At 64.4% G+C, this 56,798-nt stretch carries 48 protein-coding genes and 1 pseudogene (1 of these 49 running past the window's edge); 22 read left to right on the forward strand and 27 right to left on the reverse strand.

The window, feature by feature from the left end; all coding sequences use genetic code 11:
* Together HGR_RS14085 and mltA are read right to left on the reverse strand one after the other, a co-directional pair.
* A partial coding sequence (locus HGR_RS14085; protein WP_006298976.1) for an indolepyruvate ferredoxin oxidoreductase family protein occupies positions 1-1,875 on the reverse strand: 1,875 nt, incomplete at its 3' end.
* Positions 1,876-2,033: 158 nt separating this feature from the next.
* A complete protein-coding gene (mltA, locus tag HGR_RS14090) occupies positions 2,034-3,218 on the reverse strand; it encodes a murein transglycosylase A (protein WP_006298977.1) in 1,185 nt (394 codons plus the stop codon).
* Between the two features lie 79 nt (positions 3,219-3,297).
* On the opposite strand from mltA, the gene HGR_RS17590 reads away from it, so the two are divergent.
* On the forward strand, positions 3,298-3,453 hold the full coding sequence (locus HGR_RS17590; protein WP_006298978.1) for a hypothetical protein: 156 nt from the start codon (positions 3,298-3,300) through the stop codon (positions 3,451-3,453).
* Between the two features lie 49 nt (positions 3,454-3,502).
* On the opposite strand, the gene HGR_RS14095 is transcribed toward HGR_RS17590, so the two are convergent.
* A complete protein-coding gene (locus HGR_RS14095; protein ID WP_006298979.1) occupies positions 3,503-8,029 on the reverse strand; it encodes a YhdP family protein in 4,527 nt (1,508 codons plus the stop codon).
* A gap of 27 nt (positions 8,030-8,056) precedes the next feature.
* Here HGR_RS14095 and glnE point away from each other — a divergent pair, with 27 nt between their 5' ends.
* Positions 8,057-10,954 (forward strand): bifunctional [glutamate--ammonia ligase]-adenylyl-L-tyrosine phosphorylase/[glutamate--ammonia-ligase] adenylyltransferase, encoded by a 2,898-nt coding sequence (gene glnE / locus HGR_RS14100; RefSeq protein WP_006298981.1) that lies wholly within the window; start codon positions 8,057-8,059, stop codon positions 10,952-10,954.
* A gap of 70 nt (positions 10,955-11,024) precedes the next feature.
* On the opposite strand, the gene rfaE2 is transcribed toward glnE, so the two are convergent.
* The gene (gene rfaE2, locus HGR_RS14105; RefSeq protein ID WP_006298982.1) at positions 11,025-11,528 is read right to left on the reverse strand and encodes a D-glycero-beta-D-manno-heptose 1-phosphate adenylyltransferase; all 504 of its coding nucleotides are present in this window, start codon (positions 11,526-11,528) and stop codon (positions 11,025-11,027) included.
* A gap of 226 nt (positions 11,529-11,754) precedes the next feature.
* On the opposite strand from rfaE2, the gene HGR_RS14110 reads away from it, so the two are divergent.
* Entirely contained in the window at positions 11,755-12,981 is a 1,227-nt protein-coding gene (locus HGR_RS14110) for an HD-GYP domain-containing protein (RefSeq protein WP_039853718.1), read from the forward strand.
* Between the two features lie 104 nt (positions 12,982-13,085).
* Here HGR_RS14110 and HGR_RS14115 read toward each other — a convergent pair whose 3' ends face one another.
* Positions 13,086-13,700: a glutathione S-transferase C-terminal domain-containing protein gene (locus tag HGR_RS14115; RefSeq protein WP_006298988.1), complete on the reverse strand. Its 615-nt coding sequence runs from the start codon at positions 13,698-13,700 to the stop codon at positions 13,086-13,088.
* A gap of 135 nt (positions 13,701-13,835) precedes the next feature.
* Here HGR_RS14115 and purB point away from each other — a divergent pair, with 135 nt between their 5' ends.
* Both purB and HGR_RS14125 read left to right on the forward strand, forming a co-directional pair.
* On the forward strand, positions 13,836-15,215 hold the full coding sequence (purB, locus tag HGR_RS14120) for an adenylosuccinate lyase (RefSeq protein ID WP_006298990.1): 1,380 nt from the start codon (positions 13,836-13,838) through the stop codon (positions 15,213-15,215).
* A gap of 138 nt (positions 15,216-15,353) precedes the next feature.
* The gene (locus HGR_RS14125) at positions 15,354-15,914 is read left to right on the forward strand and encodes a YaeQ family protein (RefSeq protein WP_006298991.1); all 561 of its coding nucleotides are present in this window, start codon (positions 15,354-15,356) and stop codon (positions 15,912-15,914) included.
* A gap of 50 nt (positions 15,915-15,964) precedes the next feature.
* On the opposite strand, the gene HGR_RS14130 is transcribed toward HGR_RS14125, so the two are convergent.
* Complete coding sequence (locus HGR_RS14130; protein ID WP_006298992.1) at positions 15,965-16,420, reverse strand: DUF3717 domain-containing protein; 456 nt, start codon at positions 16,418-16,420, stop codon at positions 15,965-15,967.
* 385 nt (positions 16,421-16,805) lie between these two features.
* Between HGR_RS14130 and HGR_RS14135 the strand changes: the two genes are divergently transcribed.
* Both HGR_RS14135 and HGR_RS14140 read left to right on the forward strand, forming a co-directional pair.
* Positions 16,806-17,561 carry a TerC family protein gene (locus HGR_RS14135; protein WP_006298993.1) on the forward strand — a complete coding sequence of 252 codons (756 nt, stop codon included), beginning with the start codon at positions 16,806-16,808 and terminating at the stop codon, positions 17,559-17,561.
* Between the two features lie 78 nt (positions 17,562-17,639).
* Complete coding sequence (locus HGR_RS14140; protein ID WP_006298994.1) at positions 17,640-18,098, forward strand: hypothetical protein; 459 nt, start codon at positions 17,640-17,642, stop codon at positions 18,096-18,098.
* 77 nt (positions 18,099-18,175) lie between these two features.
* On the opposite strand, the gene HGR_RS14145 is transcribed toward HGR_RS14140, so the two are convergent.
* The gene (locus HGR_RS14145) at positions 18,176-19,753 is read right to left on the reverse strand and encodes a M48 family metalloprotease (RefSeq protein WP_039853719.1); all 1,578 of its coding nucleotides are present in this window, start codon (positions 19,751-19,753) and stop codon (positions 18,176-18,178) included.
* A gap of 48 nt (positions 19,754-19,801) precedes the next feature.
* Here HGR_RS14145 and moaC point away from each other — a divergent pair, with 48 nt between their 5' ends.
* Positions 19,802-20,284: a cyclic pyranopterin monophosphate synthase MoaC gene (moaC, locus tag HGR_RS14150; RefSeq protein WP_006298996.1), complete on the forward strand. Its 483-nt coding sequence runs from the start codon at positions 19,802-19,804 to the stop codon at positions 20,282-20,284.
* 74 nt (positions 20,285-20,358) lie between these two features.
* Here moaC and HGR_RS14155 read toward each other — a convergent pair whose 3' ends face one another.
* The 6 genes from HGR_RS14155 to sucC form a co-directional block, all read right to left on the reverse strand.
* Positions 20,359-20,838, reverse strand: a complete 480-nt coding sequence (locus HGR_RS14155) for a pilin (protein ID WP_006298997.1) — start codon at positions 20,836-20,838, stop codon at positions 20,359-20,361.
* Positions 20,839-21,086: 248 nt separating this feature from the next.
* Positions 21,087-21,932 carry a 3',5'-cyclic-nucleotide phosphodiesterase gene (locus HGR_RS14160; protein WP_006298998.1) on the reverse strand — a complete coding sequence of 282 codons (846 nt, stop codon included), beginning with the start codon at positions 21,930-21,932 and terminating at the stop codon, positions 21,087-21,089.
* 199 nt (positions 21,933-22,131) lie between these two features.
* Positions 22,132-22,911: a Stp1/IreP family PP2C-type Ser/Thr phosphatase gene (locus tag HGR_RS14165; protein ID WP_006298999.1), complete on the reverse strand. Its 780-nt coding sequence runs from the start codon at positions 22,909-22,911 to the stop codon at positions 22,132-22,134.
* Positions 22,912-23,149: 238 nt separating this feature from the next.
* A complete protein-coding gene (locus tag HGR_RS14170; protein WP_006299000.1) occupies positions 23,150-23,830 on the reverse strand; it encodes a TerC family protein in 681 nt (226 codons plus the stop codon).
* Positions 23,831-23,964: 134 nt separating this feature from the next.
* Positions 23,965-24,858 (reverse strand): succinate--CoA ligase subunit alpha, encoded by an 894-nt coding sequence (gene sucD / locus HGR_RS14175; RefSeq protein WP_006299001.1) that lies wholly within the window; start codon positions 24,856-24,858, stop codon positions 23,965-23,967.
* Positions 24,859-24,886: 28 nt separating this feature from the next.
* Positions 24,887-26,047: an ADP-forming succinate--CoA ligase subunit beta gene (gene sucC / locus HGR_RS14180; RefSeq protein ID WP_006299002.1), complete on the reverse strand. Its 1,161-nt coding sequence runs from the start codon at positions 26,045-26,047 to the stop codon at positions 24,887-24,889.
* Between the two features lie 230 nt (positions 26,048-26,277).
* Here sucC and argC point away from each other — a divergent pair, with 230 nt between their 5' ends.
* A complete protein-coding gene (gene argC, locus HGR_RS14185) occupies positions 26,278-27,219 on the forward strand; it encodes an N-acetyl-gamma-glutamyl-phosphate reductase (RefSeq protein WP_006299003.1) in 942 nt (313 codons plus the stop codon).
* Here the strand turns inward: argC and recX are convergent.
* Together recX and recA are read right to left on the reverse strand one after the other, a co-directional pair.
* A complete protein-coding gene (gene recX / locus HGR_RS14190) occupies positions 27,208-27,762 on the reverse strand; it encodes a recombination regulator RecX (protein WP_006299004.1) in 555 nt (184 codons plus the stop codon). The genes argC and recX overlap by 12 nt on opposite strands.
* Before the next feature lie 10 nt (positions 27,763-27,772).
* The gene (gene recA / locus HGR_RS14195) at positions 27,773-28,843 is read right to left on the reverse strand and encodes a recombinase RecA (protein WP_006299005.1); all 1,071 of its coding nucleotides are present in this window, start codon (positions 28,841-28,843) and stop codon (positions 27,773-27,775) included.
* A 130-nt stretch (positions 28,844-28,973) separates the two neighbouring features.
* Between recA and HGR_RS14200 the strand changes: the two genes are divergently transcribed.
* The 3 genes from HGR_RS14200 (at position 28,974) to HGR_RS14210 (ending at position 31,885) form a co-directional block, all read left to right on the forward strand.
* On the forward strand, positions 28,974-29,471 hold the full coding sequence (locus HGR_RS14200; RefSeq protein ID WP_050797477.1) for a MarR family winged helix-turn-helix transcriptional regulator: 498 nt from the start codon (positions 28,974-28,976) through the stop codon (positions 29,469-29,471).
* A 142-nt stretch (positions 29,472-29,613) separates the two neighbouring features.
* Positions 29,614-30,333, forward strand: coding sequence for a response regulator transcription factor (locus HGR_RS14205; RefSeq protein ID WP_006299007.1), 720 nt, complete (start codon positions 29,614-29,616; stop codon positions 30,331-30,333).
* A 31-nt stretch (positions 30,334-30,364) separates the two neighbouring features.
* Positions 30,365-31,885: a sensor histidine kinase gene (locus tag HGR_RS14210; RefSeq protein ID WP_006299008.1), complete on the forward strand. Its 1,521-nt coding sequence runs from the start codon at positions 30,365-30,367 to the stop codon at positions 31,883-31,885.
* 23 nt (positions 31,886-31,908) lie between these two features.
* On the opposite strand, the gene HGR_RS14215 is transcribed toward HGR_RS14210, so the two are convergent.
* The 3 genes and pseudogenes from HGR_RS14215 to HGR_RS14225 form a co-directional block, all read right to left on the reverse strand.
* Positions 31,909-32,637: a hypothetical protein gene (locus HGR_RS14215; RefSeq protein ID WP_006299009.1), complete on the reverse strand. Its 729-nt coding sequence runs from the start codon at positions 32,635-32,637 to the stop codon at positions 31,909-31,911.
* Between the two features lie 51 nt (positions 32,638-32,688).
* The gene (locus tag HGR_RS14220; RefSeq protein ID WP_006299010.1) at positions 32,689-33,453 is read right to left on the reverse strand and encodes a biotin--[acetyl-CoA-carboxylase] ligase; all 765 of its coding nucleotides are present in this window, start codon (positions 33,451-33,453) and stop codon (positions 32,689-32,691) included.
* 50 nt (positions 33,454-33,503) lie between these two features.
* Positions 33,504-33,980 (reverse strand): annotated as a pseudogene (locus tag HGR_RS14225) (SET domain-containing protein); the annotation flags it as partial.
* Between the two features lie 101 nt (positions 33,981-34,081).
* On the opposite strand from HGR_RS14225, the gene HGR_RS14230 reads away from it, so the two are divergent.
* Positions 34,082-36,988: a DNA topoisomerase III gene (locus HGR_RS14230; RefSeq protein WP_006299012.1), complete on the forward strand. Its 2,907-nt coding sequence runs from the start codon at positions 34,082-34,084 to the stop codon at positions 36,986-36,988.
* 18 nt (positions 36,989-37,006) lie between these two features.
* Here HGR_RS14230 and HGR_RS14235 read toward each other — a convergent pair whose 3' ends face one another.
* Genes HGR_RS14235 through tkt form a run of 3 tightly spaced genes read right to left on the reverse strand, consistent with a single transcriptional unit; the run spans position 37,007 to position 40,606 of the window.
* Complete coding sequence (locus HGR_RS14235) at positions 37,007-37,525, reverse strand: lytic transglycosylase domain-containing protein (protein WP_006299013.1); 519 nt, start codon at positions 37,523-37,525, stop codon at positions 37,007-37,009.
* Between the two features lie 13 nt (positions 37,526-37,538).
* Positions 37,539-38,540, reverse strand: a complete 1,002-nt coding sequence (gene gap / locus HGR_RS14240; protein WP_006299014.1) for a type I glyceraldehyde-3-phosphate dehydrogenase — start codon at positions 38,538-38,540, stop codon at positions 37,539-37,541.
* A 35-nt stretch (positions 38,541-38,575) separates the two neighbouring features.
* Positions 38,576-40,606 carry a transketolase gene (gene tkt, locus HGR_RS14245; RefSeq protein WP_006299015.1) on the reverse strand — a complete coding sequence of 677 codons (2,031 nt, stop codon included), beginning with the start codon at positions 40,604-40,606 and terminating at the stop codon, positions 38,576-38,578.
* A 133-nt stretch (positions 40,607-40,739) separates the two neighbouring features.
* Between tkt and HGR_RS14250 the strand changes: the two genes are divergently transcribed.
* The 7 genes from HGR_RS14250 to HGR_RS18010 all read left to right on the forward strand — a co-directional run bounded on the left by HGR_RS14250 (position 40,740) and on the right by HGR_RS18010 (position 47,160).
* Complete coding sequence (locus HGR_RS14250) at positions 40,740-41,543, forward strand: nucleotidyltransferase family protein (protein ID WP_006299016.1); 804 nt, start codon at positions 40,740-40,742, stop codon at positions 41,541-41,543.
* Positions 41,540-42,976, forward strand: coding sequence for an aminopeptidase P N-terminal domain-containing protein (locus HGR_RS14255; protein ID WP_006299017.1), 1,437 nt, complete (start codon positions 41,540-41,542; stop codon positions 42,974-42,976). The genes HGR_RS14250 and HGR_RS14255 overlap by 4 nt, the downstream gene beginning before the upstream one ends.
* Positions 42,977-43,146: 170 nt before the next feature.
* On the forward strand, positions 43,147-43,389 hold the full coding sequence (locus HGR_RS14260; RefSeq protein ID WP_006299018.1) for a DUF2061 domain-containing protein: 243 nt from the start codon (positions 43,147-43,149) through the stop codon (positions 43,387-43,389).
* A gap of 231 nt (positions 43,390-43,620) precedes the next feature.
* The gene (locus HGR_RS14265; RefSeq protein ID WP_006299019.1) at positions 43,621-45,927 is read left to right on the forward strand and encodes an NADP-dependent malic enzyme; all 2,307 of its coding nucleotides are present in this window, start codon (positions 43,621-43,623) and stop codon (positions 45,925-45,927) included.
* 190 nt (positions 45,928-46,117) lie between these two features.
* Complete coding sequence (locus tag HGR_RS17100; protein ID WP_081463554.1) at positions 46,118-46,525, forward strand: ribonuclease domain-containing protein; 408 nt, start codon at positions 46,118-46,120, stop codon at positions 46,523-46,525.
* Between the two features lie 30 nt (positions 46,526-46,555).
* Entirely contained in the window at positions 46,556-46,957 is a 402-nt protein-coding gene (locus HGR_RS14275) for a barstar family protein (RefSeq protein ID WP_039853722.1), read from the forward strand.
* Positions 46,958-47,031: 74 nt separating this feature from the next.
* On the forward strand, positions 47,032-47,160 hold the full coding sequence (locus tag HGR_RS18010) for a hypothetical protein (RefSeq protein WP_006299022.1): 129 nt from the start codon (positions 47,032-47,034) through the stop codon (positions 47,158-47,160).
* On the opposite strand, the gene rsmA is transcribed toward HGR_RS18010, so the two are convergent.
* From rsmA to HGR_RS14290, 3 genes are read right to left on the reverse strand one after another with little or no spacing between them, the layout of a single operon-like run.
* Positions 47,139-47,903 carry a 16S rRNA (adenine(1518)-N(6)/adenine(1519)-N(6))-dimethyltransferase RsmA gene (gene rsmA, locus HGR_RS14280; RefSeq protein ID WP_006299023.1) on the reverse strand — a complete coding sequence of 255 codons (765 nt, stop codon included), beginning with the start codon at positions 47,901-47,903 and terminating at the stop codon, positions 47,139-47,141. The two genes, HGR_RS18010 and rsmA, sit on opposite strands and share 22 nt — an antisense overlap.
* A 40-nt stretch (positions 47,904-47,943) precedes the next feature.
* Positions 47,944-49,287 carry a peptidylprolyl isomerase gene (locus tag HGR_RS14285; RefSeq protein WP_006299024.1) on the reverse strand — a complete coding sequence of 448 codons (1,344 nt, stop codon included), beginning with the start codon at positions 49,285-49,287 and terminating at the stop codon, positions 47,944-47,946.
* Positions 49,288-49,297: 10 nt separating this feature from the next.
* The gene (locus tag HGR_RS14290) at positions 49,298-51,688 is read right to left on the reverse strand and encodes an LPS-assembly protein LptD (RefSeq protein ID WP_006299025.1); all 2,391 of its coding nucleotides are present in this window, start codon (positions 51,686-51,688) and stop codon (positions 49,298-49,300) included.
* A gap of 143 nt (positions 51,689-51,831) precedes the next feature.
* On the opposite strand from HGR_RS14290, the gene HGR_RS14295 reads away from it, so the two are divergent.
* Together HGR_RS14295 and HGR_RS14300 are read left to right on the forward strand one after the other, a co-directional pair.
* Positions 51,832-52,956 (forward strand): aminoglycoside phosphotransferase family protein, encoded by a 1,125-nt coding sequence (locus tag HGR_RS14295; RefSeq protein WP_039853724.1) that lies wholly within the window; start codon positions 51,832-51,834, stop codon positions 52,954-52,956.
* 46 nt (positions 52,957-53,002) lie between these two features.
* Positions 53,003-53,749, forward strand: a complete 747-nt coding sequence (locus HGR_RS14300) for a 16S rRNA (uracil(1498)-N(3))-methyltransferase (RefSeq protein WP_006299027.1) — start codon at positions 53,003-53,005, stop codon at positions 53,747-53,749.
* Here the strand turns inward: HGR_RS14300 and HGR_RS14305 are convergent.
* From HGR_RS14305 to maiA, 3 genes are all read right to left on the reverse strand, one after another.
* Positions 53,742-54,596, reverse strand: a complete 855-nt coding sequence (locus HGR_RS14305) for an alpha/beta hydrolase (protein WP_039853725.1) — start codon at positions 54,594-54,596, stop codon at positions 53,742-53,744. The genes HGR_RS14300 and HGR_RS14305 overlap by 8 nt on opposite strands.
* Positions 54,593-56,110, reverse strand: coding sequence for a M20 family metallopeptidase (locus HGR_RS14310; RefSeq protein WP_006299029.1), 1,518 nt, complete (start codon positions 56,108-56,110; stop codon positions 54,593-54,595). Before HGR_RS14310 ends, HGR_RS14305 begins: the two co-directional genes overlap by 4 nt.
* A gap of 114 nt (positions 56,111-56,224) precedes the next feature.
* Positions 56,225-56,798, reverse strand: partial view of a maleylacetoacetate isomerase gene (gene maiA / locus HGR_RS14315; protein WP_006299030.1) — the 3' portion only. The gene runs 68 nt beyond the window's last position; only the last 574 of its 642 coding nucleotides appear in the window; its start codon lies off the right edge, out of view; the stop codon is at positions 56,225-56,227.

Here is a 56,798-nt window from a genome sequence, read left to right on the forward strand (position 1 = left end):
CAAAACCGCCACGCCTTGCGCGAGCGCAGCGCCCCGGTACTTCTCGGGCTGATCACTGACGATGACAAGCCGCGCCACGCCTTCGGACAGCAGGCTGTTCATGATCTGCAGCACGCTGTGTCCCTCGGGCCGTTCGCCGATCTGCTGCCCGCCCGTCATTGCCACCGCGTCGTTGTAGAGGATCTTGTAGGTGATGTTCACGCCCGCGGCGATGGCCTGGCGAATCGCAAGGATGCCGCTGTGGAAGTAGGTGCCATCGCCCAGGTTGGCGAAGACATGCGGCTCGGTCGTGAACGGCTGCTGACCGACCCAGGGCACGCCCTCGCCGCCCATCTGCGTGAAGCCCAGCGTGGAACGGTCCATCCACAGTGCCATGTAGTGGCAGCCGATGCCCGCCATCGCGCGCGACCCCTCGGGCACCCGGGTGCTGGTGTTGTGCGGGCAGCCGGCGCAGAACCAGGGCTGGCGCTCGGCGGCTTTTGAACCGCTCGTGCGCAGGTCCAACGCGTGCATCGCGCGCTCCTTGGCGTCGAGCACGGCCAGGTGCGCGTCCATGCGCGCCGCGGTGTCGCTGCCCTCGCGCGCGAGGCCAAGTTTCTTGAGGCGGCGGGCGATGGCGCGCGCGATCAGGGCTGGCGACAGGTCTGCGTTGGCGCGGAGCAGGGTATGCGACGTGGGGTTGGGCAGGGACCATTCCCCACCAAAATGGCCTCCCGCCGCATCGTCGCCTTCGTCGAACTTACCCAGCACATTGGGCCGCACGTCGGAGCGCCAGTTGTACAGCTCTTCCTTGAGCTGGTACTCGATGACCTGACGCTTTTCCTCGACCACCAGGATTTCTCGCAGGCCCTGGGCGAATTCGCGCGTGAGCTGCGCCTCCAGCGGCCAGACCACGCCCACCTTGTGCAGGCGGATGCCAAGACGCCGGCAGGTCGACTCGTCCAACCCCAGGTCCAGCAGGGCCTGGCGGGTGTCGTTGTAGGCCTTGCCGCTGGCGATGAGCCCGAACACATCGGCCGGCCCTTCGATCACGTTGCGGTTGAGGCGGTTGGCGCGCACATACGCCAGGGCCGCGTACCACTTGCAATCGTAGAGCCGTGCCTCCTGGTCCAGCGGCGCGTCGGGCCAGCGGATGTGCACGCCGCCCGGCGGCATCTGGAAGTCCTCGGGGATGAGGATGCGCACGCGCCCGGGGTCGATCTGCACCGTGGCACTGGACTCGACGATCTCCTGGATGGTCTTCATGCCCGACCAGACGCCCGCGTAGCGGCTCAGCGCCCAGGCGTGGATGCCCAGGTCCAGGATCTCCTGCACATTGGCCGGGAAGAACACGGGCAGGCCGCAGGCCTTGAAGAGGTGGTCGCTCTGGTGCGCCGCCGTGCTGCTCTTGGCCACGTGGTCGTCACCCGCCACCGCGATCACGCCGCCCCAGGGCGTGGTGCCCGCCAAATTGGCGTGCTTGAAGACATCGGCACAGCGGTCCGCGCCTGGGCCCTTGCCATACCAAAGACCGAACACGCCGTCGAAACGGTGGCTGCCCGGCGGAGCGAAGCCCAGCTGCTGCGTGCCCCAGACGGCCGTGGCGGCCAGCTCTTCGTTGACGCCGGGCTGGAAAACGATGTGCTGCGCTTGCAGGTGCGGCTTGGCCTTCCACAACGCCTGGTCGTAAGTGCCCAGCGGGGAGCCGCGGTAGCCGCTGATGAAGCCTGCGGTGTTGCGCCCCGCCGCCGCATCGCGCTGGCGCTGCAGCATGGGCAGGCGCACGAGGGCTTGAACGCCGCTCATGAAGGCCTGTCCCGATGCGAGGGCGTATTTGTCGTCGAGGGTGACGGTGTCGAGCGCGCGGCGCACGTGCGCGGGCAGTGGAGCGTTCATGACGCGGGTTCTCCGGTAGGGTGTGCGCGCCTTGGGGTGGCCAAGGTGCGGCAGACATGAACCGCCTTGTGGGCGGGCCGGAAACCACTATGTCTGAAGGCTGAGGCTTCATGCAGCCGGGTTTTCCCCGCCACACGCGCCCATTCAGAACCCTGCGTTCATCGGGGCCACAGCACCCACAGCCGCAACGGCTGCTTGATCCGCCCGGCCACGGCCGAAGCCTCGGGACCGGTGCCGACGAAGTAGTCGGCACGCACCGCGCCGGTGATGGCGCTGCCCGTGTCCTGCGCCAGCACCAGGCGCTGCAGGGGCAGGTAGCCGCTGCTGGCCAGCCAGACCGGCGCGCCGTAGGGGATGCTTTGCGGGTCCACCGCGATGGAACGCCCCGCCGTCAGCGGCACGCCCTGCGCACCCTTGGGGCCGACGAAGGTGTCGGCCTCGGTCAGCAGCTGCTCCTGGAAGAAGACCACGCGCGGGTTGACCCAGAGCATCTCTTGCACGCGCGCGGGGTTGGCCGCCACCCATTGGCGGATGCCCGCCCAGGACGCGTCCCTCACTTCGCCTTTTTGCAGCAGCCAGCTGCCCACGCTGCGGTAGGGCTGGTCGTTGGTGGCCGCGTAGGCGACACGGACCATGCGCTCGCGACCGTCGGCTTCCGTGATGCGCAGGCGACCCGAACCCTGGATCTGCAGGTTGAGCACGGACACCGGGTCTTCGAGCCACGCGATCTCACGCCCGCGCAGGGCCGCTTGTGGCTCGGGCAGGGTATCGATCTCCTCGCGGCTGTACCAGGGCTTGCGCGAGCCCAGCGGCGCGGGCGGCCCGGGCACGCGGTAGAGCGGGTTCTTGAACCGGGCATCGGGCAGGCGCCGCGCGTCCGCCACGGGCTCGTAGTAGCCGGTGAGCATGCCCTGCGATTCGCCGTCGAGGTTTTCGATGCGGTAGGGCTGCAGACGTGCCAGCATCCAGGCACGGCGCTCCTCGTCGCTGGCAGGGGCCAGGCGTTTGACGTCCGCGCAGACGGCCGCCAGCGTGCCGGGGCGTTCACAGCTGCGCAGCCAGGAAGACCAGGCCTCGCCCAGGGGGTCAGCGCCAAAACCCGGCAGCTCCGCCCAGTCCACCGGAATCCAACGGCTGCGCGGCTGCTGCAACATGCGGCCATTGGTCGGGTACTCGAGGGCTGGCGCACCCGTTTCCGTGCCCGGCTGGCCCGGGCCTTCGGCAGCGCGGGTGGCGTCGGGGCGGGACGCATCCTGCACCGGCGGCGGCGCGTGATAGACCGACAGGTCACCGCACGCGGCCAGCGCCATCACCAACATCGGCACCAGCGCCCATCGGGTCATTCCGGTGATGCACAACGGCGTTCCTACAATGCGTGGGCCGCCTTTTTCTTGTTTTTTAGTCCTGGTCGGGAATCGTTTCATGTGGTTGATTTTGCTTGAAGCCCTGGGCGCCTTGTTGATCCTGCTGTTCATCATCTGGTGGACGATGTTCTCGGGCCGCAAGCGCGGTGAACTGGACGGGAGCACCCAAGAAGTGGACGAGTCCGACGCAGCGCGCCAACGACCACGGGACTGAGCGGGTCCCTGGGCCATGGCCCAGGAGGACCGACCTGAGGGGGTGTTTCTCAGGGCGTGTCTGAGGTGGACGGATTCAGCTCTTCCTCGCTGGCGTTGTCTTGGGGGGCATCTTTGGATGGAATGGTCGTCCCGTCCTGCTTTTGCCGGTCCACCTTCTCCACCTGCGGCTCGACCCAGTTCCCGGTGACGTGGTACTCCTGGGTGGCCGCCGCGATGGCTGGCCGACGCAATATGGCTTGCGCGAGGAAGGTGGTCAGGCCCACGGCAGGGTTGATCCACGCCGCGATCAGCGACGCCGTGCCCGCGTTGATTTCAGGCACGATCACCACCCGCAGGTCTTGCGTCTCCTGCCGCAGGTCGGCCTGCCCACTCATCAGCACCGCGGCGACCACGCCCTTCATTTGCAGGTTGTTCGTTCGCGCGATGCCTTGGCGCAAGCGCACATTGCCGCGCACGAAGTCGAAGGAGAAGCCATCAGAGAAGAAATCGCGGAAGTCGAGCATCAGGCGGCGCGGCAGGGATTGCAGGCTGAGCACCCCCAGCAACCGCGCAGCGCCAGGTTCGACCTTGAGGAACTGGCCCCGCTCGATGCTGATCTTGAGGGAACCGTCGAGCGCGGCGAGGGACGGCGCCCACGGCACGCCGTCCCATGCGAGCTGGCCCTGCATGCGACCCGCCCCCCCCTCGATCAACCCCGGTTTGCCCAGGCGCGCGAGCAAACCCCCGCCGTCCTTGATGGCCAGCTGGAAGTCCACGGTGCTGCGCCGGGGCGCAGGCGACGTTGAACCCGGCGCCGAAGCCACGGCAGGCGCAGTGAGCGCGGCGGGCCATTGCCCTTGCGCCGTGAACTCACCTTCCGGCAGTGCGAGGCGCAGTCGGCGCAGTTGCCAGACCCAGGACGGCCCTGCTTGGGCGGCGACGTTCAACGCGGCCGGCGCGGGCACATGGCCCGCCTCCACCTCCAACTGGCCCAAGGACTGATTGCCCAGGCGCAGTTGCTCGATCACGACGTCCAGCGCCGGCAAGTCCAAGGCGTCGAGCGTGGGAATGTCGCGGTTGTCCTCGGTGGCACGACCCGAGTCCACGGCCTTGGGCGGATCCGCCTCGGCCGACTTCGTCTTCAACAGCAGACGCGTCAAGCGCGCATGCAGGAATCCCGCTGGGGGGGCCGGGGCCCCTCCTTGGGCCACGCCCAAGGGCATGCGGTAGCTCAGCTCACCGCTCGCTTCTTGAGACGCCAACTGCGCGCGCCAGGTCCCCCCGTCACGGGTGACATCGACTTCCAAGTCGTTCAGGCTTTGCCCACTCATCTGCACGCGGTCGCCGAGCACCCGCCATTGCGTGGGCAGATAGTCAAGCCAGCCCGGGTCCGCGGCGGTGGGCGCGGGCGCTGAGCTGGCGGCGCGGGGCGCCTGGGCCAGGCCCGCGCGCGCGTCCACGCCTTGACGGGCGGCGTCCAGCCAAGCATTCACGTCCAGCGTGCCCAGACGCAGCACGGCGCGCACACCGGCATCGGGCAGCACCCACGCGTCTCGCGAGGGCTGCAGCGATTCCGGCCCCCCTAGATCCATGCGCAGCAAGCCCCGCAGCACGCGAGGCCGCTCCTGATCCGCGACGTTCACGCGTTCGTAGCGCAGCTGCAGCAGGCGGCCCACCTCCAGGCTGAGCCGGTCATGCCAGCCGCGCTGACCCGCGCTGGCGGTCACCAGACTGGCCTCCTCCTGGTCACGCGGCGAACGCCGCTCCAGTTGCAGCCGCACGGGCAGGGCCTGATCGGCCGATTTGCGCAAGGGAGCGGGCAGACTCAGGGCCAGGCCTCGCAGATCGCTGCGAAAGAAAAATTCTGGGGCGCCCTCGTTCAAGCCGAATTCGGCTTCGTAACGCGCGCCCCCCTCCATCTGCCGCGCCAAGGCGGCCAGCTTGCGCAAGGCCTCGCTGCCGCTGTCGTCCTGTCCGGCCTGGCGCAAGCCTTGGGCGGTGAATTGGCCCTGAACCCGCAAGCGCGGGCGCTGCGTTGACGAGGGTGGCATGGGCGTCGGCAACAGGGCCGACTTGAAGGTGGATTGCAGGGTCACGGCGCCCGGAACGGGGATGGTCCCGCCCTCGGCCTGGACATCGCCCCCCAACCATCGGGCTTGCACCGCGCTCAACGCGAAGCCTTGCTCGCTGAAGTGCACGAGCCCGCGCGCCTGACTCAGCGCGGGCCACCCTGGCCCGGGCCGCAACGTGTTCCCTGTCAAGAGCACTTGTCCCTGGACGGTGCTGGCTTGGGGGGCAGCCAGTGGCAAGTCCAGCCGCAGGCGGACGGCGGCCTCACCCGTCGCGCGCGCGTGGCCCAATGCGCTGTGGCGCAGCACCTCCAAGGGCGAGGCCACCACCATGCGCTGCAGCATTTCGTCCAGCGAACCGGTGAAGTTCAGGTCGGTTTGCACGTGCATGTTCGACCCCAGTTGCGGGATCTGGACTTGGCTTTGCGCGAGCTGCACACGGGGGGCGCCCGCGACGGCGGCGCTGAAGTTGCGCAATTGCAGACCGTCGCGCTCCATCAGGAACTCGCCCTGCATATCCTGCAAGGCCGGCCAAGGCAGCTCGCCCTGGTTCTGCAAGGACGGCGGCAGGTAGACAAAGGTCGTGTCTTGAACCTGGGCTGTGACGCGGAACTCCCCCGCGCCCTGACGGAAAGGGAACTGATCCAGATCACCGATCAGCCGCACGCGCACCTGGCTGGCCCGGCCGCGGGGCAAGGCCTCGCGCAGGTAATTGCGGGCCTGCTCGGAGAGGGATAAGGGCAGGTAACGGTGCACTTTCGCCAGATCCAAGCGGCTGAAGCTGCCCTGCAGATCCAGATGGCCCAGGTGGCCTTGTCCTGTTGGGGAAGTCGAGCTGCCCTGGAGCGTGGACCGCGGCGCCTTCCATTCAGCCTGGAAATCGCCCTGGAGATCGGCGTTGGCGATCCTGGCGTTGTTGATCTGCAAGCTGTCGAGTTGACCCGCCTTCAGGCGCCAGCGCAGATCAGCGCTGAGCGGATCGAGCGCCAGACGCGCGGGCTCGAACATCCCGGGCAAGGCCAGAAAGCCTTGGCGCAACTGGACCTTGGCGCTGCCACCATCCTGATTCATCTCGAAATCGAAGGTGAGCCCGGCCACGCCAGGCGGGGCCTCGACCGCCCCATCCAGGCCGGCCTGTCCCGCGACCTCCAGCCCCGACACGCGACCCTCGACCTCGTAGCGTTCGGGCATGCTGCCGGAGGGACCCTGCCAGTTCGCCTGCAAACGTTCGACGCGACCTCTGGGCACGTAGCGCGACAAGTTCTGCTGCGCTTGGGCGGTCAGCGGCAGGTGACGGGCCAGACCGGCCAGCACTCCCAGGTCAATGTCCTGCAAGCGCACGGCCGCCAGAGTCTGGCCAGGACGGTACTCGGCCAGGCTGACGCGAGCGTCACCGCTGGACCAGACCAGTCCGTCGCGGGTGTCAAAACGCAAGCCCTCGGTGGACACCTCGTAGCTGCCGTCCTGCAAGGACCCGCCCATACGGGTGCCCCAGCGGGCGCCAAAGCGTCCGGCCAGACGATTCACGTCCAGCGCGGGCAGATCGGGGCCGAGCTTGAGCAGCACCCCCCCCAGCGCCACGTCCGCCGTCACGGAGCTGATGTGCCCTTCCTCGACGTCCACCCAGGCGCGCAGCGCGGTGCTGCCGCCTTCCAAGTGGACCTGGGTCAGTGCGGTGGGCCAGGCGATGCGTTGCTTGAGAGCGTCCAGATCGACGCGCTCCAGTTCGGCGTACAGCTCGCCATCCCACAGCTGCCACTCACTCGGGCGGGCGAAGAACAGGGGCTCGCGCAACTGTCCGCGCAGGCTGACACGGCCACCCAGTTCGTCCGGGGCCTGGACATCCAGCCGCCATTCGTGCGTGCGCGCGCCATTGCGCAAGCGAAACTCCAGCCCCTGCAAGGCCACGGGGGGGACGGGGCGCGTCTCATCGATCCAACGCACGCTTCCGCCGGTGATGCGCCATTCGGTCTGCGACAGCACCCAGTCCGCCAGGCGGCCATCGCCCCCGGACTGCTGAGGGACCTCGATGCCAGCGATGTAGATGCGCCCATCGGCGGCGCGGCGCACCGTCAGGTCAGGCTGATCGATCACCAGCTGGTCGAACCCCAAGCGCAGCAGGGCATGCAAGGACAGCTGAACGTGCACGCGCGGCAAGCGCAGCACGGGTGCAGCGCTGACGTCGCCGCGGTCACCGCCGTCGGCGGTGGCGCCGGGCACGGGCGTTTCCGCCCCCTCGTACAGCATCACGTCCCGCAACTCGAAGGAGGGCAACAGCCGACCGTCGGTTTCGGCGCGGATGGACCCGATGCGCAAAGGCCGTCCGAGCATCTGGGTGGCCTGCAATTCCAGCATCGGACGCAGGCTGTCGATTCGGGGCACAATGAAGAAATTCAGCCCCGCCCAGACGGCGCAACCGAGCAGAACGAGCAGCAAGACCAGCCACCACACCACGCGCGTCAGCCAGACCCATGCCTGGAGCGAGAGAGTAGAGCGCAAATTCAGGCGATGCGGCAGGGCATTCATTGTGCAGATGGAAACTTCCCGAGAATTATGACCCGCAACGTGGCCACGCCTTGCCAACCGGCCGATGCATGTGGCGTTTCAACGAGCGATGAAACGAACGTCACAGCGGACCATTCCCGTTATGTCCAGCGGGTGCGCCGCCGCTACGCGGACCTGCTGAATCTGCTCCCCCCTCTGGCGGCCACGCCGGGCGAGCGCGTCAGCGCCCCGGATTTCCAGGCGTTGAAGCAAACCTACGAACGCCTGCGCGAACCCGCGCGTGGCGGTCACGACACCGGTGCCGCGCTGCGCATCCTGCGGCAGCTCGTGCTGGAGCGCATGGCCGTGTTGGATGTGGAGCACCAGGCACCCCTGCAGACGATCTGCCAGGGCATGACGACGCTGGCCGAATTCGCGCTCGAGACCGCCTGCGCCGAAGCCCTGACCACGCTGGACGCCACCCACGGCCCGGCCTGCAAGGCCGATGGGGCGCGCTGCAAGTTCTGGGTGCTGGGCATGGGCAAGCTGGGCGCCCGCGAGCTGAATGTCTCCAGCGACATCGATCTGATCTACGTTTACGAGGAAGACGGAGAAACGGCGGGGGACGCGCAGGGTCGGCACCGGATTTCCAACCACGAGTATTTCGCCAAGGCCGTGCGCGCGATGGGCGGCCTGCTGGCCGACGTGACGGAACATGGATTCGTCTTCCGCGTCGACCTGGCGCTGCGGCCGAACGGAAACTCTGGCCCCACCGCCTGTTCGCTGGATGCGCTGGAGGCCTATTTCCACGCCCAGGGCCGCGAATGGGAGCGGCTGGCCTGGCTCAAGAGCCGCGTGGTCGCGCCGCGCGCGCGCATCGAGGACAGCTCGGGCAAACGGGATGACTCCGTCATGGCGCTGCGCGCCCTGGTGACGCCCTTCGTGTTCCGGCGCTACCTGGACTACAACGTGTTCGAGGCCTTGCGCGTGCTGCACCGGCAGATCCGCGAACACGCCAACAAGCGCAGCGCGGGCCGTCCCGAGCGCAGCAACGACGTCAAGCTCTCGCGCGGCGGCATCCGCGAAATCGAATTCATCGTGCAACTGCTGCAAGTGGTGCGCGGGGGCCAGTTTCCCGAGCTGCGCACCCGGCCCACGCTGACCGCCCTGCAGCGCCTGGCGGCGGCCGGCTTGATGCCGGCGGCGACAGCCGCCGCCCTGGCCGAGGCGTATGTCTTCCTGCGCAAGGTGGAACACCGCATCCAGTACTTGGACGACCAGCAAACCCACGTGCTGCCCACCCAGGACGCGGACCTGCGCTGGATGGCGCGCAGCCTGGGTTACCTCGGCAGCCGCGGCTGCGGCTCCGACATCTGCGACTTCCTGACCCAGCTAGACGCGCACCGCGAAGTGGTGGCCCAGGAGTTCGACACCTTGCTGGGCAACAGCCCTCCCGGCCCCGACAAGGACTGCCGACGCTGCAGCCGGCCAGCCGACGCGGCACTCAGCTTCGAGACCCTGCGCGCGCATCTGCCCATCGACCTGCACGAGCGCTACGACCTCTGGCACGCGCAGCCCCGGGTGCAGGCCTTGAGCGAGACCGCTCAGGGGCGCCTGTTGCGCTTGTTGGAACGTAGCGCGCGCATGCTCAAGCTGGCGCCCCAGGCTGCCGAGGGCGCGATCCGGCCCGAACCCGCCGCCACGTTGGCCTTCACCCGGCTGCTGGATTGGCTGGAGCCTCTGCTGCGCCGGGAAAGCTACCTGGCGCTGTTGCTGGAACGCCCCGCCGTGCACGAACGGCTGCTGCGCCTGCTCGGCGCGGCGCGCTGGCCGGCGCGTTACCTCCTCTTGCATCCCGGCGTGATCGACGAACTCGCGGGTCGGGAACTGCTGACCGCGCGTTTCGACCCCATCGCCTTCGAGAACGAGCTGGAAACCCGACGCAAGGCGCTGCGCGACACCGGTGATGGCGATGAAGAAGCCCTCCTGAACCTGTTGCGGCGCGCCCACCACGCCGAGGTATTCCGCACCCTGGCGCGGGACGTGGAAAAGCACCTCAGCGTGGAGGAAGTGGCCGACGACCTGAGCGCCCTGGCCGACGCCGTGCTGCGCGTCAGCACCCGCTGGTGCTGGGACGCCTTGCGCAAGAAGCACCGCACCGAGCCTGGCGACGGCCCCCAAATCGGGGTCATCGGCTATGGCAAGCTGGGTGGCAAGGAATTGGGGTATGGCAGCGATCTGGACATCGTGTTCGTCTACGAAGATGCCCATGACGACGCGCCCGAGGTCTACGCCCTGCTGGTGCGCAAACTCGTCAACTGGCTGACCGTGAAGACGGGCGAGGGTGATCTGTACGAAATCGACACGGCCCTGCGGCCCAACGGTAACTCGGGGCTGTTGATCACCAGCTTCGACGCCTACGCCAACTACCAGCAACAGCGCGGCAGCAACACGGCCTGGACCTGGGAACACCAGGCCATGACCCGCGCCCGCTTCGTGCTGGGTGACGATGCCTTGCGTCAGCGCTTCGACGCGGTAAGGGACGCGGTGATCTGTGCACCCCGCGACCCCCAGGCCTTGCGCGAAGAAATTCTAGGCATGCGTGAACGTGTGCGTCAGGCCCATGCGGTGCCCGAAGGCCAGTTCGACGTGAAACAAAGCGCGGGCGGCATGATGGACGTGGAGTTCGCGGTTCAGTTTTTGGTGTTATCCCAGGCGGCACACCACCCCGAACTGCGCCGCAACAGCGGCAACATTGCCTTGCTGCGCGCCGCGGAAGCCTCGGGACTCTTGCCGACCCACGTGGGCGCGGCGGCAGCGGATGCTTACCGCGAGTTGCGCCGCATCCAGCACCAGGCCCGTCTGGACGAGGTCACCCCGCAAGTACCGCTGACCCAGGTGCAAGTCGAAAGGGCCGCAGTGCTGGCGCTGTGGGCGGCGGTGTTCGAAACGGACAAGCGACACTGAGTCATCAGGCTTGGGTGGGTGGTCGGCCCACCCATTGTCAGGACATCTGCCGAGAGTGGTTGGCGCTGCGTCAACCCCGGATTTTTTTCACCAAGGCAGTGGTCGAGTACCCCTCGACGAAAGGCAGGGCCAGGGCACGCCCCCCCCAGCGCTCGACCAGGGCGGTCTCGGGCAGCTGGCTCATGTCGTAGTCGCCGCCCTTGACGAGGATGTCGGGCCGGACCTCGCCGATCAAAGACTGGGGCGTGTCCTCGTCGAACCAGGTCACCACATCGACCGCGCCCAAGGCGGCGATCAGGGCGGCGCGATCATGCTCAGGGTTGAGCGGGCGTTCCGGGCCCTTGCCCAAACGGCGCGCCGACGCGTCCGTGTTCAAGGCCACCAGCAAGCTGGCACCCAGCGCACGTGCCTGGCCCAAATAGATGGCATGGCCGACGTGCATCAGGTCAAAAACGCCGTTGGTGAACACCAGCGGGCGCGGTAAGCCAGCCAGACGGGCTTGCAGGGCGGCACGCGGGCAGAGTTTGTCCAGAAAGTCTGGTCCTGAGGCAGGGACGGGGGGCAGGAGCGACATGATGGGCCGTTCGTTGAGACGTCGAAACAGGCCGTGTGATCTTAGTGGGGAAGGCAGGCACAATGGGGCCCCGGCCCGGCCAGCCGGGGTCTGGCATGTCCCGTGCATGTTCTGCTCAGGCGATCTGGGACTTGCCGAGCCCGCCGTCGGCCCACAGGCCCCGAGGTCGCTGGGAGGCAATTTCCAGCTTTGTGGCGCTCCTATAAGCCTGCATAATCGAGAATCTATGGCAACTGGCAAACTCGTCCCCATCAGCATCGACTCCATACGCATCGGGCATCCTCTGGCATTCCCCTTGATGGATTCCGAAGGTGCGGTGATCGCCAACAAGGGCTACTCGATTCCCGACCGCGCCACGATCCAGCGCCTGGTTGGGCGTGGCCTGTCTCTGTGCATCGACCAAGCGGACGCCGAAGCGCACAACCGCGCCTACCGTGCCATGCTCAACGACATGGTGCAACGGGACCGCTCCATCGGCCGCATCGCCGATGCCCACGTCACCGACGCCAGTGCGGCCCTGGTGCGCGACGAAGACGACGTGCCCATTGGTCCGCCCGACTGGCTGGATTACCAATCGGAAGCCAACACGATCTTGCGTGATGGGGGAGGCCCCACCTTTCTGGGGCGTCTGACGCACCTGCACAAGCGTCTGCGCCAGCACGCCATACGCAACCCGGACGCCGCGCTGCTCGCGCTCTTCCATCTGTCGACCAACGAAGTGCGCATGTACAGCGCCACCCACGCCATGCTGGTGAGCGTGATGTGCGGCTTGGCAGCGCGTGATGTGCTGGGTTGGCCGGAAGCCGATGAAATGACGGTCAGCCTGGCTGCGCTTTCCATGAACGTGGGCATGACGGAGTTGCAGGACAAGCTGACGCAACAACAAGGCCCTTTGACACCCGAGCAGCGCCTACTGGTCAACAACCATCCCCTGCGCTCGGTGGAGCTGCTGACCCAGGCCGGCGTTCGCGACAAAACCTGGCTGGAAGCGGTGCGTAGCCACCACGCGGCGGCTTCGGGCAATCTGACGGACCGCAACAGCATGGGCGACCGCATGGCGCGCCTGATCCAGCGCGCTGACTCCTTCGGTGCACGTCGTTCGCCACGCGCCACGCGCACGCCGTCGTCCGCGGCGATGGCCATGAAGGCCACTTATTTCGATGAAAACCAACAGGTTGACCAGGCCGGCGCGGCCCTGATCAAGGCCGTTGGCATCCACTCACCGGGTTCCTTCGTCAAGTTGGTGACCGACGAGATCGCGATCGTGGTCAAGCGTGGCGCCAACACCACCACGCCGAAGGTCGCGGTGCTGACCAACCGCGACGGCGTTGCCATCGTGGATCCGGTGCTGCGTGACACGGCCATGAGCGATTACCGCATCGCCGCGGGCATCGAGTCGCGCGAGGTGAAGGTGAAGATCAACCTGCAGCGCATCCTGTCCATGACGGTCTGATCTCGGACCACGCCCAGCCCCACCGCACGCAAAAACAAACGCCGCCGACCTGTGCAGGTCTGCGGCGTTTTTTTAGTTGTGATGGAAGTGGTCGGCCGACAGCTTCAGCGCGGCACGGTGTCCGCGAAACTGGGCCGCTGCATGAGCTTGTCGTGCAGATGCACGAGGTTGGGATACTGCGTGCGCCAGGGGATTTGCGGGAAACGCAAGTCCATGTAGCCCAACGCACAGCCCACCGCGACGTCGGCCAGACCGAACTGCGCGCCCGCGCAGTAAGGTTGATGCCCCAGCCCCTTGCTCATGGCCGCCAGGGCCGCCGTGATCTTGCCGAGCTGCCGCTCAATCCAAGCCTGGCTGCGCTCGGCCTCGGTCCGGTGCGGCCAAGTGGCTTCCATGCGAGCCAGCAAACCCGCGTCCATCACGCCATCGGCCAGTGCCTCCCAGGTGCGGACTTCCGCCCGCGCGCGTCCTGCGGGAGGTATCAAACGGCCCACGGGCGAGAGGGTGTCCACGTACTCCACGATCACGCGGGAATCGAACAGCGCCTCCCCACCATCCAGGATCAGGCAAGGCACCTTGCCCAGGGGATTGGATTCAGGGGCCCGCGCCTCGGCGGACCACACATCATCCAACACGAAGTCGTACTCCAGCTTTTTTTCGGCCAGCACAACGCGCACCTTGCGTACATAAGGGCTGGTGTAGGACCCGATCAGTTTCAAACTCATGCGGCCGATTCTAGCCAGGGGACCATGCCGGGGCTGGTGTGAGCCAATTTCTGAACGGCACCTGGACTGTTGATCGCGAATACCGGACCCCACGGCACCCCCGAACGGTCGCCCTCTACAATTCCGTCCATGACGTTTTCCTCGATTTCGGCCCTCTCCCCGCTGGACGGACGCTACGCGTCCCGGCTGGCGCCACTGCGTCCCTTGATGAGCGAGCAAGGTTACATGCATCGCCGGGTGCAGGTGGAGGTGGCCTGGTTCATCGCTCTGAGCGACGCTGGTCTGAAAGAATTTCCGCCCCTATCTCCCGGCGCGCGCACTTACCTGCTCAACCTGGTGAAGAATTTCTCCGAGGCGGATGGAGAGGCCATCAAGGAAATCGAGAAGACCACCAATCACGATGTCAAGGCGGTGGAGTACTGGATCAAGTCCCGTTTCGAAGCCCGCCCTGAACTGCAAAAAGCCAGCGAATTCGTGCATTTCGCCTGCACCAGCGAGGACATCAACAACACCAGCCATGCCCTGCAGCTGCGCAGCGCGCGCGACACGGTGTTGCTGCCGGCGTTGGACAAGCTGCTGCTGAAGCTGCGCGACATGGCCCATGCCTACGCCGAAGTCCCCATGCTCAGCCGCACCCATGGTCAGAGCGCCAGCCCGACCACGGTGGGCAAGGAACTGGCCAACGTGGTCGTGCGCTTGCAAGGCGCTTGCGACCGCATCGCGGGGGTCAAGATCCTGGGCAAGATGAACGGTGCCGTCGGCAACTACAACGCGCATCTCGCGGCCTGGCCGGAGTTCGACTGGGAAGCCTTCGCGAAAAAAGTCGTGGAGACACCCGAGCCCCTGGGCCTGGGCCTGAAGTTCCAGCCCTACAGCATCCAGATCGAACCGCACGATTACATGGCCGAGCTGTTCGACGCCGTGGCGCGGGCCAACACCATCCTGGTTGATTTCTCGCGCGACGTGTGGGGCTATGTGTCCCTGGGCTACTTCAAGCAGCGACTCAAGGCGGGCGAGGTTGGCTCCTCGACCATGCCGCACAAGGTCAATCCCATCGACTTCGAAAACGCCGAGGGCAATCTGGGCCTGTCGAATGCGCTGCTGCGGCACTTGAGCGAAAAGCTGCCCGTCAGCCGCTGGCAACGTGATCTGACCGACAGCACGGTGCTGCGCAACATGGGCGTGGCCATCGGCTACGCGGTGTTGGCGTATCACTCGCTGGCCGTGGGTCTGGGCAAATTGGAACTGAACCGCGAAGCTCTGGCGGCGGACTTGGACGCTGCGTGGGAAGTGCTGGCAGAGCCCATTCAGACCGTGATGCGGCGTTACGGCGTGCAAGGCGCGTACGAAAAACTCAAGGCGGCGACGCGGGGCCAGACCGTCACTGCGGCCGATCTGCACGCATTGATTCAGAGCCTGGAGATCCCAGAAGCTGACAAGCAGCGCCTCATGGCACTGACCCCGGGCGCCTACACCGGCAAGGCTGCGGAATTGGCCAAACGGGCCTGACCTGCTTCTTCTTGACCCACAGTCGCCACGGGCCGTCACACACCACGTCCCGAGTCCCGCCGGCTCTGGACGCACGCAGTGGCCTGGTCAGGCCAGATCCGCGAGTGCTTCCGCAAATCCTTCCCCAGACCTCCACTCATGGCGCAGAAATCCACCATCTACAAGGCGAACCTGCAGATCGCCGATATCGACCATGGTTACTACGCGGACCATGCACTCACGTTGGCGCGCCATCCCAGCGAGACCGATGAACGGATGATGGCGCGCCTGGTCGCGCTCGCGCTGCAAGCACATCGCCTGCAGACCGACTGCCAAGGCGATGGCACGCTGTCTTTCGGCGCGGGCCTGTCCGACCCGGATGAGCCGGACGTTTGGCTGAGGGACTACACCGAACGGACGCGGGTTTGGGTCGAAGTCGGCCAGCCCGAGGACAAACCGCTCTCCAAGGCCTGCAGCCGAGCCGATGCGGTGCTGGTCTATGCCTATGGCCATGCGGCTGAAGTCTGGTGGCGCGGCATCGAGAACAAACTCACACGCCTGGACAAGCTGCAGGTCTGGCGCATCCCGACCGCAGCCGCCCAGGAACTGGCGGCCTTGGCCGAACGCAGCATGCAACTTCAAGCAACGCTGCAGGAGGGCATGCTGATGCTGGGCAACAGCGCGCGGCAAGTCGACGTGGAGCCTGAGCGCTGGAAATAGCGACACCCGACGAACGCCGCGCTGCCGAGACGCGGTGTCAGGAACTGGCCTCAAGCCCCAGAGGCTGGGTCGGCATCATCGAACAGGCGCGCTTGGACCTGTTCGCCCCGCGCGCGTTCCGCATAGCGGTTGAAACGCCATGCTTCGCCCAATTGCGTGATGCGTCGCCAGGTTTCCCGTTTCTCCGCCGGACGCAGGTGCGTCCAGTGCTGCACCTCGTCGAAAGTACGGCCGCATCCTTTGCAAACGGAGTCCCCCTGGCTGGTGGAACAGATGGCGATGCAAGGGGTGTCGGGCGTGCTGTCATACCAAGCCAACCAAGCCTCCATCGCGGGCCCTGGCATGCTGAGCTCATCGGCTTCCTGCTCGTGAAAAAACACCATGAGGGCATACACCTCGGCCAAGGCGCGCAACGGCGGGGATAGAGTCACGCCATCGGACGCGGGTTCGCGTTCGCGCCAGTAATTGATGGCCGCTTCAATGTCGGTAATGTGGATGCCAGCCATGGGGCGTAGCTTGGTAAGAGGGAACGGAGCGCTAGAAAAGGCAGAGTTTTCCATCATACCGGGGCCGCTTGTGGGGCCGCATCAATCCGTGGTCTAATGCGGCCACGAAGGGGAGTAGCTCCCATCAGCCCTGGCACAGGGAGGCGTCAAAAATGACGTCGTCGCGGCTGATATCAACAAGTCGTCATTACGAAGCATGACTTCCGGCTTGTTGGGCACATTCTTCATGACTCCACGCCGAGCAAGACCTTCGATTGGAACCTGAGTCAGGTTTCGTCGAAGCGTGCGCGTTCTCGGCACTATCCGGTCCACCGGGTAGGGCGGGTCCTTCCTCCATCGACGGAACCGCCCAGGTTGTAAATCGAACTACAACACGGAGTCCCTCATGGAGTTTCTGTCATCACCTGCATTCTGGGTCGCACTGGGCCAGATCATCATCATTGACATCCTGCTCGGCGGCGACAACGCCGTCGTCATCGCGTTGGCCTGCCGTCGGCTGCCACCCGCCCAGCGCACCAAGGGCATCATCTGGGGCACGGCGGGTGCCATCATCCTGCGGGTCATCCTGATCGCCTTCGCGATGACCTTGCTGAATTTGCCTTTCCTCAAGTTCGCCGGCGCTCTGTTGCTGGTCTGGATTGGCGTCAAGCTGCTGGCACCGGATGAGGAAGGCCATGGCGACATCGCCGCCAGCGACAGGCTATTCGCCGCCATCAAGACCATCGTCGTCGCGGACTTGGTGATGAGCGTGGACAACGTGATCGCCATCGCGGGTGCGGCGCAGAACGCGGGGGACCACTCCTTGCTGCTGGTCGTCCTCGGCTTGTTGATCTCGATCCCGATCATCGTCTGGGGCAGCCAGCTCGTCATCAAGTTGATGGAGCGTTTCCCCGCCATCATCACGGCCGGCGGCATGCTGCTTGGCTGGATCGCGGGCGGCATGCTGGTGACCGACCCCGCCTTCGCCAACCCCGACAAATGGCAATGGGTGTTCAAGCTGCCGCAGTCGGATGTCCTGAAATATGGCGCGAGCATCGCCGGCGCGCTGCTGGTGCTGGTGATCGGCAAGTACTTTGCTGCTCGCCGCGGCGGACAGGTTGCGCACACCGCGTCCGGCAAGCCAAGCAGCCACACCGCTTGACCACGCATGTCGTGAATCACGCGATCAAGAATCACCCAGGTAGTTTCCCCCGTCCCTCGTTAACACAAGGAGCAAATCATGGACAACATCATTGCGTACGTGGACGATGCTGAATACGCGCTGCATCAGCTGGCGCCGATGCTGAACGAAGCATCGGGCGCCCGCCAGCCGGCTCAGTGGATCCTGGTGGCGTGCCCGCCCCGCATGTCGCGCCACATCAACAAGTGGGTGAACCACACAGCGCGTGAGAACTGGCGCAACAAATGGTCTGACAAGCTGTTCAAGCTCATCACCCCTCGACTGCATGTCCGCGGCGACAAGGTCATCACCTTGCTGTCCAGCGGGCCCCTGTTGGAGATGACGCAAGAACTGCAGCTGAAGTATGGAACCGCTCGCGTGCTGGATGCGCGCCGTCCCAAGTTCGGTCAGGATTTGCAGCCCGTCACGCCGGATCAGCCTCAGGGACAGGACTCGCGCTGGACTGTGCCCGGCGCAGTCGCTGGCATGGCGGCGTTCCTGGTACTGGCGAGCGAGTAAAGCCGGGCCAAGTTGCTCAGGCGGCGGCTTGGGGGCATGGGTTTGCGGAACCGTGCCTTCGGCCGCCTTTTTTCATTTCATCGCTCGCGCATCTGTTCGCGCAGCAGGGCGTCTACCTGCTTGCTGCGGGTCTCGATGATCGATGCCTCGATGTAGTCGTTCCCGGCCGTGCCGCGCTTGATCAGGTCCTGCGCAGCGGCATACCTGTCGCGTGCGGCGGCGTAGTCAAAACGCGAGGCATAGGCCTCGGCATCTGCACGAATCGCGCGCAGCGTTTGCCCTTGCGCCGTGGAAGCCGCCGACAGCAGCTGCCACGCCTGGGCATCGCGCGGGCGTTCAGCCAGCCAGACTTGCAGGGTTTGCGCAGCACGCGCCGCACCGCTCTGTCCCGCCATCGTCAGCGCGCGCATGCGCAACAGGGTCTCAGCACGCGGTTTTTTATCCTTGGTTTCATCGACCCCAAGGTGATTTGACGCTGCAGTCGGCTGATCCAGCAGAGCCATGGCGCGGCCCGCCTCTCCAGCAGACAGTGCCAGCTCCGCGCCCAGCAAACGCACTTGGTAAGCGCTCTGTGGCTGGGTGGAGGCGACGGCCTGCAAGCGTGCCCACATCTTTTGCGCTGTTTGTGGGTCGCGCAATTCTCCAGCGGCCCACGCGGCCGCATAGAGCAGTCCCGCGCGACGTGCAGAGGACTGGAGCGGCGTGGTGATGGTCCCCGAGAGCTCTGTCTCGGCTTGCGTCACCGCCGCGCGCAGCGAATCGACCGAGGTATCGGCCAGCACGCGCGCGCGCGCCGCCAGCATGGCATGCGCGACCGCCGTATCGCCGTCTTTGGCCTGGGCAGCACCAGCCTGCAGCTGTTGCCGGGCCTGCATGTCGGCGATCCGTTCGGTCGTCAAGGGGTGGCTGCGCAGGTACGGAAAAGCACCCGTGTCGTTATGCCGATTCGCTTGCAGCAGTTTCTGGAACATGCTGGCGAAACCCTGACCGTTGAAACCCGCCTGGGTCATCACGCCATATCCGACGCGATCCGCCTCACGCTCCATGTCGCGCGAGAAATTCAACTGCCCCTGCACGCTGGCGGCTTGTCCGCCCACGATCAGGGCCCCAGCCGCATCCGGACTCGACGCCGCAGCCAGAATACCCAGGATCATCGCGGCGATCATCCAAGGAGCCTGCTGCCCTTGGCGGCTGATCATGCGTGCGATGTGACGCTGCGTGATGTGACTGAGTTCGTGCGCCAGTACCGAGGCCAGCTCATCGGCGTCGTCCACCGAAGCAATCAACCCCAGGTGGACGCCCATGTAACCGCCTGGCAAGGCAAAAGCGTTGACGCTGCGATCGCGCCCCAGCATGATCGCCCAGGCGTACTGCGCGTCCATGTCAGGCGTCAGCTCCCCTCGAACGCGCGCGGCGGCCATGAGGCGCCACCAGAGGCCCTCCACGTAGTCGCCCAGAATCGCATCGTCGACGTAGGCGGTGCTGCGGTACAACTCACGGGCGATGCGGTCACCCAGCTGCCGTTCGGCGCCGGTGCTCATCTCCAAACCGTCGCCCAATGCAGGCAAGGCATTCGGGCTGCCTTGCGCCATCGCCGCGACGCTGAACACCAGCGTCACACACAGCAGTTTGCGCTTCAATCCGGCAAATCTCATGGCCCGTATGATGCGCGATCCACGTAACGTTTTGATAAAGCCCCTTCCATGAATGGTTTGACGCATTTCGACGCCAGCGGACAGGCGCACATGGTGGATGTCGGTGACAAGCCCGCCACGCGGCGCCTGGCGGTGGCCACCGGCCGCATCGACATGCAGGCCAGCACGCTGGCATTGATTGAAGCAGGCAACGCGAAAAAAGGCGACGTGCTGGGCGTGGCACGCATCGCTGGCATCATGGCCGCGAAGAAAACCAGTGACTTGATCCCCCTGTGTCATCCACTTGCGCTGACGCGGGTCGCGGTGGAGTTTGAGCTGATGCCAGCCAGTCCGATCTCCTCCGTGCGGTGCACGGTCAGCGCTGAAACCATCGGCCCCACGGGGGTGGAAATGGAGGCATTGACCGCAACCCAGATCACACTGCTCACGATTTATGACATGTGCAAGGCCGTGGACCGGGGGATGCAGATCCACGATGTGCGCCTACTGGAAAAGCACGGGGGAAAGTCCGGCAGCTACACGGCTCCCTGAACCCGGCGACATCAGCCACTAGCCCGCTTTATGGAAACCCAGAAAGGCGAGGGCGTGGACGGGTCGCCAAGCTCTCAGTTGTCGGTCAACTGAGGGGCGAGCGTTCCCACCTTCAGGCCAGTTTCGCGGCACGCACCGGGCAGGTATTTGGGGTCCACCGTGCCAGGGCCGCACTTCCAGCCCACGATCTTGCCATCGCTCACCTCGGGCACGAGCAAGACGGTCTTGTCTTCCACCGCGGCGGAGATATTGTGGACGGTGACCTGGACGGCGCCTTTTTCATCCGTCTGCACGCCGCGCACGTACTGGGTCGTGGAAGTCGCCGATTCGCAACCCCAGCCCCCCCCCGCAGGCAACGCGGTACCGGCCTTGGCCTGGTAGACCTCGCTCACGGCCGTGCGGCATTGCGACGCTGCCAGCACCGCTTCCGACATCTTGGCCCGCACCGCGTAGTCTTGATACCAGGGCAGGGCGATGGCGGCCAGGATACCGATGATCGCCACGACGATCATCAGTTCGATCAGGGTGAACCCCTTTTGGAGAGCGTGCTTCATGAATACTCCTTCTTGAGCAATGGTGATGTGTCTTGCAAAGCTTGGCGCCGCAGATCCGCGCCGCCATGAACGCGGCGAAGAATACCCCAAGACTTCGACGGGCAGCGCTGCGTTCAGCCCCGCATCGGCGCAGAGGCTTGACGCGCGTCAAACCAGACCGGGAATCGCCCCGGTCAGATTGATTTCAGGGATGTGGTTTTTTCGATGAGGCCTGGCGGGCGGCCTCGCGCCAGGTTGGGACGCCTGGCTTACAAATCGAACTCTTGGCCTGCTTGAAGGCCATGCAGTTCGTACAAGCGGCCGCCCTGGTCCTTGGCCCCAGGCGGCGTGGATTTCTGCGTGCTGTCCCGCTGCAGCCCGCCCAACTCCACGAGGATCTGGACTGTCTCCGTCGGCTTGGTGTGCGTGATGTAGATGGGGAAATCCTTGCCCGGAGCGATCTGAGCCAGCTCCTGCGCCAGAGTGTCGGGGGCGAGATGCTGGCTGATTTCCGCCAACTTGCTTTCCCGACGGCTGAAGGCTGTTTCAATCACCAGCATGCGCACATCGTCCAGCTGATTGACCCGCTGCCAGAACGCGGGGTTGGGGCCCGTGTCACCGCTGAACACCCACGTGGCCGCCTGGCCATCCTTGCGCACGGCTGGATCGGCACTCACGGCGTAACCGACAGCAGGCACGGTGTGCTGAGCCGGCAAAGCCTCGATGCGTCGGCCGCCGATCTCCACGACCTCGCCAGTTTCAATGGGCGCGAAACGCATGAAGGGCGCCGCCTCGCTGGGAATGCGGCTGAAGTCGGGCCAGATCAGGTTGTTGAAGATGTGCGCCCGCATCGCCTCGATGGTCTGCGGCAAGGCATGCACCATGACCGGTTGCCGCCGGCGCGCGCCCATGGCGTCGAGCATCAGCGGCAAGGCCGTGATGTGGTCCAGGTGGGCATGGGTGATGAAGACATGGTCGATGCGCAGCATCTCGCCAACCGTGAGGTCGCCGACCCCGGTGCCAGCATCCACCAGAATGTCCGTGTCAATCAGGAAAGAAGTGGTGCGGCTACCTCGCGCGATCGCGCCAGAACAGCCCAAAACCCGCACCTTCATGTTCGCTCCATCGAGCATCAGCCCGCTTTTGAATTGCCCGAAACAGAAACTTGTGGAGAAAAACCCAAGGCCGTTCGCTCATGATCATGCCCGAAGCCGCTTTTTTCTGCAACATCTCGAAACATGTTGTCAGCATAACCCGGCTTGAGCCGATCGGTGATGCGCCCGTCGCAGGTACAGCCCCGGGTTGAGAGAAAAATCACAAGGTGGGCCGTTGCCCTTGCGCATGAACCAGCAGGACCGTGATGTTGTCGCGGCCACCCCGGTCATTGGCCATGTCAACCAAGGCTTCGGCACGAAGCTCCAAGCTCAGTGGCAAACGCAACAGTTTGGCGATGTCCGTGTCACGCAACATGTCCGACAGGCCGTCAGAGCACATCAGGTAAATGTCTTCAGCCTCGACCGGATGTGTGTGCACTTCCAGCATGACGGCGGGATCGACGCCCAGGGCCCGGGTCACCAGGTTTCGGTGCACGGAGACCTCGGCTTGTTCCGCCGTGATGAGGCCCGCATCCAATTGTTCCTGCAACAGGGAATGGTCACGGGTGACACGAGTCAATTGGCCTTCCCGCAAACGGTAGCAGCGCGAATCCCCAATATGGCCTAGCACCAGGTCCCGGCCATGGAAGACGCCCACCACCAGCGTGGTGCCCATCCCCGCGTATTCAGAATGCTCACGCGCCGCCTGCAACACCGCGCTGTTGGCGTGCGCGACACTGCGCTCCAAGACACGGCGGATGTCGTCCAAGGTAACGGGGTTGCCCGCGTCATCGGCACGGAACCAGCCGCTCAGATCGCGCTGGATATTGGCGCAGGCCATGCTGCTGGCCACCTCCCCAGCGTTGTACCCGCCCATGCCGTCGGCCAGCACTGCCAGCCCCGCCGCATCGTCCAAGGCAAAGGCGTCCTCGTTATTGCCGCGCACTCGGCCCTGGTCGGTACGCGCGCAAAACCTGTAGCTCAAACTGCTTGCTGCCATGGCTCGTTATTTCTCCGCCACGCCAGACGCCTACCCATTTGTGAAGTGCCGCGGGACTCATTGCATCGCCCTTCAACGGGTCGATGTCGCCGACATTAGCAGAGCCCCGGGCGACCCGCAAGCCAGCTCACTTTTGTGCCGTGCAATTTGCATTTGCACACACCGATCTCGCGGCATTAGCGACAAAGCCACGCCCGACGGGGCATGGCTTTGGATCAAGACTCGGTGAGTCAGGCAATCAAGTTGCCGTATGGCCGCGTTTCTGCAAGCTTCTGCCCAGTAGCACGACCAGAATCGCACCCAGTGCCGCCGCCGCGTAATGCAGCCAGGGCTGACCGGCGAGGATCGGTTTGAGGACGTTGTCATTCATGATGGTCTCGCCGCCCACCCATCCGATCAAGGCGGCACCGAGTGTCACGATGATGGGAAAGCGCTCCATCAGGTGAATCATCAGCGAGCTGCCGAACACCACCAGCGGAATGCTGATGGCGAGACCCAACACCAGCAGCACCAGGCTGCCCTGCGCCGCCGCCGCCACGGCGATCACGTTATCCAAGCTCATCACCAGGTCAGCGATGAGGATGGTGCGAACGGCGGCCATCAGGCCACCGACCTGCTTGCCCTCGCCCTCGTCTTCCTCGTCCTCGCTCAAGAGTTGGACACCGATCCAGAGCAGCAGCACGCCGCCCACGATCTGCAGGAACGACAGCTCCAGCAGCTTGGCCGCCACGACGGTCAGCGCCACGCGCAGCACCACCGCCGCGCCGGAGCCGAACAGGATGGCCCGTTTCTGCTGGTGCGGTGGCAGGGAACGCGCGGCCAGGGCAATGACCACGGCGTTGTCGCCGGACAGAATGATGTTGATCCAGATGATCTTGAGCAGACCGATCCAGAAGTTGGCATCCTGCAAGAATTCCATCGAAAAACTCCTTAGCTGTTATGGTTTCTAGTAGAAGGAATGAAGCCCGATGATCCATGCGGACCATCGGGCCAGGTATAGAGGAAAACGTCAGTTCTTGACCGCAGTCAAGAGGAAAAACGCTCGCCGCCGACTCAGAGCATGGCCTTGAGCAGCTTGCCCATTTCCGAGGGGTTGCGCGTGACCTTGAAACCGCACTCTTCCATGATGGCCAGCTTGGCATCGGCCGTGTCGGCGCCGCCGGAGATCAGGGCGCCTGCGTGGCCCATGCGCTTTCCGGGAGGCGCCGTCACGCCAGCGATGAAGCCGACGATGGGCTTTTTCATGTTGGCCTTGCACCAGCGTGCGGCCTCGGCTTCGTCGGGGCCGCCGATCTCGCCAATCATGATGACGGCGTCGGTGTCCGGATCGTCGTTGAACGCCTTCATCACGTCGATGTGCTTCAAGCCGTTGATCGGGTCACCGCCGATGCCCACGGCGCTGGATTGACCGATGCCGAGTTCCGACAGCTGCGCGACGGCTTCATAGGTCAGGGTGCCCGAGCGGGAAACGACACCCACGCGACCCTTCTTGTGGATGTGGCCCGGCATGATGCCGATCTTGATTTCATCGGGCGTGATCAAGCCGGGGCAGTTCGGGCCCAGCAGCAAGGTCTTCTTGCCGCCCTTGGCCTCTTTTTCTTTCATTTTGTTGCGCACGACCAGCATGTCGCGCACCGGAATGCCTTCGGTGATGCAGATGGCCAGATCCAGGTCGGCCTCGACGGCCTCCCAGATCGCATCAGCGGCGCCCGCCGGGGGCACGTAGATCACCGACACGGTGGCGCCGGTCTGCTTGGCGGCTTCCTTCACGGAGGCGTAGATCGGGATGTTGAAGATGGACTCACCGGCCTTCTTCGGGTTCACGCCAGCGACGAAGCAGTTCTTGCCGTTCGCGTATTCCTGGCACTTCTCGGTATGGAACTGACCGGTCTTGCCCGTGATGCCCTGGGTGATGACCTTGGTGTTCTTGTTGATGTAAATCGACATGATGGATTCCTTCGCGTCTGGTCTGGGCTTACTTCACGGCGGCGACGATCTTGGTCGCGGCCTCGGCCATGGTGTCGGCGCTGATGATGGGCAGGCCGCTTTCGGCCAGCATCTTCTTGCCCAGTTCCTCGTTCGTGCCCTTCATGCGCACGACCAGCGGCACCTTCAGGCTCACGGCGCGGCTGGCCGTGATCACGCCGGTGGCGATGGTGTCGCACTTCATGATGCCGCCGAAGATGTTGACCAGGATGCCCTCGACCTTGGGGTTCTTGAGCATGATCTTGAAGGCTTCGGTCACCTTCTCGGGCGTGGCGCCACCGCCCACGTCCAGGAAGTTGGCCGGCTCGCCACCAAACAGCTTGATGGTGTCCATGGTCGCCATGGCCAGACCGGCGCCGTTGACCAGGCAGCCGATATTGCCGTCCAGGCTGATGTAGGCCAGATCGAACTTGGAGGCTTCGATTTCAGCCGCGTCTTCCTCGTCCAGATCGCGGTAAGCAACGATCTCGGGATGGCGGAACAGGGCGTTGGAATCAAAATTGAACTTGGCGTCCAGGGCGACGATGTTGCCCTTGCTGTCGCGGTTCAGCGGGTTGATTTCGACCAGGGAAGCGTCCGTGTCCATGTAGCACTTGTAGAGCTTCTGGCAGATGTCGATGAACTGCGACAGGGAGTCGGCGGGCAGGTTGATGCCCTTGGCCAGTTCCTTGCCGTTGGCCTCGGTGAAGCCCACGAGCGGGTCGACGAAGATCGTGACGATCTTCTCGGGCGTGCTGTGCGCCACTTCCTCGATGTCCATGCCGCCTTCGCTGGAGGCGATGAAGGCCACCTTCTGCGTGCCGCGATCGGTCACGGCGGACAGGTAGTATTCCTTCTGGATGTCGGCGCCTTCTTCGATGTACAGGCGGCGCACCTTCTGGCCCTCAGGACCCGTTTGGTGGGTCTTGAGCTGCATGCCCAGGATCTGGCCTGCCAGCGTCTTCACATCGTCGACCGTCTTGGCGACCTTGACGCCGCCGCCCTTGCCACGGCCACCGGCGTGGATTTGCGCCTTGACAACCCAAACCGGGCCGCCCAGCTTCTGGGCAGCTTCAACGGCTTCTTGAACGGTGAAGGCTGCAATGCCGCGCGGCACAGGCACACCAAACTGACGCAAGATTTCCTTGCCTTGGTATTCGTGGATCTTCATGAGGGCTCTCTCAGGAAATGGTTTCTATCGGTTGCCGAAGCCGGTGGCCGGACAGGGCGCACCGTCAACGTTGCGCAAGGCGCGGGCACGGCCAGCGGTTCGCGCTGGTTCAGACGCAGCGCCGAAATGTATCATGTTGCCTTGCACAAGGTCGGTGCGCCGTCACCCGGCCGCCCGCGTTGGCAGGCCAGGCCACCGCGGCCTGGGCTCGTCACTCCCATTCCGCCACCATGACCCGAAAAAAAGTCTTCATTGACGGCGAAGCCGGTACCACGGGCTTGCAAATTCGTGAGCGCCTGCAAGCCATGCCGCAGGTCGAGCTGCTGAGCATCGCCCCCCAGCACCGCAAGGACCCCGCGGCCAAGCGCGACATCCTGACCACGGCTGACTTGGCCATCCTCTGCCTGCACGACGAAGCCGCCGTGGAAACGGTGGCCCTGGTCGATGCACTGGAGACTTCGGGCGAGTTAGGTGGAAAAACGGGACCGCGCATCATTGACGCTTCGACGGCGCACCGCGTGGCCCCCGGCTGGGTTTACGGCTTTCCCGAGCTGACCCGCGACCATGCGCGAGCGGTGGCCCAGGCACGACGGGTCGCCAATCCGGGTTGCTATCCCACAGGCGGGATCGCGCTGCTGCGCCCGCTGATCGACGCGGGCCTGCTGCCGACGGACTACCCCATCGTGCTGTCGGGCTACTCGGGTTACTCGGGCGGTGGCCGCAGCATGATCGAAGCCTACGAAGTCACCAAGACCGCTCCACCGTTGGAAGTCTATGGCCTGGGCCTCACGCACAAACATCTGCCCGAGTTCCAGCGCTACACCGGCCTGACGCGCCGGCCCATTTTCGTGCCCGCCGTGGCGAACTATTACGCGGGCATGATCGACCAGATCGGCTTGCAGTTCGATCTGATGAAGGGCGTGCGCAAGGCCGAGCAATTGGAAGAAGCACTGCGCGCCCACTACGCGGGCAGCGAATGGGTGCGTGTCATGCCGCCCCAGACGAGCGGCCGGCTCGAGCCCACCGCGCTCAACAACACGAACCAGATGGAACTCAGCGTCTACGGCAACGACGTGCTGGGCCAAGCCGTGTTGGTGGCGCGCTTCGACAACCTGGGCAAGGGCGCCAGCGGGGCTGCCGTGCAGAACCTGAAGTTGATGCTAGGACTTTGAGTTCCGGTCGTCCAAGCACTCACTTCCGAGCTCTCGATCCTCCGGCTCTAGCACCTGGATGCTGAGCACGCGACGCACGACGTCTCCAGAAAACCCCCGCGACAGCAAAAATCGGCCTTGCCGTGCGCGGTCCTTGGCGTCCACGGGGATAGCGTCAAAACGACGCTGCCAGACTTGGCGAGCGCGCGCTTCCTCGCTGTCTTGCAAGCCTGCCAAGGTCTGGGTGATGAGCGCGCGGTCCAGCCCCTTGTCCTGCATCTCCTGCCTCAGGCGCGCTGCGCCATAGGCACTGGCACGGCGGTGCGCCAAGGATTCAGCGGCACGGCGTTCGTCCAGAAAACCCCGTGCTTGCAACTCGTCCAGCGCCTGGGCCAAGGTGCCGGGCTCTTCCTCGAAGCGCGCCAGCTTGCGTTCCAACTCTCGACGGGTGTGTTCACGCTGGCTCAACAACCGCAAAGCCCGGCCCTTCAGGCTGGGCTGAAAGGCCGGTTTGCGGCTGGGCTCTGGACTGTTGGACAGACCAGGCCTGTCGGAAGCCGACATGGGCGGAGCTTCAGGCTTCTGCGTTGTCGCCACCGGCCGAGGCAAGGGGCGCACCCCCCTCACCGCGCAGCGGGATGCCCAGCGACTCACGCACCTTGTTCTCAATTTCCAAGGCCAGTTCTGGGTTCTCGCGCAGGAACTCACGGGCGTTGTCGCGGCCTTGACCGATTTTTTCGCCGTTGTAGGCATACCAAGCGCCGGACTTGTCGATGATGTGGGCGGTCACCCCCATGTCAATCACTTCGCCCTCGCGGCTGACGCCTTCCCCGAACAGGATGTCGAATTCGGCGCTCTTGAAAGGCGGACTGACCTTGTTCTTCACCACCTTGACCTTGGTTTCATTGCCGATGGCTTCCTCGCCCTTTTTGATGGTGCCCGTGCGGCGGATGTCCAGGCGCACCGAGGCGTAGAACTTCAGCGCGTTACCACCCGTGGTGGTTTCGGGGCTGCCGAACATCACGCCGATCTTCATGCGGATCTGGTTGATGAAAATGACCGTGGTGTTGGTCTTCTTGATCGTGGCGGTCAGCTTGCGCAGCGCCTGGCTCATGAGGCGGGCTTGCAGGCCAGGCAGGCTGTCGCCCATTTCACCTTCGATTTCAGCCTTGGGCGTGAGTGCGGCCACCGAGTCCACGACGATCAGATCCACAGCGCCCGAACGCACGAGGCTGTCCACGATTTCCAGCGCCTGCTCGCCCGTGTCCGGCTGGCTGATCAGCAAATCCTGCAGATTCACGCCCAGCTTCTGCGCGTACTGCGTGTCCAGGGCATGCTCGGCATCGACGAAGGCGCAGGTGCCGTCCATCTTCTGCATCTCGGCGATGACCTGCAGCGTCAGCGTGGTTTTGCCCGACGATTCGGGGCCGTAAATCTCGATCACGCGACCACGCGGCAAACCGCCGACGCCCAGCGCGATGTCCAGCCCCAGGCTGCCGGTGGAGACGACCTGGATGTCCTCGATCTTCTCGCCCTCGCCCAAACGCATGATGGTGCCCTTGCCGAACTGCTTTTCGATCTGGGCCAGGGCGGCCTGCAGGGCTTTGGCTTTTTCGCTGTTGGCGTTCTTGACGGCGGTGTCCATGGTGTTTCCTTGGTCGGGTTGAAGAGGAGCGCCTGATCTTTCTCACAGGCTGGATACTTGAACAGCACTTTATCAGCGCGATACCTTCCCGTAAAGCCAATTTTTAGTCATTTTGGCTTACTATTTGGTCATGGCCTCAGACAACACTCGCCCCCAGGCATCGCGGATCGACGACGGGTGGCGCCAGACCCACCTGGGCCGGCTCCTGGGCCATGCCATGCGCCGTTTCGACAGCCGCGTGCAAGCGCTGATGGCGCATGACGCCGAGGTGCCGCTGGCCTTGTCCCATCTGGCAGCACGCGGGCAGATCAGCGCCGCGCACATCCACATCACGCGGCACCTGGCTGTGACGGGCTCCCGGCTGCAAGATCTGGCCGACGCCGCTGGCATGAGCAAACAGGCCATGGGCAAACTGGTGGATCAATGCGTGGCCTGGGGTCTGGTGACGCGCGAGGCCGATCCGCATGACGGCCGCGCCAAGCAGGTGCGCTTCACGACCGCAGGTCTGGCGTGGCTGGGCGGCTTCCAGCGGGCCGTGCGCCAGGCCGAGGCCGAGCTGCGGCAAGCCGTGGGCGAGGACGTGGCCACCGTGATCGCCCTGGGCCTGGAAGCCTACGCAGGCAGCTGAGCCGCGCGACGGCGCCCTTGGGTGCGGCGCAGTCTGCTGGCACTGGATCGGCAAGGGGCGCCGCCAAGCAACCCGCCTAGAATCGCTCCAGACATGACGCAGCCCGCCCCCGTAAGGCGGTGAACTGCACGGAGACACACGCATGCGAATTCTGATTGCGGAAGACGATCAGGTCCTGGCCGACGGCCTGCTGCGCACCTTGCGCGGCTCGGGCGCCGCGGTCAACCACGTGGCCAATGGCGCCGAAGCCGACGCGGCCTTGATGACCCAGCCCTCCCAGTTCGACCTGCTGATCCTGGACCTGGGCCTGCCCAAGCTGCATGGCCTGGAGGTGCTGCAACGCTTGCGCGCCCGCGGTGCCAGTCTTCCCGTGCTCATCCTCACCGCTGCAGACAGCGTCGAAGACCGCGTCCAAGGCCTGGACTACGGTGCCGACGACTACATGGCCAAGCCCTTCAGCCTGCAGGAACTGGAGGCGCGTGTGCGCGCCCTGACACGCCGAGGCCTGGGCGCAGCCAGCGGCCTCATCCGTCATGGCCCCCTGGTGTACGGCCAGGCCGGACACGTGGCGACCATCGATGGCCGCTTGGTGGAGCTGTCCGCGCGCGAATTGGGTCTGTTGGAAGTGCTGCTGCAGCGCTGCGGCCGTCTGGTCAGCAAGGACCAGCTGGTCGATCGCCTCTGTGAATGGGGTGAGGAGGTGAGCAACAACGCGATCGAGGTCTACATCCACCGCCTGCGCAAGAAGATCGAAGGGGGCCCCATCCGCATTGCCACCGTGCGCGGCCTGGGCTACTGCCTGGAACGGATACAGCCGGAGGCTGCGGTCGGGGTGGATTCCGATTCCCCATCCCTGGCCTGAGGCTCGGCCCGACTCCCCACAGTTCAGTTCCATGCCTTTCGGCAGAAAGCTCTTTCACCGGGAACAACGCTCGCTGTTCGGGGAAATCCTCGATTGGATGCTGACGCCACTGCTGATCCTCTGGCCAGTCAGCCTCATTCTCACCTGGCTGGTGGCCCAGAACATCGCGGGGCGGCCCTTTGACCATGCCTTGGAGCTTCAAGTCCGGGCGCTCGCGCACCACCTGAGCCTCCAGAACCCCAGCCCCCGGGGCCAGACCCGCTTCGATCCGCCGATGCCCGCGCGCACCCTCTTGCACGCGGATGCCACCGACACCCTGCATTTCCAGGTCTTGGGCGCTCAGGGTGAATTCCTTTCAGGCGATCCTGATTTCCCGTCACCCCCTGCCCTTGAAAACCAGGAGGGCATTGCCCGCCCTGGCCTGGAGCCGGGCGTCGTGCAGTTGCGCAACGATGAGTTCGAAGGCACGCCCGTGCGCATCGCCTACCTGTGGATCGCGCTCGCACCCCTGCCCTACACCGATGGCGCGCCCGCCGCGGGGTCACTGCTGGCGCTGGTCCAGGTCGCCGAGACCCTGGACAAGCGCTCCCAGTTGGCGGCGGAAATCATCAAGAGCGTGATGCTGCCGCAGTTTGCGATCCTGCCCTTGGCGGTGCTGCTGGTCTGGCTGGCGCTGGCGCAGGCGATCCGGCCCCTGGATCATCTGGCCAGCCACATCCGCGCACGGGCACCCGAGGATCTGAGCCCGCTGGAGACACGGTCCGTGCCCCTGGAAGTGGCGCCCCTGGTGACCTCGATGAACGACTTGCTGACGCGGCTCAAGGAGTCAGTGACCGCCCAGAAGCGTTTTCTGGCCGATGCCGCGCACCAGCTCAAGACCCCGCTGGCGGGCTTGCGCATGCAAGCGGATCTGGCGCAGCGCCATGACGCCAGCCCGCAGAACCTTCGACAGTCTCTGCAGCAGATCGTTCGTGCCAGCACCAACGCGACCCACACCGTCAACCAGTTGCTGGCCCTGGCCCGGGCCGAAGGCAGCGGCGCGGCGCTCGCCCATCAGCGGTGCGACCTGGCGCAAATCACCATGGAGGCCATGCGAGAAGTGGTGCCCCTGGCCTTGGAAAAGCATCTGGACTTCGGCTACGACGGTCTCGCCCCGGGAGCGCCTGGCGCGCAACTCGACGGCAACCCCACCTTGCTGAAGGAACTGGTGCGCAATCTGCTGGACAACGCGATCAAGTACACGCCCAGCAGTCCGCAACAACCCGGCATCATCACCGCCCGCGTGCTGTTCGCCGCCCCTGGCCAGATGCTGCTGCAAGTCGAAGACTCCGGGCAGGGCGTGCCCGAAGCAGAACGGGGGCTGATCTTCCAGCCCTTCTACCGCGCCTTGGGCACGCAGGCGGATGGGTCGGGACTGGGCTTGTCCATCGCTCAGGAAATCGCCCGTCAGCACCAGGCACGCATTGAGGTCGAAGACCTGAATCCCGGCCAGCCGCAACCGGGGACACGGTTCACGGTGCGCTTTGCGGTGGGCAAGACCTCGGCGTCCTGAACGGACCTCGCACAGCCACCGGTTCAGGGTGGGCAGGTCGTCGGCGCCTTGCCGTTGAGGGTGGGCAGAGATTGCAAGGCAGCTTGGCCCGCGGCTGCGTGGGACGCATCCGGCGCCTGCACGCGAACCCAAGCCTGACGGCGTTCGGGCCATTCCTGCACGACACGCGCGGTGCGCACGCCACGCTTTTGCATCGCTTCGAGTTCGTCCTGGGCCTTGGCCTGCGTCTCGAAGCGCGCCAACGACAACCCGGGCTGCAGCTCGGGGTTGTCCAAGGTCTGCAAGCCTCGGCGGGTGCGCGGCGAGAGCTGGGCACGCTTGCGATCCAGCTCCGCCGTGTTGGCATAACGTCCCATGTAGATGATCCAACGCGCGGGGGCCGTGACGCGCACATCCAAGGTCCAACTCCCCGCAGAGAGCGACTGGCCGAGTTGGCGGCGCACCGCCTCCAACTGCGCGGCCTGGGTCACGTCCCACGGACCCGCCTGCCAGCACTGCGCGGTCGCGCGGGCCGAGGCTTCTTCGGCGACTTCGGGCGCCTGAGCGGCAGGAGCAGCGACTTGCGGCACGGGGGCGGGCGGGAGGGCCGGGGCGGACAGTATCCGTAAGGCCTCCGGTCGGACCTGCTGCGCGAGGCGCTCAGGTTCATGCTGTTCCGCCGGCGCCCAACCATAGGCGCGCAACAAGCCTTGCGACCAGGCGAAATAGCCAGCGTTCAGCAGTATCAGCAACAGGGCGACGACGCGCAGCATGCAAGCAAAGAAGGAAGAATACGACCGCAACCGCGGACCAGACGGCAGGACTCAGTCCGCCATGGGCCGCACGCTGACTTCGGCGGAGTCGATGGTTTTCAGGCCCGTCGAAGTATGCACCAGCAAGGCGCCGCGTTCGTCGACGCCCCGGGCCATGCCCTCCGTGCCATCACTCAGCCGTACGGCGCGGCCTGCAAAGGCGTCGCGGGCCAGCCAGGATGCGCGCACGGGCGCGAAACCCAGAGCCTGGAATCGCAGCACAGATTGGACTAGCGGCAGGGCCAGGCGCGATAGCACGGTGGGGGCGTCCCACTCGGGGTCTATTTCGCGCGCCCAAGCCGGAGGGGTGCGCATGTCCGACGCGCCTTGGCACACGCGCTCGCTGATGTTCAGCCCCACGCCGATCACGGCGTAACGCAAGTCCAGCGCTTCGATGAGCACCCCCGCGAGCTTGCGGTCCTGCCACCACAGATCATTGGGCCACTTGAGCCGCACCTCGGGATGCAGCGCCTCGGCCAGGGACAGCCCAACGGCCAATGACAGGCCTGACCAGTCCGTGCGATCCAAAGGCAGCCCCAAAGAGAACATCAGCAGATCGCCAGGCTGCACACCACTGTTCCAGGGCCGACCGAGCCGGCCCCGACCTGCGGTTTGGTGTTCGGCGACCAGCAGCACGGGCTCGCGCTGGCCGTCGCGAGCACGGCGCATCAGCTCGCTGTTGCTGGAGTCGACTTGCGGCAACACCTCAACCGTGAAACCGGGCAGCAGGGGAACCACCGCTTCCCAGATCGCCTCGGCGGGCCAGCGCAGCGGCATGGAGATCGCCCCGTTTTCCAAGCTGTCCGGAAGCGACAAGGCGCACCTCAGCGCTTGGGCGCCAGCAGAGTGCCTCGGCAGTTCTTGCTGCCGCACCAGCAGGGGTATTCGGCCTTGAGTTTCTTGGTGTAAGGCTCGTCGATGATCAGACCGTAGTCGTAGTTGAGTTCCTCGCCGGTCTTGATCTTGCGCAGCGCCTTGATGAAGACACGACCTTCGTCGGTTTCGTCCGCTTCGCAGTTCGGATTGCAGGAGTGGTTGATCCAGCGCGAGGCATTGCCCCCCACCTTGGCGTCGATCACATGGTCTTCGTCGACGTGAAAGTAGAAGGTGTGATTGGGGTCCTTGGGATCGTGCGGATGACGGCGCAGCGCTTCCTTCCAGTTGATGATTTCACCCACATACTCAATGATGACTTCACCCCGGGCGATGTCCTGCAGGGCGAACACGCCCTTGCCGTGGACGCCGGAGCGCCGGACCTGGATACGGCGGCCGGAAGATGAGGAATCGGCGGGGAGTTTGGACACGGCGGATTTTTTTGGTAAGGTGAACTCGTATGGGCGCGCGCGGGCGCGCCTGCGTAGGCGTGCGCACGCGTGTGTGGGCGCGCGAGACAGGGATTGTATTCATGAAGACTTTGGTCATCGCAGAGAAACCATCGGTCGCGCAAGACATCGTGCGCGCCCTCACTCCAACCTCGGGCAAGTTCGAGAAGCACGACGAGCATTTCGAGAACGAGCAGTACGTGGTCACAAGCGCCGTGGGCCACCTGGTCGAGATCCAGGCGCCTGAGCAATACGACGTGAAGCGGGGCAAGTGGAGCTTCGCCCACCTGCCCGTGATTCCGCCGCATTTCGAGCTCAAGCCGGTCGACAAGACCAAGACCCGCCTGAACGCCGTGGTCAAGCTGGCCAAGCGCAAGGACGTGGACAAGCTGATCAACGCTTGTGACGCGGGCCGCGAGGGCGAACTGATCTTTCGCCTGATCGAACAATATGCCGGCGGCGCCAAGCCGCTGGGCAAGCCCGTCTCGCGCCTGTGGCTGCAAAGCATGACACCCCAGGCCATCCGCGATGGCTTTGAGCAGTTGCGCAGCGACAAGCAGATGCTGCCCCTGGCCGACGCCGCGCGCAGTCGAAGCGAGGCCGACTGGCTGGTCGGCATCAATGGCACGCGCGCCATGACGGCCTTCAACTCGCGCGATGGGGGCTTCTTCCTCACCACCGTGGGCCGCGTGCAGACCCCCACGCTGGCCGTGGTGGTGGAGCGCGAGGAGCAAATCCGCAAATTCATCAGCCGCGACTACTGGGAAATCCACGCCACGTTCGGGGCGCAGGCTGGCGAGTACGCCGGCAAATGGTTCGACCCGAAATGGAAGAAGAACGAGGAAGACCCCGAGAAGAAGGCTGATCGCCTCTGGAACGAGCGCGACGCACGCGCAATCGCCGATGCCGTGCGCGGCCAGCCGGCCACCGTCACCGAGGAGAGCAAGCCCAGCACGCAGGCCTCGCCCACGCTGTTCGACCTGACCAGTCTGCAGCGCGAGGCCAATGGCAAATTCGGCTTCTCCGCCAAGACAACCTTGTCCATCGCGCAGAGCCTGTACGAGCGCCACAAGGCCTTGACCTACCCGCGGACTGACTCGCGCCACCTGCCAGAAGACTATCTCGCCGTGGCCAAGCAGACCTTCGAGATGTTGGCGGACTCGCACCTCAAGCACTTGGCACCGCATGCCGCGACGGCGCTGAAGAACGGCTACGTTAAACCCAGCAAACGCATCTTCGACAACGCCAAGGTCAGCGATCACTTCGCCATCATCCCGACGCTGCAGGCACCCAGCGGCTTGAGCGAAGCCGAACAGAAGCTCTACGACCTGGTGGCACGGCGTTTCATGGCGGTGTTCTTCCCTAGCGCGGAATACATGGTCACCACCCGCATCACGACCGCCGCCAGCCATCAATTCAAGAGCGAAGGCAAGGTACTGGTCAGGCCGGGCTGGCTGGCCATCTATGGCAAGGAAGCCGAGGACGAAACCGACGACAAGGACAAGGACAACAGCAAGATCCTCGTCCCCGTGCAGGCCAACGAGAAGGTCAAGACCCAGGCCGCCGATGCCAAGGGCCTGAAGACCCGACCGCCGGCACGCTACAGCGAAGCCACCCTGTTGAGCGCGATGGAAGGCGCCGGCAAGATGGTGGAGGAGGACGAGTTGCGCGAGGCCATGAGCGAGAAGGGCCTGGGCACGCCCGCCACGCGAGCCGCCATCATCGAAGGCTTGCTCAACGAAAAGTACATGCTGCGCGAGGGCCGCGAACTGATCCCGACCGCCAAGGCCTTCCAGCTGATGACCCTGCTGCGCGGCCTGGGCGTGGAGGAGCTCTCCAAACCCGCGCTGACGGGAGAGTGGGAATACAAGTTGTCGCAGATGGAGCGCGGCCAGCTCACGCGCGAGGCCTTCATGCGCGAGATCGCGGCCATGACGGAACACATCGTCAAGAAGGCCAAGGAATACGACCGCGACACCGTGCCCGGCGACTACGCCACGCTGGCCACGCCGTGTCCAAACTGCGGCGGCGTGGTCAAGGAAAACTACCGCCGCTACGCCTGCGTGGGCAAGAAGGGCACGGGCGAGGACGCCTGCGGCTTCTCTTTCACCAAGATGCCCGCGGGCCGCGCCTTTGAACTGCCCGAGGTCGAGCAGTTCCTGCGCGACAAGCGCATTGGCCCGTTGGAAGGCTTCCGCTCCAAGGCGGGCTGGCCCTTCACCGCCGAGATCGCGCTGGCCTACAGCGAGGAAGAAAAGAACTGGAAGCTGGAATTCGACTTTGGCAACGAGGACGAGTCCGAGACGGGCGAACTGGTGGACTTCTCAGGCAAGTCATCCCTGGGCGCCTGCCCCAAGTGCGGCGGCGCGATCTACGAGCACGGCAAGAACTACGTCTGCGAAAAATCCGTGCCCACGCAGACCCAAGCCACGCCGAGCTGCGACTTCAAGAGCGGCCAGATCATCCTGCAGCAGCCCATCGAACGCGAGCAGATGATGAAACTGCTCGCCACGGGCAAGACCGATCTGCTGGACAAATTCGTCTCCATGCGCACGCGCCGCCCCTTCAAGGCCTACCTGGCCTGGAACGCGGAAGAAGGCAAGGTGAGCTTCGAGTTCGAACCGTCGAAGTTCCCGCGCAAGGCAGGGGCCGCTGCGGGTGCGCGCGCGGGCGCCGCCGCCAAGACTGCTGCGGGCAAGACGGCGGCAAAGAAAGCGCCCGCCAAGAAAGCCGCGGCCAAGACTAAAACGGCCCGGAAGCCTGCCGCAGGTCTGACACCCAGCGCGGAACTCGCGGCGGTGATCGGCAGCGAGCCCGTGGCTCGCACGGAAGTCATCAAGAAGATCTGGGACTACATCAAGGCCCAGGGTCTGCAGGACCCCAAGGACAAGCGCAGCGTGCTGGCGGATGCCAAGCTCCAACCCGTCTTCGGCAAGGACCGGGTGACGATGTTCGAGATCACCGGCCTGGTGGGCAAGCACCTCAGCTGAGGGGCCCGCACGCGTGGGTCAGCCCTTGAGCAGGGCGCGCACCCTCGCGTAGTTGCGCTGCACTTTGGCGATGTAGCTGGCACGCTTGGCAGGGTTGATGGCGTTGTAGGCGCCCACGGCCTTCCAGAGCGTGCCGTGCTGGCGGATTTTGTTGGACAGAATCCAGGCCCCGACGTAGATGTTGGTGCAGGCGCCCTTGAGCTTCTCGCGGTGGATGCCCATCTCGGCCAACTGGGGCAGCCAGCGGGTGTTGATCTGCATCAGGCCGACGTCGTGCGTGCCATCTGGATTGGTTGGGCCGACCGCGTTCGGGTCGAACGCGGACTCGGTCTTGGCGATGGCGATCAGCATGTGCTTGTCCACGCCAAACCGCTCGGCCGCCGCCGTGAAGCACGGGTCGAATGGCGACCACGCGTGACTGGCTGGAAAAGCCGACGGCGTGGGCGCTGCCTTCAGCTGGACAGCCTGCTGCGCGCCAGCCGCGCCAGCCGCGCCGGCGAGCGTGGTGGACAGCAACAGGGACGCCCAGCCTCTCATGGTCACACTCCGCTTATTTCGCGACGACCACCCGGACCATTTCCAAGCACTTGTTGGAATAGCCCCACTCATTGTCGTACCAGGATACGACTTTGATGAAGGTTTTGTCCAGAGCAATACCAGCATCGGCGTCGAACACCGAGGTGCAGGTTTCACCGCGGAAATCGGTGGCCACCACCTTGTCCTCGGTGTAGCCCAGGATGCCCTTGAGCGCACCCTGGCTCTGCGCCTTCATTTCGGCCTTGATGTCCTCGTAGCTGGCGTCTTTTTCCAGCTCGACCGTCAAGTCCACCACGGACACATCGCTGGTCGGCACGCGGAAGCTCATGCCGGTCAGCTTCTTGTTGAGCGCGGGAATGACCACGCCCACGGCCTTGGCCGCGCCGGTGGAGGAGGGAATGATGTTTTCCAGGATGCCGCGACCGCCGCGCCAATCCTTGTTGCTGGGACCATCGACGGTCTTCTGCGTGGCCGTGGCGGCGTGCACGGTGGTCATCAGGCCGCGCTTGATGCCCCACTTGTCGTGCAGCACCTTGGCCACGGGTGCCAGGCAATTGGTGGTGCAGGATGCATTCGAAATGATGGCTTGGCCGGCGTAGGTCTTGTCATTGACGCCGAACACGAACATGGGCGTGTCGTCCTTGCTCGGAGCAGAGATGATGACCTTCTTCGCGCCCGCGGCCAGGTGCTTGCCCGCGCTGTCCTTGTCCAGGAACAGCCCCGTGGACTCGATCACCACGTCGGCGCCCACCTCACCCCATTTCAAGTTGCTCGGGTCACGCTCCTGGGTCAGGCGGATCTTCCTGCCGTTGACGACGAGTTGGCCACCTTCGATCGAAACATCGCCCTTGAAGCGGCCATGCACGCTGTCGTACTTCAGCATGTAGGCCAGGTAGTCGGGTTCCAGCAAGTCGTTGATGCCGACGATTTCAATGTCCTTGAAATTCTGCACGGCCGAGCGGAACACATTGCGGCCGATGCGGCCAAAACCGTTGATGCCTACCTTGATCGTCATGATGCGCCTCTGGAAGTTGAGTTGATTGTGCTGGCTTACTTGGCGAGAACGGCGCGAACCGTGTCCGCAACGTTTTCTGGCGTGAAGCCGAAATGCTTGAACAACACGGGAGCGGGCGCCGATTCACCATAGGTGTCAATGCCCACGACGGCCGAGCAGCCGTATTTCCACCAGCCCCCGGTGGCGCCCATTTCAACGGCGACACGCGGCAGACCGGCGGGCAGGATGGCTTGCTTGTACGCCGCCTTTTGCCGGTCGAACACCGTGGCGCTGGGCATGGAGACCACGCGCACGGCGATCTTCTGCGCGGCCAGCAGTTCCTGAGCCTTAAGCGCCAGAGCGACCTCGGAGCCGGTCGCGATGATGAGGGCCTGGGGCTTTTTCTTCAGGCCCACGTGTTCCGGTTCGGACAGCACATACGCGCCACGGCTGATGTCACCCAGATCGCGCTTGGGCGCGTAGGCAAGGTTCTGACGCGACAGCAGCAAGGCGGTCGGTCGTGTCTTGTTCTCCAGCGCCACCGCCCAGGCCACGGCGGTTTCCGCTGTGTCGGCGGGACGCCAGACGTCCAGGTTCGGAATAAAGCGCAGGCTGGCCGCGTGCTCGATGCTCTGGTGAGTGGGGCCGTCCTCGCCCAGGCCAATGCTGTCGTGCGTGAAGACATGGATCACGCGCTGCTTCATGAGCGCGGCCATGCGGATGGCGTTGCGGCTGTAGTCGCTGAAAGTCAGGAAGGTGCCACCGTAGGGGATGTAACCCCCGTGCAGGGCCACGCCGTTCATGATGGCGGCCATGCCGAACTCACGCACGCCGTAGTTGATGTGGCGGCCCACCTTGCCATCGGACGACTTGACCACGGCACCCGTGCTGTCGAAGCGCAGCGCGGGGGTGTGGCTGGTGTTGGTGAGGTTCGAGCCGGTCAGGTCGGCGCTGCCGCCCAGCAGTTCGGGCAGCGCGGCGGTGAAGGCCTCGAGCGCGATCTGCGAGGCCTTGCGCGTGGCCACGGTGTCGGCCTTGCTGTGCGCGGCCACGGCAGCGTCCACGGCGACCTGGGCGAAGGCCTTCGGCAGATCACCCGCCATGCGTCGCTTGAATTCGGCTGCAAGTTCGGGATGCGCGGCAGCGTAGGCCGCGAACTTGTTGTTCCAAGAAGATTCGGCGGACTCACCGCGGGTCTTGGCGTCCCAGTCAGCGTAGACCTCGGCGGGGATCTCGAATGGTGCGTGCGGCCATTCCAGTGCCTCGCGCGTGAGCTTGATTTCGTCCGCGCCCAGGGGTTCGCCATGCGCCTTGGCCGTGCCCGCGCGGTTGGGGCTGCCCTTGCCGATGCTGGTCTTGCAGATGATCAGCGAGGGGCGCTCGGTTTGCGTCTTGGCCTTGGCGATGGCTTCGGCGACGGCCTGCGGATCATGGCCGTTGATGGGGCCGATCACGTTCCAGCCATAGGACACGAAGCGCAGCGAGGTGTTGTCCGAGAACCAGGGTTGCACCTGGCCATCGATGGAAATGCCGTTGTCGTCGTAGAGCGCGATCAGCTTGTTGAGCTTCCAGGCACCCGCGAGGGCGGCGGCTTCGTGGCTGACACCTTCCATCATGCAACCGTCGCCCAGGAAGACATAAGTATGGTGGTCCACGATCGCATGGCCGTCGCGGTTGAACTCGGCGGCCATCAATTTCTCGGCCAGCGCCATGCCCACGGCATTCGTGACACCCTGGCCCAGCGGGCCGGTGGTGGTTTCCACGCCAGGGGTGATACCCACTTCGGGATGGCCCGCGGTCTTGCTGTGGAGCTGGCGGAAGTTCTTCAGTTCGCCGATCGGCAGGTCATAGCCCGTCAGGTGCAGCAGGGCATAAATGAGCATCGAACCGTGGCCATTGGACAGCACGAAACGGTCACGATCCGCCCAATGCGGATTCTTGGGGTTGTGCTTGAGGTGTTGGCCCCAGAGCGCCACGGCCATGTCGGCCATGCCCATGGGAGCGCCGGGATGTCCGGAATTGGCTTGTTGTACAGCGTCCATTGCCAGCGCACGGATTGCGTTGGCCATCTGTTGGGTATTTGCCATGAGGGAGCGACTCCGGAGAAATCAGCGCGTTGGTGGGGGCGGGGAAACCCGGCATTTTACCGGGCGTCCCGTCGCCAGGCCCGAAGGGTCCGGCACGGGGCCATGTCGGGCCACGCGTGCCAGAATGAAGTGCATGCCAGACTCTTCTTTTACCGCGCAGGCCTTGATCCTGGCCGCCGGCCGTGGCGAACGCATGCGCCCCTTGACCGACACCACACCCAAACCCTTGCTTCAGGTCCGGGGACGACCTTTGCTGCAGTGGCATGTGGATGCCTTGGCCGACGGCGGGTTCACGGATTTGCTGGTCAACACGGCCTGGCTGGGCGAGCAAATTCCCGCCCATTTCGGCGCCACGCCAAGCGCCATCAGCGGCCAGCCGCTGCGCATCGCCTATTCCGAGGAAGGCCGGGATTTCGGTGCGGCGCTGGAAACGGCCGGCGGCATCGTGCGCGCCTTGCCGCACCTGTCCGAGGTCTTCTGGGTCGTGGCCGGTGACGTGTACACGCCCGGCTTCATGTTCAGTGCTGACGCCCTGCGGCGGTTTGCCGAGAGCGACAAACTGGCGCATCTCTGGCTGGTGCCCAATCCACTCCACAACCCCTCGGGGGACTTCGGGCTGAGCCCGGAGGGTCTGGCCTTGAACCTCCCCCCTTCATTCCGCGAAGCCCAGCGCACTTACACCTACAGCACCATCGGTCTGTACCGGCGCGCCTTCTTCAGCGCGCCCTTCGTCCAGTCCGTGTGCGCCATCCCAGCGGGCAACCCGAGGGGCGTCAAAGCCCCACTGGCGCCGATGCTGCGCGCGGCGATGGACAATGCCGCCGTGAGCGCCGAGCTTTACACGGGGCCTTGGACCGATGTCGGCACGCCCGAGCGCTTGCGCGAGCTCAACGCCACATCCCCCGAGGCCCACACCATCGAGACGCCATCGCCATGAACGCCCCGCTGAAGAACCCCGCCTGGTTGACGCCAGCCCCCACCGTGCTGTACGCACAACGCCGCGCGCGGCTGGCGGCTCTGATGACGCAACGGGGAGGCCCGGACGCCATCGCCATCATCCCCACGGCACCCGAGCGCATGCGCAACCGCGACAGCGACTACCTGTTCCGCTTCGACAGTTACTTCCACTACCTGAGCGGTTTCGCGGAGCCAAATGCCTGGCTGCTGATCGATAGCACTGGCCGCACCACGCTGTTCTGCCAACCCAAGGATCTGGAGCGTGAAATCTGGGACGGCATCCGCCTCGGTCCGCAGGCGGCCCCGCAGGCGCTGGGCGTGGACGCGGCCTATTCGGTGGCCGAGCTGGAGCAGCGACTGCCCAAGCTGCTTGAGAACCAGTCCACGGTCTGGTACCCCTTCGCCACGCACGCCGGGCTGGAGGCCCGGGTCGACGGTTGGCTCAAGGCCGTGCGCGCCCGTGTTCGCTACGGCGCGCTTTGCCCTGAGGCCCAGCGTGACCTTTGCGCGCTGCTCGATGAGATGCGCCTCGTCAAAGACGACTACGAGCAGGACGTGATGCGCCGCGCCTCGGCCATCAGCGCCCGCGCCCACATCCGCGCCATGCAACTCTCCGCCCGCATGCTGCGCGAGGGTCGGGACGTGCGCGAGTACCACCTGGACGCCGAGCTGCTGCACGAATTCCGCCTCGGCGGCTCGCAGTACCCCGCCTATGGCTCGATCGTTGCGGCCGGCGCCAATGCCTGCGTGCTGCACTACCGCGCCGATGCCGCGCCGGTGCGCGATGGCGATCTCGTGCTGATCGACGCCGGCTGTGAGTTGGACGGCTATGCGAGCGACATCACGCGCACTTTTCCGGCCAATGGCAGATTCAGTGGGCCGCAGCGCGCGCTCTACGACCTGGTGCTGGCGTCCCAGGATGCCGCCGTGGCGGCGACCCGCGCAGGCGCGCGCTTCAACGACCCGCACGAGGCCGTGGTGCGTGTGCTGTCACAAGGCCTGCTGGACCTGGGGTTGCTGGACAAGAACAAGACCGGATCCGTGGACGACGTCATCGCCAACCGTGCCTACTTCCGCTTCTACATGCACCGCACCAGCCACTGGCTGGGCATGGACGTGCACGACTGCGGCAGCTATGTGGAGCCTTCCGAGCTCGGCCGGACCAGCGAACGCAAGGACGCCCTGTCCGGCGAGACCATCAAGGACCGGCCCAGCCGCATCCTGCGACCCGGCATGTGCCTGACCCTCGAGCCAGGCCTGTACGTGCGCCCGGCCGAGGACGTGCCGGAATCGTTCTGGAACCTCGGCATCCGCATCGAGGACGACGCCTTCGTCACCGACAGCGGCTGCGAGCTGATCACCCGGGGCGTGCCGGTCCGGGCCGACGAGATCGAGGCTCTGATGCGGGCCTGAAGGGGCCCGCTCCGCGGGCCCAGGCCTCTGCGATCCTGGGTTCGTTCAGTGCACTGAGCGGCGACGTCGTGCGCGCACGCTATGTTGCGATTAGGCAAAAGCAATCCATCTGACACATTGGCTTGACTATCATTGGCGCAAATTGATAGTTGAAATTCATGAGGTGTGCCATGACTCGCTTTGCCCGCGCCAATTTGCCCGTGCTGAAGAAGACCGCCAGTTACTACGTGATGCACATCGTCGTGGCCGCGGCGGTGGCTTACGCCGTGACAGGCAATCTGCTCATGGCCTTCACCTTGAGTCTGCTGGAGCCCACGGTTCAGGCCGTGGCCTTCTTTTTCCACGAAAAAGTCTGGGAACGCCGATCTGCTCGCCAGCGCATGGCCGAGGTGTCGGCCACGCCCGCATCCTGAATCCGTGCGATTCGTGGGGCCGTCAAAACAGGCTGGCGCACCACAGTCAAGACTCCCAGCGGGTGCTGAGGCATTCAAACCACACGCGCCAAGTCCGCGCCGTGGTGGGGCATACAATCCAACTCCCCCAAAAAGAGCAAGCCTCTTTTGCCCGGGCACCGGTAGTGCATAGGGATGCACCTCCCGGTCGCTTCATCCACGGGCAATTGATTTGCTGCAGGAGATTCTTTGATGTCCAGCACCCCGTCGTCCAACGACAAGCGCGAGCAGATCCGCCGCGCCGCCCTTGAATACCACCAGTTCCCGGTTCCCGGCAAGATCGCGATCGCGGCCACCAAGCAGCTGATCAATCAGCATGACCTGGCGCTGGCCTACACCCCCGGCGTCGCCGCGCCTTGCGAGGAGATCGCGAAGGACCCTGACGCGTCCTACAAATACACCTCCCGCGGTAACCTGGTCGGCGTGATCACCAACGGCACGGCCGTGCTGGGCCTGGGCGACATCGGCCCGCTGGCCGGCAAGCCGGTGATGGAAGGCAAGGGCGTGCTGTTCAAGAAGTTCGCCGGCATCGACGTGTTCGACATCGAAATCGACGAGAAGAAGGACCTCGACAAGCTGGTGGACATCATCGCCTCCTTGGAGCCCACCTTCGGCGGCATCAACCTCGAGGACATCAAGGCGCCGGATTGCTTCTACGTCGAGCGCAAGCTGCGCGAGCGCATGAAGATTCCGGTCTTCCATGATGACCAGCACGGCACGGCGATCGTCGTGGCGGCGGCCCTGACCAATGGCCTGAAGGTCGCGGGCAAGGAGTTGAAGAACGTCAAGCTCGTCACCTCCGGCGCCGGTGCAGCGGCGTTGGCCAGCCTGAAGTTGCTGGTCAAGATGGGGCTGCCCAAGAAGAACATCTGGGTCACCGACATCGCCGGCGTGGTCTACGAAGGGCGCACCGAGTTGATGGACGAAGACAAGCGCGAGTTTGCCCAGAAGACGGACGCCCGCAAGCTTGGCGACGTCATCGCCGATGCGGACATCTTCCTGGGCCTGTCGGCGGGCGGCGTTCTCAAGCAGGACATGGTGAAGAAGATGGCAGCGAACCCCATCATCGCCGCCCTGGCCAACCCCACGCCGGAAATCACGCCCGAGGAAGTCAAGGCCGTGCGCGACGACGTGATCATGTGCACGGGCCGCACCGACTACCCGAACCAGATCAACAACGTCCTGTGCTTCCCCTACATCTTCCGCGGGGCGCTCGACGTGGGCGCCTCCACCATCACGGATGAGATGGAGATCGCTGCGGTCTATGCCATGGCCAAGCTGGCCCAGGCGGAGCAAAGCGAAGTGGTCGCCGCCGCCTACGTGGGCGAGCCCCTGATCTTCGGTCGCGAGTACCTGATCCCCAAGCCCTTTGACCCGCGCTTGATGATAGAGATCGCGCCCGCCGTGGCGCAAGCCGCCATGGACGGTGGCGTGGCCCGTCGTCCGATCGCGGACATGGACGCCTATCGCGAGAAATTGCAGGCCTATGTGTACGCATCAGGCACGACGATGAAGCCCATCTTCACCGCCGCCAAGGCCGCCAGCAAGAAGCGCATCGCCTACGCCGAAGGCGAGGAAGAGCGCGTGCTGCGCGCGGCCCAGATCGTGGTGGACGAAGGACTGGCACGCCCCACGCTGATCGGCCGGCCGACCATCATCGCCCAGCGCATCGAGAAGTTCGGTCTGCGCCTGAAAGAGGGCCAGGACTACGACGTGGTCGACACCGAGTACGACGAGCGTTATCGCGACTTCTGGCAGACCTACCACCGCATGACCGAACGCAAGGGCGTGACGGTGCCAATCGCCAAGATCGAGATGCGCCGCCGCTTGGCGTTGATCGGCGCCATGCTGCTGCACAAAGGCCATGTGGACGGGATGATTTGCGGCACCTGGGGCAACACCGCGATGCACCTGCAGTACATCGACCAGGTCATTGGCAAGCGCGCTGGCGTGAACACCTATGCGGCCATGAATGGCCTGCTGCTGCCGGACCGCCAGTTGTTCATTGTGGACACCCACATCAACTACGACCCGAGCGCCGAGCAAATCGCGGAAATCACCATGATGGCGGCCACCGAGATGCAGCGCTTTGGCTTGCATCCCAAGGCGGCTCTGCTGTCCCATTCCAACTTCGGTCAAAGCTCCCAACCCAGCGCTATCAAGATGCGCCAGGCCCTGGAGCTGCTGCGCGTGCAAGCCCCCTGGCTGGAGGTGGACGGCGAAATGCACGGTGACGTGGCACTGGACGCCGAGATGCGCAAGGTCATCATGCCCAACAGCACCCTGACGGGACAGGCCAATCTGCTGGTGCTGCCCAATCTGGACGCGGCCAACATTGCCTACAACCTGCTCAAGACCGCCGCGGGTGGTGGCATCGCGATCGGTCCCATGCTGCTGGGTGCCGCGCAGCCAGTGAATATCCTGACTCCCAGCACCACCGTGCGCCGCATCGTCAACATGACCGCGCTGACGGTGGCCGACGCCAACGCGACGCGCTGATCGCTCACACCTGGGCGCCAAACAAGGAGGAGGTGGCTGAGGGCTTCCTTCTCCGCCTGCTGGTCAGCGCCTATTCCCCTTCGGGCCTGCCTAATGTTTAGGCAGGCCCTTGCTTTTTTCGCTCAGATCAGCGACACTTTCGGGCTTGGAATCTTCCGGGTGAGCCCGGTCGTCATAACAGCTTAGTCTTATGTTGCGCGGCCTCGTCAGCAAGTTGGTGCTTACTGGCTTGTTGTCTTGGCTGGTTTGCCTGCCCCTCGGTGCCGAGGCTCCACCCCCTCGTCCGGCGAGCTCCGCCAAGGCTGCTTCAGCCCTCGTTTCGTTGGCTGATTTGCCGCCACAAGGCGTTGAAACCTATCGCCTTATTCTCAAAGGCGGGCCGTTTCCGTTCGAGAAAGATGGCACGGTGTTTGGCAATCGAGAGCGTTTGCTCCCGCTCCATCCGCGCGGCTACTGCCGCGAATACACCGTTCCCACGCCGGGCCTGTCCCATCGTGGCAAACGGCGCATTGTCTGCGGTGGCACCGTCCGTCTCGCACCAGACGCCTGTTATTACACCGCCGACCACTACGCCAGTTTCCGCCGGATCGCGCCGTAAATCGTTTTTCAACAAGAAAGTGAAGCGGAGATGGATACGCCACTTCGTACCGTTAGAACCAACATCGTCCAGTCGATCCGCGCCTTCCGGGTGCCGGATTTGCAAGAGGCGGCCCAGGCCCTCGGGCACCATTTCCTCTACGCCAACTTGGCTCAAGCGCAATCCAAGCAGGATGTGCTGGACCTGATTGCCCAGCAGTTCATCCTGCCCACCCATGTGGGTAAGAACTTCGACGCGCTCTATGACGTGCTGACGGATCCGCTGCACAAGTCCGGCCCGCAGCCCGGCTTCATCGCCGTGCTGGAGCACATTCCCGCCAACGCCAAGTTCGACAAGGAAGCTCGCGAACAGCTTCTGGACATCTTCCGTGACGCTGCCGACTACTGGGGCGACCGAAAGGTGCCGTTCCGGTGTTTCTATTCTTTTCTGTAGCCCGTTCTGCGCAAAGCAACAGCCAAGCGGAACGGGCGAACGAGGCTGAAAACGGCGGCGAGCAAGCACAGCTCATGGCCACCGAGACCGTGGACGATGACAGCGGCGAGAAGATGCCCACCGACAAGCTGGTGGACGTTTCGCCCCTGGCGCTGCGCATGAGCAGCCCTTTCAACGCGAGCTACTGGCAGGCCGCGGCCTGAGCCAAGGCCAGGTACTCGGACACGGGGACTTCCTCCGCACGGCGTTGCAGATCGAACGGGTCTGCAACGCCTTTTTCTTCCAGCCAACGCCCCAGGGTGTGTCGCAGCAATTTGCGCCGTTGGCTGAAAGCGACCTGCACCATTTCTTCCAGCAGTCTCGCATTCAGCGCCACGGGGGCAGAACGCGGCACCATGCGGACGACGGCACTGTCGACCCGCGGCGGAGGATCGAAGCTCTCTGGCGGGACGAACAGCACATCCTCCATCTCATAGCGCCATTGCAGCATGACGCTGAGCCGGCTGTAGTCGGCCGTGGAGGGCTGCGCCACCATGCGGTCCACCACTTCCTTCTGCAACATGAAATGCTGATCTTCCACCGCTTCGACATGCTCGAGCAGATGGAACAGGATCGGCGTCGAGATGTTGTAGGGCAGGTTTCCCACCACGCGCAGCTTTTGTCGGGCCAGCGCAGCGAGCGCTGAGAAATCCACTTTGAGCACGTCGGACTCGATGACCTCAAGCTGAGGGTGCTTGCGCAAGCGCGCGGCGAGATCACGGTCCAGCTCGATGACGGTCATGCGACCCAAGCGCTCGACCAAGGGCTGTGTCATGGCGGCCAAGCCCGGCCCGATCTCGACCACGCACTGCCCGGGTTGAGGCCCGATGGCGCGCACGATGGCGTCGATGATGCCGTCGTCAGCGAGGAAGTGCTGGCCGAAGCGTTTGCGCGGTATGTGTTTCATCCCCGCACATCCACCGTCACGCGCTGCCAGCCAAGCTTGTTCATTGCGGCGCCTCGCGCAATTCCACGTAGGCACGGGCGCGGGTGTCACGAATCCAGTTGTCATACGCCTCGGCCATCTTGCGCTCACGCAGCATGTTGCGAACAAGTTCACGCTGCTCGCGTTCATTCAAGGTGGCTTGCCGCCGCTCCAGCAGTTGGATCAGGTGCACGCCAAAACGCGATATCAGGGGTTCACTGATCTGCCCCGGGGCAAGCTGGTTCATCACGTTTTCGAATTCAGGTACGAACATGCCAGGACTGGCCCAACCCAGATCTCCGCCCTGCGCCGCACTGCCGTCCTGGGAGTTCTGCCGCGCCAGGGTGGCAAAGTCCGTGTCGCCCGACTGGATGCGGCGGCGAAAATCATTCAGCTTGTCACGCGCCTGGGCCTCACTCAGCTGCGCGCTGGGAATCAGCAGAATGTGCCGGGCCCGGCTTTGAGTCACCGTCTGGGGCGCTGGCGCGGGTTGACGGCGCTCGATCAGCTTCAGCACATGGAAGCCCGCGCCAGAGCGCACGGGTTCACTGATCTCGCCAACCGCGAGCGTGCGCACGGCATTCGTGAAGAGGGCCGGATACCGATCACCAGCGCGTAAACCGAGCTGGCCGCCGTTGGCACGGTCAGCAGCATCTGAAAGCTCCCGCGCCAAGGCAGCGAAATCGGCACCTTTTTCTCGAGCGCGCCGCGCGATCTGCTCGGCTTTGCGCTGTGACTCAAGCTGGAAGGTTGCACTGGCGTCCTCCGGCACAGCCACGAGGATGTGCGCGATATGGATGAGCTGGCTGGCTGGATTGCTGTTGCGCTGCTGCTGTTCGCTCAGGTATTGCTCCACATCGGCATCGCTGACCTTTACTCGGGCATCAACCTCGCGCTCTCTCAGCCGAGTCAAAAGAAGTTGTTCCTTCAGCCGGGCGCGCAGCGCTTGAGTTGTCATCCCATCTTGCTGCTGCACCTGTTCACGCAACTGGGTCACCGTCAACTGATTCTGGCGGGCGACGTTCTGCTCGGCTTGATCCACGGAAGGTTCATCGATCTTCAACCCCATCTCGCGCGCGAGCTGGAGTTGAGCCCGTTCATTGATGAGTTGGTCCAAGACTTGGCGCCGCAATGCTTGACCTTCTGGTGCGGGCCTGCGCTGAGCGGCAAGCTGCCGTAACGCGCGGGCCACTTCTGCGTTCACCTGCGCGTTGGTGATCGGTTCCGAGTTGACCACGGCCACGATGTAGTCGGCGGATCGCACACTGGGGGGGGGCGCGGGCGTGCCTTGCGCCTGCGCGGCTCCGAGCACGGCAAGGAGCATGGCCGTGCACAGAACGCGGCCCAGAACGGAGGGGTGGATCATGGTTGTCGAATCACTCGTAATTGCTGAACCGGCTCGGGGAGGTGGTTTGCTCACGCAACAGCTGATAGCGCGGTATGTTTTTCTGCAAGGTTTGCAAGGGGTCGACACCCACGCGGCCGAAGCCGACCAGTTCCAGTTGGAACATGATGCGCTGGTTCGCGGTCGTCAGACCCGTCTGCAAGCGCTCGAATACAAACCGCCCCAACCAGCAACCGGCGTCATATTCAAAGCCCATGGTCGTATCGACCAGCTTGTGGTCCGTCTGACTGTAATTGAGTCGACCGACGCTGTACCAGCGCCCAGCGCCCTGACCGCGCCCGGGCCCGAGGTCCTCGCCCCAGTCACGCCACAAGTCGTTGATGGGCCACTGCCAACCGAGATTGATCAACTCGCTGTCTTCACTGGTTTCACTCTGGGCTCGCTGAAATCGGTAGGCCAGATTCACCACTCGGTAGGGGCTGGGGTTGTAGCGCATGCTGAAAGTGCTGCGCTCCGACTCGCCCAGACGGTCATTCCACTGAACAGCCGAGTCGACATGCCAACGCGGGTCAATGTTCAACTCTGCTCCCAGCAAGAGGTCACTCAGCCCCTCTGGAGAGGCCGTGCCTCCAGGCAGGGTGACGCGTTGGTCTTCGAAGCGCAAGCGTTGGGCCACCCCCAAGTGCAAGATTTCCGCTCCGCGTTCGGCATCAAAAAGACGTGTCGAAACACCCACGGTCAGCAGATTGTTGTCGGCAATGCGGTCATTGCCCATGAAGGTGTTTTCGCTGTAGATGCTGGTGAGGCTGAAGTCTTGGGCAGCCGAGTCATAATTGGGCAGATAACCCTGCTCTACAAACGGGGTTCGCGTGTAAAAGAGACGAGGCTCCAAGGTCTGACGGTAAGCAGAACCAAAGTAGCTGGCCTCGCGCTCAAACACCAAGCCAGCGTCCAGACTGTACGTGGGCACAGTCCGGGTGGCGCTGCTTGCGTCTGCACTCAATCCATTCAGTGAGCCTGAGTAACTACTCAGATCAAGTGCCTGCTCGAACTGGTAGCTTGTCGCATGGATGGAGGCCTTGGGAATCACAAAACCGGCGGCGCCACGAATTGGATAGCTCAGAGCGCCACGCCAGACGGTTCTATCGGCGTTCACGCGGTTCGCCGTACTTTGACTCGTCAACGCCAGTTCATCGACGGTGAACTGCGTGTAGTCGCCGTCCAGACTGAAGTCAAACCCGCCGAAATTCGGCTCTGCATAACGGGCGGTCAATTGCTGCCGGTCATACGGCGGCACGATGGGAGCATCTGACACCTGCAAGGTCTGGTAGCGCAGAACACGCGCGGTGGCCGAGTATGGCCCTTGCCCCCAGTTCACGCTGACATCGGCCGGCAAAAGACGCTGGGTCAAGGAATTGCTGGCCCGTGGAAAGTCTCGCCAGTAGTTGTCGTCACTCACGCGCGAGATGTTCAGGTTCAGGCCCAGAGAACCATAGGCACCTGAAACACCCGCCCTGTGCTGAAAGTAGTAGCCTTCACGATCCATGTCTCGCAGCTTGTCGTCTGGCATGTAGTCGACGCGCAGAAGCCCGCTGTAGCCTGGCTCCAAATAGCGGAATTCGCCACCATAGTTGACGCCTCGCTCACTCATCCAAGTCGGGTACAAAGTCGCATCTCGGTTGGGTGCGATGTTCAGGTAATAGGGCACCGTGATCTCGGTCCCGCTGACGTTGTCCGCTCCATAGACTGGGGAAAGCATCCCCGAGCGACGCTCACCGCTCAGCGGAAAGGTCATGGCGGGCAAGCCCAGCACAGGGACATTCTGGAAGCGCACGGTCGTGTCCTCGGCCTCGGCCACCCCTTCCTCGCTGTCCAGGTGCAGCGTGGTGGCACGCAAGAACCAGGCGGGTACCCAGTCTGGCCCTCCCTCCCGGCGGCAGGTGGTGAACGTGGCGTTTTGCACCACGGAGCGGGTATCGTCCAGAAAATCAATGCGCTCCGCGTCGCCATGGGCATCGGCGGACAGCAGGTAAAAGCGTGCATTCGTGAACGAACCCTCGAAAGCGTCGACGCGCAGATCCAAGGTGTCGCCCTCGAAGACATTCCCGGATTGGTTGACCCGAACCGAACCGCGCGCATGCGCAGTGTCGGTGGCTTGGTCATATTCCAGTTTCTGCGCGCGCAACACCAGGTCGGCTCGCCGAAACTCGACGTCGTCCTCGGCCAAAAGACCGATGCCTATTTCCGACTCCATGCGCTGCCCCTCGACGAACGATGGCGCGGCCGCCCTTTGCTGCGCCGTCAGACGGTCTTGCAGCAAGGGGCTGACCTTCAATTTCAATTCGGCATCGGCTGCACCGCCCATCAGCAAGCAGAGCAGGGCGAGCAAGTAGCGCGTGATGGGAAGGTCTGAGCGAAACAAGACGGAAGGATCCGAGGCAATATCGAAAAATGCCTGCAAGCACTTGCAAGCATGACCACAGGCTGGGCGACCAAGCCGTTTTTGCACGCAAAGGTGGGGCCCGCGGTCCGCCTGTTTGTAGAATGAACCGGCCTGAATTATCCATGAGCTCTCCCGCTTTGCGTCCTACCCCCATTCCCCCCGCAAATTCCGATATTGAGTGGGCCGATCCTGGTCGCGCAGCGGCTTTTACAAGCTGGTTGAACAGCTTGGCCAGCCCTCAGCGACTGCAGGTTGCGAGCTTGCGCATGGCGTCGGCCGACGCCAGCTTCCGCCGCTACTTCCGTGTTGACACCACGGACCAGGCCAGCCGCATCATCATGGACGCGCCACCCGACAAGGAGAACTGCGCGCCTTTTGTCCAGATTGCCGCACTGATGTCGGAGGCCGGGCTGCTCGCACCCCGCGTCTTGGACTGGGATGAAGCCCAAGGATTCATGCTGCTGACCGACCTGGGCGCGCGCACCATGATGCAGGTGATCCAACCTGATCAAGCCCAGGCCAATTTGCCCCTCTATCGCAAAGCCGTCGACGCTTTGGTGCGCTGGCAGCAGGCTTCGCGACCCGGCGTGCTGCCCGCTTACGACGCGGCCTTGCTGCGGCGCGAACTGGAACTATTCCCAGACTGGTATCTGGCCCGACATCGTGGCATCACGGTGGAGGGCAAATTGCGCAAAACCCTGGATGAGATGTTCAGCTTGATCATCGAGCGCAACCTGGCCAGCCCCTCGGTCTACGTGCATCGCGACTTCATGCCGCGCAACCTGATGATCCCCGGGCATCCGGACCAGCCTGCTTCAGAGCAGCCGCCAGAGGAGCGTCTCGGGGTGTTGGATTTCCAGGATGCTGTCTATGGCCCCATCACGTACGACATCGCCAGTCTCATGCGCGATGCTTTTCTCAGCTGGGATGAGGATTTCGTGATCGACATCACGGTCCGGTACTGGCAAGCAGCGCGTCAGGCCGGCTTGCCCGTGCACGAAGACTTCGGGGAGTTCTTCCGCGCCGTGGAGTGGATGGGACTGCAACGCCATTTGAAGATCGCGGGCATCTTTGCGCGACTGACTTTGCGCGATGGCAAGCCCAAGTACCTTGCCGATGCGCCACGCTTCATCGCCTACATCCGCGCCACGTGTGCACGTTATTCGGAACTCAAACCCTTGTTGCGCCTGGTGGACGAGGTTGAAGGCATCAGCGAGGCCAGCGGCTACGCTTTCGGCCGCGTCTGATCCCACTCATCCAGGGCTAACCCGCGTTTTTGCGCAATCTTTCCGGATGCCACGCTTTCACTGCCCCGAAGAGCCGTCGTCGGTGCTGCGCGCCGGTGGCGAGGTCGAACTCCCACCGGAAACCGCGCGCCATGTGCAGGTGCTGCGCCTGCAACCCGGCGATACCCTCACGCTGTTCAACGGCCGAAGCGGCGAGTGGACCGCAACCGTTTTGCGCATGGGGCGGGCCAGCGTCACCGTCCGTGTGGACCACCACCACGCCGTCGAGCGCGAAGCGCCACTGGACGTCCATCTGGCGGTTGGCATGCCCGCGAACGAACGCATGGACTGGCTGGTGGAAAAAGCCGTGGAACTCGGGGTGGCCAGCATCCAGCCCCTCCAAACCGAACGCAGCGTGCTGCGGCTCAGCGGTGAGCGTGCCCTGAAGAAGCAGTTGCACTGGCAAGGCATCGCCATCGCGGCTTGTGAGCAATGCGGCCGCAATCGCCTGCCGCCCGTGCACGCCGTGCGGCCCTTGCAGGATGTTGCGGCTTGGAGTCCACCCGAAGTTCAGCGGCGTTTTGTACTGTCCCTGGACGACGACTGCGTGCCCATCAGCCAGGTTCTCGCGTCCAGGGGCAGCACCGGCTCGGTGCTGTTGCTGTCCGGCCCCGAGGGCGGCCTCAGTCCGACCGAGGAACAGGCCGCGCGCGCAGCAGGCTTTCAGCCCGTCAGTCTAGGGCAACGCACGCTGCGCGCGGAGACCGCACCGCTGGCGGCCCTGGCGGTGTTGACGCTTCAAGGACTTAGCTGAATCGCTGATCCAGCCATTGCGCCAGCTGCCGGTAGACCGACTCGCGGTGCAGCTCGTTGAAGATCTCGTGGTAGTGCTGGGCGTAGCAGTGTGACTCGACCAGCTTGGGCTCGCCCTGCGGGGCCGCGCGCGCGAACGCCGCACTACCCGCCGGATTGACCAGCTTGTCTTGTCCGGCGTACAGCAGCAGGGTCGGGGTGTGCCAATGTCGTGCCGCCTTGACGACCCGAGGACCGGCATCCGCGATGTAGCGCGCCAGCCGAGCGGAAATGCGGTCATGCACCAGAGGGTCATGCTGGTACGCCTTGATCACCTCAGGATCGTGCGACAGCCAATTCGCGTCCAGTCCATTGCGCACGCGCAGATGCGGCGCGATTGCGGGAAGGAAAGCCAGCACAAGGCGTCGTCCAAGGCTCAATCCGGCGTCCAGCGCAGGCGAGGACAGAACCAGGCCGTCAATGCGCACGCGGTTCAAAGCCACGGCGTGGGCCGCCACCAGACCTCCCATGCTGTGGCCCAGCAGTATCAGAGGCAAGCCCTGACCCACGGTACGGCGCGTGAAATTCACGATGTGGGCCAAGTCATCCACAAGACGCCGACGCGAAGGCAGTCCACCCCGCACGCCGCTGGAATGGCCGTGCCCGAAGTGATCGTAGGCCCGCACGATGAAGTTCTGCACATGCAGCCGCCGGGCCATTTCCTCGTACCGCCCGCTGTGCTCGCCCAGGCCGTGAACCATCAGCACCACGCCTCGAGGACGTGCTCCCGGATCAAGAGGCCAGTCGCGAATGGCCAGCTTCTGGTGATCAGCCGTCGTGTACGTGCTTTGATCCATGGTATTGGTCATGGCATGTGTGCGATCACTTGGGCGACCGCCGCGGTCAACCGCTGCGCATAAGGCACGTGAAGGAACTCATTCGGCCCGTGGGCATTGCTTTTGGGACCGAGCACGCCACACACCATCATTTGGGCCTGGGGAAACCCACGCGACAACATGTTCATCAACGGTATCGTCCCGCCCTGACCAATGAAACCGCACGGTGCCCCATAGAAGTTGCGCGAGGCCGCATCCAGCGCCTGGCCGAACCACGGCGCGGTTTCTGGCGCGTTCCAGCCCGTGGCCGAGCCCGTGCCCTCAAAGGTCACACGGGCCTGGTAGGGGGCGTTGTCCTCCAGCAGGGCCTTGACCTCCTGCACGGCCGCCGCCGCGTCCACCAGTGGCGGCAGGCGCAAAGACAGCTTGAACGCGGTGGAGGGCCTCAGCACATTGCCCGCGTTTTGCAGGTCTGGTAATCCTTCGGCGCCCGTGACACTCAAAGTGGGCATCCAGGTGCGGTTGAGCAGCGCCTGCACGGGATCGGTGGTCATGGGCAGCGAGAAACGGGTGTCGCCCTCGCAGTCGTAGTGCACCCACGGAAAACGCTTGTAGAGGTCCTCACCCAGGATGGCCGCCGTGGCGCGGGCCTGGGCCAGCCGCTCGGCCGGCACCTCGCAATGCAGGCGGGCCGGCAGCAGGCGGCCAGTGGCGCTGTCTTCTAGCCGGTCCAGCACATGGCGCAGGATGCGAAAGCTCGACGGCACCACCCCGCTGGCGTCGCCCGAATGCACACCCTCGGTGAGGATCTCCACCTTGAGCGTGCCGCTGGCCATGCCGCGCAGGCTGGTCGTCAGCCAGAGTTGCTCATAATTGCCAGCGCCGCTGTCCAGGCAGACCACCAGTCCCACGTCGCCCAGTCGGTCTTTGCCCATGCCTCCCGAGCCACGGAGCGCATCCACGTACGGCAAGAGATCAAAAGAACCGCTTTCCTCGCAGGTTTCGATCAACCCAACGATGCGCGGGTGCGACAGCTTTTGGTTCTTGAGCGAGGCGATGGCCGCGATGCTGGCGTAGACAGCGTAGCCGTCGTCTGCGCCGCCACGGCCATACAACTTGCCGTCCTCGTACTTGGGCGTCCAGGGGCCAAGGTCATTGCGCCAGCCATTGAATTCGGGCTGCTTGTCCAGGTGTCCGTACATCAGCACCGTGCGCTGCGACCGCTCCTGGCTTTGAAGCGTTTCTTGTCCTCCACCACTGGCGGGCACCTCGAAGAACAGCACAGGGGTGCGGCCCTCAAGCCGCAGAATCTCCAATTTCAGACCCTGGATCTTCTGCGCTTCCACCCACGCGGCCGCGTTGCTCACCACGGCGTCAATGTGGCCATGTTCGGCCCATCGTGGGTCGAACATGGGGGACTTCGCCGGAATAGCGATGTAGTCCCGCAGTTGCGGCAGGATTTCACGGTCCCAAACTTGGTGGATGTCTTGGAGTGCCTGGGCTGGAATGAAAGCGTTGCGTTCGGTGGCGGAGAGTGGGGCGTTCATGGCGGCAGGCTCCCGAAATGCTTCTGGATGAGACACCGCCATCCTACGCCGCTGCGCAAGGCGATGGAAGACACTCGGTCATGCGATGGAGGCGGCGCCGGCCAGGCTTCCAGTTCAGCCTGCGTCTGGCTGCGCCGAGGGCGCGGCGTGGCGGAAGGCCTGCAGCTGTGCACAGGCAGCGTCGACCGCGCTGATCAACGGCCAGCGTGTCAGGTCCACCTTGAAGCGGCGTGCACTTTCGACCTGCGGTATGAGGTACACATCCGCCAGTCCAGGCGTGTTGCCGTGACAAAAATCCCCACGCTGCCGGTCGGCGGCCAACAGCGTTTCGATGGCGTCAAACCCGGCGCTGATCCAGGTTCCACACCAGGCATTGACGGTGTCGGAGTCGGCTGAGAAGTTCTTCCGCAGATACTCCAGGATGCGGCGGTTATTGATCGGATGAATGTCGCAGGCCACGATGGACGCCAGGGCCCGCACGTGCGCACGTGCGTCCGGGTCGCGCGGCAACAGGGCTGGGTTGGGGTGGCGCTCCTCCAGCCATTCGATGATGGCGGGCGACTGGATGAGCACCGTTCCATCCCTCAACGCCAGGGCAGGCACCAGCTGCTGCGGATTGATGGCCTTGAAGTCAGCCTGTAGATGCTCCTCCTTGCGCAAGTCCAGGGCCACATACTCGGTGTCCAAG

This window comes from Hylemonella gracilis ATCC 19624, from assembly GCF_000211835.1.
In the GTDB taxonomy this organism is placed as follows: domain Bacteria; phylum Pseudomonadota; class Gammaproteobacteria; order Burkholderiales; family Burkholderiaceae_C; genus Hylemonella; species Hylemonella gracilis.

Excerpts from the sequence above, each read along its gene's own strand:
- mltA (WP_006298977.1), bottom strand. The coding sequence starts at position 3,218 with ATGACCCGATGGGCGCTGGTGCCGATGTTGGTGATGGCGCTGGCCGCG.
- HGR_RS14210 (WP_006299008.1), top strand. The coding sequence starts at position 30,365 with ATGCCTTTCGGCAGAAAGCTCTTTCACCGGGAACAACGCTCGCTGTTC.
- gap (WP_006299014.1), bottom strand. The coding sequence starts at position 38,540 with ATGACGATCAAGGTAGGCATCAACGGTTTTGGCCGCATCGGCCGCAAT.
- tkt (WP_006299015.1), bottom strand. The coding sequence starts at position 40,606 with ATGGCAAATACCCAACAGATGGCCAACGCAATCCGTGCGCTGGCAATG.
- HGR_RS14165 (WP_006298999.1), bottom strand. The coding sequence starts at position 22,911 with ATGGCAGCAAGCAGTTTGAGCTACAGGTTTTGCGCGCGTACCGACCAG.
- rsmA (WP_006299023.1), bottom strand. The coding sequence starts at position 47,903 with ATGAAACACATACCGCGCAAACGCTTCGGCCAGCACTTCCTCGCTGAC.
- sucC (WP_006299002.1), bottom strand. The coding sequence starts at position 26,047 with ATGAAGATCCACGAATACCAAGGCAAGGAAATCTTGCGTCAGTTTGGT.
- HGR_RS14110 (WP_039853718.1), top strand. The coding sequence starts at position 11,755 with ATGGCAACTGGCAAACTCGTCCCCATCAGCATCGACTCCATACGCATC.
- HGR_RS14170 (WP_006299000.1), bottom strand. The coding sequence starts at position 23,830 with ATGGAATTCTTGCAGGATGCCAACTTCTGGATCGGTCTGCTCAAGATC.
- HGR_RS14220 (WP_006299010.1), bottom strand. The coding sequence starts at position 33,453 with ATGCCGCTGCGCTGGCCCGCCGAGGCGATCTGGGAAGCGGTGGTTCCC.
- HGR_RS14135 (WP_006298993.1), top strand. The coding sequence starts at position 16,806 with ATGGAGTTTCTGTCATCACCTGCATTCTGGGTCGCACTGGGCCAGATC.
- HGR_RS14265 (WP_006299019.1), top strand. The coding sequence starts at position 43,621 with ATGTCCAGCACCCCGTCGTCCAACGACAAGCGCGAGCAGATCCGCCGC.
- HGR_RS14130 (WP_006298992.1), bottom strand. The coding sequence starts at position 16,420 with ATGGCTGGCATCCACATTACCGACATTGAAGCGGCCATCAATTACTGG.
- HGR_RS18010 (WP_006299022.1), top strand. The coding sequence starts at position 47,032 with ATGGCCACCGAGACCGTGGACGATGACAGCGGCGAGAAGATGCCCACC.
- HGR_RS14305 (WP_039853725.1), bottom strand. The coding sequence starts at position 54,596 with ATGACCAATACCATGGATCAAAGCACGTACACGACGGCTGATCACCAG.
- HGR_RS14260 (WP_006299018.1), top strand. The coding sequence starts at position 43,147 with ATGACTCGCTTTGCCCGCGCCAATTTGCCCGTGCTGAAGAAGACCGCC.
- HGR_RS14275 (WP_039853722.1), top strand. The coding sequence starts at position 46,556 with ATGGATACGCCACTTCGTACCGTTAGAACCAACATCGTCCAGTCGATC.
- HGR_RS14285 (WP_006299024.1), bottom strand. The coding sequence starts at position 49,287 with ATGATCCACCCCTCCGTTCTGGGCCGCGTTCTGTGCACGGCCATGCTC.
- glnE (WP_006298981.1), top strand. The coding sequence starts at position 8,057 with ATGACCCGCAACGTGGCCACGCCTTGCCAACCGGCCGATGCATGTGGC.
- HGR_RS14300 (WP_006299027.1), top strand. The coding sequence starts at position 53,003 with ATGCCACGCTTTCACTGCCCCGAAGAGCCGTCGTCGGTGCTGCGCGCC.
- HGR_RS14145 (WP_039853719.1), bottom strand. The coding sequence starts at position 19,753 with ATGAGATTTGCCGGATTGAAGCGCAAACTGCTGTGTGTGACGCTGGTG.
- HGR_RS14310 (WP_006299029.1), bottom strand. The coding sequence starts at position 56,110 with ATGAACGCCCCACTCTCCGCCACCGAACGCAACGCTTTCATTCCAGCC.
- recX (WP_006299004.1), bottom strand. The coding sequence starts at position 27,762 with ATGTCGGCTTCCGACAGGCCTGGTCTGTCCAACAGTCCAGAGCCCAGC.
- HGR_RS14235 (WP_006299013.1), bottom strand. The coding sequence starts at position 37,525 with ATGAGAGGCTGGGCGTCCCTGTTGCTGTCCACCACGCTCGCCGGCGCG.
- HGR_RS14250 (WP_006299016.1), top strand. The coding sequence starts at position 40,740 with ATGCCAGACTCTTCTTTTACCGCGCAGGCCTTGATCCTGGCCGCCGGC.
- recA (WP_006299005.1), bottom strand. The coding sequence starts at position 28,843 with ATGGACACCGCCGTCAAGAACGCCAACAGCGAAAAAGCCAAAGCCCTG.
- sucD (WP_006299001.1), bottom strand. The coding sequence starts at position 24,858 with ATGTCGATTTACATCAACAAGAACACCAAGGTCATCACCCAGGGCATC.
- HGR_RS14295 (WP_039853724.1), top strand. The coding sequence starts at position 51,832 with ATGAGCTCTCCCGCTTTGCGTCCTACCCCCATTCCCCCCGCAAATTCC.
- HGR_RS14095 (WP_006298979.1), bottom strand. The coding sequence starts at position 8,029 with ATGAATGCCCTGCCGCATCGCCTGAATTTGCGCTCTACTCTCTCGCTC.
- moaC (WP_006298996.1), top strand. The coding sequence starts at position 19,802 with ATGAATGGTTTGACGCATTTCGACGCCAGCGGACAGGCGCACATGGTG.
- HGR_RS17100 (WP_081463554.1), top strand. The coding sequence starts at position 46,118 with ATGTTGCGCGGCCTCGTCAGCAAGTTGGTGCTTACTGGCTTGTTGTCT.
- HGR_RS14255 (WP_006299017.1), top strand. The coding sequence starts at position 41,540 with ATGAACGCCCCGCTGAAGAACCCCGCCTGGTTGACGCCAGCCCCCACC.
- HGR_RS14205 (WP_006299007.1), top strand. The coding sequence starts at position 29,614 with ATGCGAATTCTGATTGCGGAAGACGATCAGGTCCTGGCCGACGGCCTG.
- HGR_RS14200 (WP_050797477.1), top strand. The coding sequence starts at position 28,974 with ATGGCCTCAGACAACACTCGCCCCCAGGCATCGCGGATCGACGACGGG.
- HGR_RS14215 (WP_006299009.1), bottom strand. The coding sequence starts at position 32,637 with ATGCTGCGCGTCGTCGCCCTGTTGCTGATACTGCTGAACGCTGGCTAT.
- HGR_RS14230 (WP_006299012.1), top strand. The coding sequence starts at position 34,082 with ATGAAGACTTTGGTCATCGCAGAGAAACCATCGGTCGCGCAAGACATC.
- HGR_RS14140 (WP_006298994.1), top strand. The coding sequence starts at position 17,640 with ATGGACAACATCATTGCGTACGTGGACGATGCTGAATACGCGCTGCAT.
- HGR_RS17590 (WP_006298978.1), top strand. The coding sequence starts at position 3,298 with ATGTGGTTGATTTTGCTTGAAGCCCTGGGCGCCTTGTTGATCCTGCTG.
- rfaE2 (WP_006298982.1), bottom strand. The coding sequence starts at position 11,528 with ATGTCGCTCCTGCCCCCCGTCCCTGCCTCAGGACCAGACTTTCTGGAC.
- argC (WP_006299003.1), top strand. The coding sequence starts at position 26,278 with ATGACCCGAAAAAAAGTCTTCATTGACGGCGAAGCCGGTACCACGGGC.
- purB (WP_006298990.1), top strand. The coding sequence starts at position 13,836 with ATGACGTTTTCCTCGATTTCGGCCCTCTCCCCGCTGGACGGACGCTAC.
- HGR_RS14155 (WP_006298997.1), bottom strand. The coding sequence starts at position 20,838 with ATGAAGCACGCTCTCCAAAAGGGGTTCACCCTGATCGAACTGATGATC.
- HGR_RS14160 (WP_006298998.1), bottom strand. The coding sequence starts at position 21,932 with ATGAAGGTGCGGGTTTTGGGCTGTTCTGGCGCGATCGCGCGAGGTAGC.
- HGR_RS14125 (WP_006298991.1), top strand. The coding sequence starts at position 15,354 with ATGGCGCAGAAATCCACCATCTACAAGGCGAACCTGCAGATCGCCGAT.